At 51.4% G+C, this 57,671-nt stretch carries 54 protein-coding genes (1 of these 54 running past the window's edge); 33 read left to right on the top strand and 21 right to left on the bottom strand.

From position 1 onward, the window contains the following. The 3 genes from DWX59_RS12045 to rpiB form a co-directional block, all read left to right on the top strand. Nucleotides 1-880, top strand: partial view of a lactonase family protein gene (locus DWX59_RS12045; protein ID WP_117559403.1) — the 3' portion only. It extends 179 nt beyond the left edge of the window; the window shows 880 of its 1,059 coding nt (coding positions 180-1,059); the start codon falls outside the window, past its left edge; it ends in the stop codon at nt 878-880. A 6-nt stretch (nt 881-886) separates the two neighbouring features. After that, on the top strand, nt 887-2,017 hold the full coding sequence (gene aroC / locus DWX59_RS12040; protein WP_117559401.1) for a chorismate synthase: 1,131 nt from the start codon (nt 887-889) through the stop codon (nt 2,015-2,017). 65 nt (nt 2,018-2,082) lie between these two features. Continuing rightward, complete coding sequence (rpiB, locus tag DWX59_RS12035) at nt 2,083-2,523, top strand: ribose 5-phosphate isomerase B (RefSeq protein ID WP_008723799.1); 441 nt, start codon at nt 2,083-2,085, stop codon at nt 2,521-2,523. Between the two features lie 123 nt (nt 2,524-2,646). Here rpiB and rbr read toward each other — a convergent pair whose 3' ends face one another. Next, the gene (rbr, locus tag DWX59_RS12030) at nt 2,647-3,186 is read right to left on the bottom strand and encodes a rubrerythrin (protein ID WP_008723809.1); all 540 of its coding nucleotides are present in this window, start codon (nt 3,184-3,186) and stop codon (nt 2,647-2,649) included. A gap of 208 nt (nt 3,187-3,394) precedes the next feature. Continuing rightward, entirely contained in the window at nt 3,395-3,940 is a 546-nt protein-coding gene (locus tag DWX59_RS12025) for an NADH peroxidase (protein ID WP_008723813.1), read from the bottom strand. 535 nt (nt 3,941-4,475) lie between these two features. Here DWX59_RS12025 and DWX59_RS12020 point away from each other — a divergent pair. Then, nucleotides 4,476-5,924: a DEAD/DEAH box helicase gene (locus DWX59_RS12020; RefSeq protein ID WP_117559399.1), complete on the top strand. Its 1,449-nt coding sequence runs from the start codon at nt 4,476-4,478 to the stop codon at nt 5,922-5,924. Between the two features lie 283 nt (nt 5,925-6,207). Here the strand turns inward: DWX59_RS12020 and clpP are convergent, their stop codons facing one another. From clpP to DWX59_RS11955, 12 genes are all read right to left on the bottom strand, one after another. Then, entirely contained in the window at nt 6,208-6,798 is a 591-nt protein-coding gene (gene clpP / locus DWX59_RS12015; RefSeq protein ID WP_117559397.1) for an ATP-dependent Clp endopeptidase proteolytic subunit ClpP, read from the bottom strand. Next, a complete protein-coding gene (locus DWX59_RS12010; RefSeq protein WP_117559730.1) occupies nt 6,795-7,235 on the bottom strand; it encodes a helix-turn-helix domain-containing protein in 441 nt (146 codons plus the stop codon). The genes clpP and DWX59_RS12010 overlap by 4 nt, the downstream gene beginning before the upstream one ends. 310 nt (nt 7,236-7,545) lie before the next feature. Further along, nucleotides 7,546-8,091, bottom strand: a complete 546-nt coding sequence (locus DWX59_RS12005; protein ID WP_008723821.1) for an NADH peroxidase — start codon at nt 8,089-8,091, stop codon at nt 7,546-7,548. A gap of 452 nt (nt 8,092-8,543) precedes the next feature. Next, nucleotides 8,544-9,590 (bottom strand): hypothetical protein, encoded by a 1,047-nt coding sequence (locus DWX59_RS11995; protein WP_117559395.1) that lies wholly within the window; start codon nt 9,588-9,590, stop codon nt 8,544-8,546. Continuing rightward, complete coding sequence (locus DWX59_RS11990; protein WP_117559393.1) at nt 9,577-11,280, bottom strand: MBOAT family O-acyltransferase; 1,704 nt, start codon at nt 11,278-11,280, stop codon at nt 9,577-9,579. The genes DWX59_RS11995 and DWX59_RS11990 overlap by 14 nt, the downstream gene beginning before the upstream one ends. 14 nt (nt 11,281-11,294) lie before the next feature. Further along, the gene (locus DWX59_RS11985) at nt 11,295-11,522 is read right to left on the bottom strand and encodes a phosphopantetheine-binding protein (protein WP_117559391.1); all 228 of its coding nucleotides are present in this window, start codon (nt 11,520-11,522) and stop codon (nt 11,295-11,297) included. Continuing rightward, the gene (locus DWX59_RS11980) at nt 11,522-12,829 is read right to left on the bottom strand and encodes a diaminopimelate decarboxylase family protein (protein ID WP_117559729.1); all 1,308 of its coding nucleotides are present in this window, start codon (nt 12,827-12,829) and stop codon (nt 11,522-11,524) included. Before DWX59_RS11980 ends, DWX59_RS11985 begins: the two co-directional genes overlap by 1 nt. Before the next feature lie 19 nt (nt 12,830-12,848). Continuing rightward, the gene (locus DWX59_RS11975; RefSeq protein ID WP_117559389.1) at nt 12,849-14,366 is read right to left on the bottom strand and encodes an amino acid adenylation domain-containing protein; all 1,518 of its coding nucleotides are present in this window, start codon (nt 14,364-14,366) and stop codon (nt 12,849-12,851) included. Nucleotides 14,367-14,594: 228 nt separating this feature from the next. Beyond that, nucleotides 14,595-15,140, bottom strand: coding sequence for an NADH peroxidase (locus tag DWX59_RS11970; RefSeq protein ID WP_117559387.1), 546 nt, complete (start codon nt 15,138-15,140; stop codon nt 14,595-14,597). A gap of 125 nt (nt 15,141-15,265) precedes the next feature. After that, nucleotides 15,266-15,682: a Fur family transcriptional regulator gene (locus tag DWX59_RS11965; RefSeq protein ID WP_117559385.1), complete on the bottom strand. Its 417-nt coding sequence runs from the start codon at nt 15,680-15,682 to the stop codon at nt 15,266-15,268. 157 nt (nt 15,683-15,839) lie between these two features. Further along, a complete protein-coding gene (locus DWX59_RS11960; protein WP_117559383.1) occupies nt 15,840-16,823 on the bottom strand; it encodes a LysR family transcriptional regulator in 984 nt (327 codons plus the stop codon). After that, nucleotides 16,816-17,631: a phosphatase gene (locus tag DWX59_RS11955; protein ID WP_117559381.1), complete on the bottom strand. Its 816-nt coding sequence runs from the start codon at nt 17,629-17,631 to the stop codon at nt 16,816-16,818. Before DWX59_RS11955 ends, DWX59_RS11960 begins: the two co-directional genes overlap by 8 nt. Before the next feature lie 210 nt (nt 17,632-17,841). Between DWX59_RS11955 and DWX59_RS11950 the strand changes: the two genes are divergently transcribed. The 8 genes from DWX59_RS11950 to DWX59_RS28545 are packed head-to-tail and all read left to right on the top strand — an operon-like array spanning nt 17,842 to nt 25,308. Further along, entirely contained in the window at nt 17,842-18,618 is a 777-nt protein-coding gene (locus DWX59_RS11950; protein WP_117559379.1) for a S1 RNA-binding domain-containing protein, read from the top strand. 31 nt (nt 18,619-18,649) lie between these two features. Next, on the top strand, nt 18,650-19,330 hold the full coding sequence (locus DWX59_RS11945) for a GTP pyrophosphokinase (protein WP_117559377.1): 681 nt from the start codon (nt 18,650-18,652) through the stop codon (nt 19,328-19,330). Next, nucleotides 19,327-21,144, top strand: coding sequence for a glycerophosphodiester phosphodiesterase (locus DWX59_RS11940; RefSeq protein WP_117559375.1), 1,818 nt, complete (start codon nt 19,327-19,329; stop codon nt 21,142-21,144). Before DWX59_RS11945 ends, DWX59_RS11940 begins: the two co-directional genes overlap by 4 nt. Before the next feature lie 16 nt (nt 21,145-21,160). Next, complete coding sequence (gene dtd / locus DWX59_RS11935; RefSeq protein ID WP_117559373.1) at nt 21,161-21,613, top strand: D-aminoacyl-tRNA deacylase; 453 nt, start codon at nt 21,161-21,163, stop codon at nt 21,611-21,613. A gap of 27 nt (nt 21,614-21,640) precedes the next feature. Beyond that, nucleotides 21,641-22,063 (top strand): DUF3783 domain-containing protein, encoded by a 423-nt coding sequence (locus tag DWX59_RS11930; protein WP_117559371.1) that lies wholly within the window; start codon nt 21,641-21,643, stop codon nt 22,061-22,063. After that, the gene (locus DWX59_RS11925; RefSeq protein WP_117559369.1) at nt 22,060-23,565 is read left to right on the top strand and encodes a vWA domain-containing protein; all 1,506 of its coding nucleotides are present in this window, start codon (nt 22,060-22,062) and stop codon (nt 23,563-23,565) included. The genes DWX59_RS11930 and DWX59_RS11925 overlap by 4 nt, the downstream gene beginning before the upstream one ends. After that, on the top strand, nt 23,562-25,139 hold the full coding sequence (locus tag DWX59_RS11920; protein ID WP_117559367.1) for an ATP-binding protein: 1,578 nt from the start codon (nt 23,562-23,564) through the stop codon (nt 25,137-25,139). The genes DWX59_RS11925 and DWX59_RS11920 overlap by 4 nt, the downstream gene beginning before the upstream one ends. Beyond that, a complete protein-coding gene (locus DWX59_RS28545; protein ID WP_147325806.1) occupies nt 25,102-25,308 on the top strand; it encodes a hypothetical protein in 207 nt (68 codons plus the stop codon). The genes DWX59_RS11920 and DWX59_RS28545 overlap by 38 nt, the downstream gene beginning before the upstream one ends. A 119-nt stretch (nt 25,309-25,427) precedes the next feature. Here the strand turns inward: DWX59_RS28545 and DWX59_RS29980 are convergent, their stop codons facing one another. The 3 genes from DWX59_RS29980 to DWX59_RS11910 all read right to left on the bottom strand — a co-directional run bounded on the left by DWX59_RS29980 (nt 25,428) and on the right by DWX59_RS11910 (nt 29,386). After that, nucleotides 25,428-25,820, bottom strand: a complete 393-nt coding sequence (locus tag DWX59_RS29980; RefSeq protein ID WP_330665761.1) for a PD-(D/E)XK nuclease domain-containing protein — start codon at nt 25,818-25,820, stop codon at nt 25,428-25,430. After that, a complete protein-coding gene (locus DWX59_RS11915) occupies nt 25,810-26,967 on the bottom strand; it encodes an AAA family ATPase (RefSeq protein ID WP_353626636.1) in 1,158 nt (385 codons plus the stop codon). Before DWX59_RS11915 ends, DWX59_RS29980 begins: the two co-directional genes overlap by 11 nt. 214 nt (nt 26,968-27,181) lie before the next feature. Next, nucleotides 27,182-29,386: an extracellular solute-binding protein gene (locus DWX59_RS11910; RefSeq protein ID WP_117559365.1), complete on the bottom strand. Its 2,205-nt coding sequence runs from the start codon at nt 29,384-29,386 to the stop codon at nt 27,182-27,184. Nucleotides 29,387-29,582: 196 nt separating this feature from the next. On the opposite strand from DWX59_RS11910, the gene DWX59_RS11905 reads away from it, so the two are divergent. Genes DWX59_RS11905 through DWX59_RS11880 form a run of 6 tightly spaced genes read left to right on the top strand, consistent with a single transcriptional unit; the run spans nt 29,583 to nt 35,590 of the window. Then, entirely contained in the window at nt 29,583-30,419 is an 837-nt protein-coding gene (locus DWX59_RS11905; RefSeq protein WP_117559363.1) for an HAD hydrolase family protein, read from the top strand. 55 nt (nt 30,420-30,474) lie between these two features. After that, entirely contained in the window at nt 30,475-31,350 is an 876-nt protein-coding gene (locus tag DWX59_RS11900; RefSeq protein ID WP_117559361.1) for an HAD family hydrolase, read from the top strand. A 47-nt stretch (nt 31,351-31,397) separates the two neighbouring features. Further along, nucleotides 31,398-32,399, top strand: coding sequence for a Bug family tripartite tricarboxylate transporter substrate binding protein (locus DWX59_RS11895; RefSeq protein ID WP_227115981.1), 1,002 nt, complete (start codon nt 31,398-31,400; stop codon nt 32,397-32,399). 43 nt (nt 32,400-32,442) lie between these two features. Continuing rightward, nucleotides 32,443-33,144, top strand: coding sequence for a tripartite tricarboxylate transporter TctB family protein (locus tag DWX59_RS11890; RefSeq protein WP_117559358.1), 702 nt, complete (start codon nt 32,443-32,445; stop codon nt 33,142-33,144). 9 nt (nt 33,145-33,153) lie between these two features. Continuing rightward, the gene (locus DWX59_RS11885; RefSeq protein WP_117559356.1) at nt 33,154-34,680 is read left to right on the top strand and encodes a tripartite tricarboxylate transporter permease; all 1,527 of its coding nucleotides are present in this window, start codon (nt 33,154-33,156) and stop codon (nt 34,678-34,680) included. Next, the gene (locus DWX59_RS11880; protein WP_117559354.1) at nt 34,673-35,590 is read left to right on the top strand and encodes an MBL fold metallo-hydrolase; all 918 of its coding nucleotides are present in this window, start codon (nt 34,673-34,675) and stop codon (nt 35,588-35,590) included. The genes DWX59_RS11885 and DWX59_RS11880 overlap by 8 nt, the downstream gene beginning before the upstream one ends. Before the next feature lie 110 nt (nt 35,591-35,700). Here DWX59_RS11880 and DWX59_RS11875 read toward each other — a convergent pair whose 3' ends face one another. Beyond that, on the bottom strand, nt 35,701-36,054 hold the full coding sequence (locus DWX59_RS11875; RefSeq protein WP_117559352.1) for an inorganic diphosphatase: 354 nt from the start codon (nt 36,052-36,054) through the stop codon (nt 35,701-35,703). A 234-nt stretch (nt 36,055-36,288) separates the two neighbouring features. On the opposite strand from DWX59_RS11875, the gene DWX59_RS11870 reads away from it, so the two are divergent. The 12 genes from DWX59_RS11870 to DWX59_RS11815 all read left to right on the top strand — a co-directional run bounded on the left by DWX59_RS11870 (nt 36,289) and on the right by DWX59_RS11815 (nt 51,754). After that, entirely contained in the window at nt 36,289-38,613 is a 2,325-nt protein-coding gene (locus DWX59_RS11870) for a sigma-54 interaction domain-containing protein (protein ID WP_117559350.1), read from the top strand. A 134-nt stretch (nt 38,614-38,747) separates the two neighbouring features. Then, entirely contained in the window at nt 38,748-39,923 is a 1,176-nt protein-coding gene (locus DWX59_RS11865) for a MalY/PatB family protein (protein WP_117559348.1), read from the top strand. A 31-nt stretch (nt 39,924-39,954) separates the two neighbouring features. Beyond that, the gene (locus DWX59_RS11860; RefSeq protein WP_117559346.1) at nt 39,955-41,499 is read left to right on the top strand and encodes an AbgT family transporter; all 1,545 of its coding nucleotides are present in this window, start codon (nt 39,955-39,957) and stop codon (nt 41,497-41,499) included. A 149-nt stretch (nt 41,500-41,648) separates the two neighbouring features. Beyond that, nucleotides 41,649-42,833: a M24 family metallopeptidase gene (locus tag DWX59_RS11855; RefSeq protein WP_117559344.1), complete on the top strand. Its 1,185-nt coding sequence runs from the start codon at nt 41,649-41,651 to the stop codon at nt 42,831-42,833. A gap of 16 nt (nt 42,834-42,849) precedes the next feature. Then, a complete protein-coding gene (locus DWX59_RS11850) occupies nt 42,850-44,538 on the top strand; it encodes an FAD-dependent oxidoreductase (RefSeq protein WP_117559342.1) in 1,689 nt (562 codons plus the stop codon). 250 nt (nt 44,539-44,788) lie between these two features. Then, on the top strand, nt 44,789-46,111 hold the full coding sequence (locus DWX59_RS11845) for an MATE family efflux transporter (protein WP_117559727.1): 1,323 nt from the start codon (nt 44,789-44,791) through the stop codon (nt 46,109-46,111). Between the two features lie 126 nt (nt 46,112-46,237). After that, nucleotides 46,238-46,948, top strand: coding sequence for an MBL fold metallo-hydrolase (locus DWX59_RS11840; protein WP_117559340.1), 711 nt, complete (start codon nt 46,238-46,240; stop codon nt 46,946-46,948). Between the two features lie 14 nt (nt 46,949-46,962). Beyond that, the gene (locus DWX59_RS11835; RefSeq protein WP_117559338.1) at nt 46,963-48,381 is read left to right on the top strand and encodes a dihydroorotase; all 1,419 of its coding nucleotides are present in this window, start codon (nt 46,963-46,965) and stop codon (nt 48,379-48,381) included. Between the two features lie 28 nt (nt 48,382-48,409). Next, complete coding sequence (locus DWX59_RS11830) at nt 48,410-49,105, top strand: YjjG family noncanonical pyrimidine nucleotidase (protein ID WP_117559726.1); 696 nt, start codon at nt 48,410-48,412, stop codon at nt 49,103-49,105. A 139-nt stretch (nt 49,106-49,244) separates the two neighbouring features. Beyond that, complete coding sequence (locus DWX59_RS11825; RefSeq protein ID WP_117559336.1) at nt 49,245-50,138, top strand: amino acid ABC transporter substrate-binding protein; 894 nt, start codon at nt 49,245-49,247, stop codon at nt 50,136-50,138. Nucleotides 50,139-50,307: 169 nt separating this feature from the next. Beyond that, nucleotides 50,308-50,967 (top strand): amino acid ABC transporter permease, encoded by a 660-nt coding sequence (locus DWX59_RS11820; RefSeq protein ID WP_117559334.1) that lies wholly within the window; start codon nt 50,308-50,310, stop codon nt 50,965-50,967. Between the two features lie 19 nt (nt 50,968-50,986). Continuing rightward, on the top strand, nt 50,987-51,754 hold the full coding sequence (locus tag DWX59_RS11815) for an amino acid ABC transporter ATP-binding protein (RefSeq protein ID WP_117559332.1): 768 nt from the start codon (nt 50,987-50,989) through the stop codon (nt 51,752-51,754). Nucleotides 51,755-51,874: 120 nt separating this feature from the next. On the opposite strand, the gene DWX59_RS11810 is transcribed toward DWX59_RS11815, so the two are convergent. The 3 genes from DWX59_RS11810 to DWX59_RS11795 form a co-directional block, all read right to left on the bottom strand. Further along, complete coding sequence (locus DWX59_RS11810; RefSeq protein ID WP_117559330.1) at nt 51,875-52,108, bottom strand: putative signal transducing protein; 234 nt, start codon at nt 52,106-52,108, stop codon at nt 51,875-51,877. 360 nt (nt 52,109-52,468) lie between these two features. After that, nucleotides 52,469-53,821, bottom strand: coding sequence for an MATE family efflux transporter (locus DWX59_RS11800; RefSeq protein ID WP_235845031.1), 1,353 nt, complete (start codon nt 53,819-53,821; stop codon nt 52,469-52,471). A gap of 25 nt (nt 53,822-53,846) precedes the next feature. Then, nucleotides 53,847-54,500 (bottom strand): GntR family transcriptional regulator, encoded by a 654-nt coding sequence (locus tag DWX59_RS11795; RefSeq protein ID WP_117559326.1) that lies wholly within the window; start codon nt 54,498-54,500, stop codon nt 53,847-53,849. A gap of 301 nt (nt 54,501-54,801) precedes the next feature. Here DWX59_RS11795 and DWX59_RS11790 point away from each other — a divergent pair, with 301 nt between their 5' ends. The 3 genes from DWX59_RS11790 (at nt 54,802) to DWX59_RS11780 (ending at nt 57,529) form a co-directional block, all read left to right on the top strand. Further along, nucleotides 54,802-56,103 (top strand): hypothetical protein, encoded by a 1,302-nt coding sequence (locus DWX59_RS11790; protein ID WP_227115991.1) that lies wholly within the window; start codon nt 54,802-54,804, stop codon nt 56,101-56,103. Between the two features lie 32 nt (nt 56,104-56,135). Beyond that, the gene (locus tag DWX59_RS11785) at nt 56,136-56,927 is read left to right on the top strand and encodes an SDR family NAD(P)-dependent oxidoreductase (RefSeq protein WP_117559324.1); all 792 of its coding nucleotides are present in this window, start codon (nt 56,136-56,138) and stop codon (nt 56,925-56,927) included. An 89-nt stretch (nt 56,928-57,016) separates the two neighbouring features. After that, nucleotides 57,017-57,529, top strand: a complete 513-nt coding sequence (locus DWX59_RS11780; RefSeq protein ID WP_117559322.1) for an L-2-amino-thiazoline-4-carboxylic acid hydrolase — start codon at nt 57,017-57,019, stop codon at nt 57,527-57,529. Nucleotides 57,530-57,671: the final 142 nt, after the last annotated feature.

Raw genomic sequence — 57,671 nt, 5'->3', positions numbered from 1 at the left:
GGATGAGGGCGTGGTATCGTTCCGCATCCTGCAGAACGGAAGCCTGGCCAGGTTAAACAGTTCACCTATACGCGGCATGAGGGGCTGCCATCTGTGCACCGACATGGAGGATAAATATGTGTTCGTGTCCGGTTACCATGACGGCAAGACCACGGTCCTGAGCCTGAATAAGGACGGCTCCGTTGGGGAGATTGTGGACGAGGTGTACCACAAGGGTTATGGCAGCGTGGCAGAGCGCAATTTCCGCTCCCATATTACCTGTACCAGAAGGATGCCTGACGGCAGATATGTCCTTTCCGTTGACAACGGAACAGACCAGGTAAAGGTATACCGGTTCAATGAGAAGGATAAGAACCTGGTCCAGGTGGATGCCATCCACTGCGACCTGGAGTCCGCGCCAAGACATTTCCGCTACAGCTCGGACGGCCGTTTCATCTACCTGATGCACGAACTTCAGAATGTAATTAATGTATATTCCTATGAAACCGGGGACAGGGCGCCGGTCATTGAAAAAATCCAGACCATTTCCACTACCGCCACCAGGAACCCGGGCAACCTGACCGCTGCATGCGCCATGAGGCTGTCGCCGGATGAGAAATATATATACTGCACCAATGCAGGGGAGAACACGGTAAGCATCTACAGCAGGGACGAAGAGTCAGGACTCCTCACCATGATCTGCTGTCTGCCGGTAAGCGGCGAGTATCCCAAGGATGTGGCCATCTTCCCGGACAACAGGCATATTGCATCCATCAACCATGACAGCGGTAGCATCAGCTTCTTCAAGGTGGATTATGAGAAGGGGCTTCTTGTGATGTGCGGGCGCAGCCTTCATGTGAACCAGCCCAACTGCTGTGCCATTGCCAGGATTGGAAGGTAGGCGCATATGGCAGGATCCACATTCGGGACAATATTAAGGGTATCTGCCTGGGGAGAATCCCATGGAAAGGGAGTGGGCGTGGTTGTGGACGGATGTCCGGCCGGCCTTCCCCTTGACGAGGCGGATATCCAGGCATATTTAAACAGAAGAAAACCAGGACAGAGCAGATTCACCACGGCCCGGCAGGAAGGGGACGTGGTGGAAATCCTCTCAGGGGTGTTTGAGGGCAGGACCACCGGTACTCCCATTGCCCTGGAGGTGCGCAACACGGACCAGCGTTCCCATGATTACGGGAATATCATGGATGTATACCGTCCGGGCCATGCGGATTATACCTTTGACGGGAAGTATGGGTTCCGGGACTACCGCGGCGGCGGCCGTTCATCTGGGCGTGAGACCACGGCGCGGGTGGCTGCGGGCGCCATTGCCTGCAGGCTCCTTGAAAGCCTGGGCATCACGGTGAGGGCGTATACAAGGTCTGTGGGCCATATTGAGATTGATTCCGGTTCCTTTCGGATGGAGGAGATGTGGAATAACCGTCTCTACATGCCGGATGCGGAGGCTGCCAGGAGGGCGGAGGCTTATCTGGAGGAAATGATGGCAAGGAAGGACTCCTGCGGAGGCGTGGTGGAGTGCGTGATCCGCGGCATGCCTGTGGGCGTTGGGGAGCCGGTATTTGATAAGCTGGATGCCTGCCTGGCAAAGGCCATGCTGTCCATCGGGGCAGTGAAGGGCTTTGAAATCGGGGATGGCTTTGAGGCGGCCAGGTCCCTTGGATCCGCCAACAACGACGGATTCAGGATGAGCCGTGAATCAGAGGACCAGGGCCTGCTCTTTAAGGACAGGATAGTCAAATCCAGCAACCATGCAGGCGGGACCCTGGGCGGGATCAGCGATGGAAGCGATATTGTACTGCGGGCGGCATTTAAACCCACCCCATCCATTGCCCAGCGCCAGCACACAGTTACCAGGAACGGTGAGGAGACAGATATAGAGATAAAGGGACGCCACGATCCCATCATTGTCCCCCGGGCAGTGGTGGTGGTGGAAGCCATGGCCGCACTGACGGCAGCCGACCTGCTGCTGCTGTCCATGACATCCAGGCTGGACCGGATTCAGGAGTTTTTTGGAAGATAGACGGCCTGCGGAGGGGATGGATATACAAACATAAAATGATATTGGATGATAGATAGGAGAGAATTATGAAAATCGCAATCGGTAACGACCATACAGCAATTGAAATGAAGGAAATCATCAAGGAATTCGTGGAGGGTAAGGGATATGAGGTCATTGACCTGGGAACCAACTCCACCGAGAGCTGTGACTATCCCGTATACGGTGAGAAGGTAGGACGCGCGGTTGCCGGTGGGGAAGCCGACCTGGGAATCGCAATCTGCGGAACCGGTGTGGGAATCTCGCTGGCAGCCAACAAGGTAAAGGGAATCCGCGCATGTGTGTGCAGTGAACCGTATACGGCCAAGCTTTCCAGGATGCACAACAATTCCAACGTGCTGGCTTTTGGCGCCAGGGTGGTGGGAAGCGAGCTTGCCAAGATGATTACCGAGGCATGGCTGGACGCTGAATTTGAGGGCGGAAGGCATGAGCGCAGGGTGAATATGATTATGGATATTGAGAATTCATAGGGATTGGAAGAAGGTTGTAGTGGGGGCAGGAAATGCCCCCACTAAATACGGAATAAAATAAAGTGCTGCCGCACCTGATTTTAAATCTGGCGCGGCAGCACTTTCTGCACTTATGCATATGAATTAATAATTCTCAACTTTCCTCTCAAAGTAAGCCTTTGGATGGGCACAGCATGGACATACCTCAGGAGCCTCGTCGCCTTCGTGGATGTAACCGCAGTTCCTGCACTTCCAGCCTAAAGGAGCGTCGCCCTTGAAGGTCTTGTCATTCTTAAGGCTCTCTAACAGCAGATTGTATCTTCTCTCATGGGCAGCCTCAACCTTTGCAACCAGTTCAAACTTAACAGCAAGCTCTTCAAAGCCCTCTTCCCGTGCCTCACGTGCCATGCGTGCATACATGTCGGTCCACTCGTAATTCTCACCGGCAGCAGCATCAGCCAGGTTCTCTTCCGGGGTTCCGATCCCGTGAAGTTCCTTGAACCACATCTTGGCATGCTCCTTCTCCTGGTCAGCGGTTTCCAGGTATAAAGCCGACATCTGCTCGTAACCAGCTTTCTTGGCTGCAGATGCATAATATGTATACTTGTTACGTGCCTGTGATTCTCCTGAAAATGCGTCCTTTAAGTTCTGTTCGGTTTTAGTTCCTGCATATTTTGATGCCATAATTGTACCTCACCTTTCTCATTAGAATAGTATATTGCTGTTTCTTCCTGCTAATTCTTATTGTAACGTTTAATTTCAAATATTTCAATCCATATTTTAACAATACTTAGTTTGTAACCCTTGGTTTATAACCTTCCGTAAGAGTGCAGGCAGTCTTGGGGGGACTGCCTGCATGTAAAAGGAGGGTTCTATTGATTATGCTAAATGATTAGCCGAAATATCTTTCTAACAGTCCTGCAAATGCCTTGCCATGGCGGGCCTCGTCCTTAGCCATCTCGTGGACCGTGTCATGGATTGCATCCAGGTTCAGGGCCTTGGCCCTCTTAGCCAGGTCGAACTTACCGGCAGTAGCGCCGTTCTCGGCAGCAACCCTCATCTCCAGGTTCTTCTTGGTGGAGCTTGTGACAACCTCGCCTAACAGCTCTGCGAACTTAGCTGCGTGCTCAGCTTCCTCATATGCGGCCTTGGCCCAGTACATGCCAATCTCAGGATAACCTTCCCTGTGGGCAACCCTTGACATGGCCAGGTACATACCCACCTCAGAGCACTCGCCTTCAAAATTAGCCCTTAAATCCATCATGATATCTTCAGGGGAACCCTGGGCAACGCCAACCTCGTGCTCACATGCCCATGCCATCTTGTCGGATTCCTGCTCTTTGAACTTGGATGCCGGGACGCCGCACTGTGGACATTTCTCAGGTGCATTCTCGCCTTCATAAACATAACCGCATACTGTACATACCCATTTCTTCATAACTTATATTCTCCTTTTTCCATTTTGATTTATGTGTTTTAATTAATAATAGTAATTGTTACTGATATTAATATAATACATTTGTAGTGAAATGTCAATAGTATTTTAGGATTTTTTTAAACAGTATCCATTCCTATTGTAACAGTTCAGACAGCCATAGGAATTCCCTCATTTAATACACCGTTCATCTTATGGCTGGTATGCCGTTCATCAAGGCAATAATACCTTGAAAAATACTTAATCCCATTCATTTATGGTTTCAATCAAACGTATGATGTTACAATATATCTGCCGGCCAGTTTCTGTGAGGAATCCGTCTGCCATTCTCTGGCGGTTTTTGCAGATCTGAGGGTCTTTTTCTGAATGGTTACTTTTCATACCCCCAACTAAAGAGAATTTAAATTTCTATTTCATTAACCGGGAAACTGTGATAAGATTAAAATTCACATGTTCCGAACAGAATAACGACAACGATGAACCGCATGCTTTTGGGCCGATTCACCGCGTACAATAAAAAGAAAGAAGAAAATACAAGATGAATTTTGATGAATTACAGTTATCTCCGCTACTCTTAAAAGCCCTGGATCAAAAAGGATATACCAAACCATCCCCTATCCAGGAGCAGGCAATCCCATATGTACTGAATGGCCAGGATCTTCTGGGCTGCGCCCAGACAGGAACCGGGAAGACAGCGGCATTTGCCCTGCCAATCATACAAAACCTGATGGAGCGTCCCAAAAACAGGCAGAAGAAGAAGCCCATCCGCTCCCTGATTCTGACGCCCACAAGGGAGCTGGCGCTGCAGATCCATGAAAATATAGAGGAGTATGGAGCCAGCACTCCCATCAACAGCGCAGTCATCTTCGGCGGCGTTTCCGCCAAACCCCAGATCCAGTCCCTGCGCCGCGGCATTGATATCCTGGTGGCCACCCCCGGACGGCTGCTGGATTTAATCGGCCAGCATGAAATAGATCTGTCCTTTGTGGAAATCTTTGTGCTGGACGAGGCCGACCGCATGCTGGACATGGGGTTCATCCACGATGTAAAGCGTGTAATTACCCTGTTGCCGAAGAAGCGCCAGACCCTGCTGTTCTCCGCCACCATGCCGGATGAAATCCAGACCCTGGCCGCGAAGCTGCTGCACAACCCAGTCAAGGTGGAGGTAACCCCAGTCTCCTCCACCGTGGATTTGATTGAAACCGCCCTCTACTATGTGGATAAGGCTAACAAATGGCCCCTGCTTGTGCATCTGCTGAAACACGAGGATGTGTCCTCCACCCTGGTATTCACCCGTACCAAGCACGGCGCGGACCGGGGGGCCAAATATCTGAATAAATCCGGCATAACTGCCGCCGCCATCCACGGGGACAAATCCCAGGGCGCCAGACAGACCGCCCTCAGCAATTTTAAATCGGGCCGTCTCCGTGTCCTTGTTGCCACGGATATAGCCGCCAGGGGCATTGATATCGAGGAACTGTCCTGCGTCATCAATTTCGACCTGCCCAATATCCCTGAGACCTATGTCCACAGAATCGGCCGTACAGGGCGCGCCGGGCTGGGAGGACGGGCGCTTTCCTTCAGCGACATTGAGGAAAAGGCATATGTGAAGGATATCGAGAAGCTGACCGGCAAGACCATTCAGGTAATCGGGGATCACCCCTATCCCATGAAAATCTTTGAGATTGCGCCTAAGGAGGAAAGGAATTCCAGGCAGGCGAAGGGGCCAGGAAAGGGCGCGGATTCCAGACGGGCCAAGGATTCCAGACGGGCCAAGGATTCCAGAAGGACCAAGGATTCCAGAACGGCCGCGGACTCCAGACGGGCCGCCGCCTCCAGAAAACAAACAAGCGCTGAAAAACCGGTCCTCACCCAGAGCCAGCCAGCCCCACAGAAGACAAGGCCTTCCGGCAAGCGCCCCCATGCCCCCGCCCCGCTTCCAAGGAGAAGCAGCCAAATGGCAATCCGGACGCTGCATTCCAAATAAATTCAACCCAAGCCGTTCACCACATACAACAAAGGGGCTGTCGGTTAATACCGATTTTTAACCCTTGACATTTAAGGAGGAGATACCTCTGTAGAATCCAGGCTTTTGCAAAGCCTTGAACCTCTACAGAGGTATCTCTTTTTCTGGATTTATTTTAGGGCAATTCCAGGGGCAGCTGGACTTATATAAGCCACATCTGCCCCTTCTGCTTGGAACTATCTATTTCCCCACAGCCCCGTTCTGCCGTCTTATGGATTATCATGTTGAACACAGGGGATGTCAATTACCGTCTGTCAATTATTTTGTCAATCAGGCCATACTCCACGGCTTCCCTGGCAGACATATAATAATCCCGCTCAGTATCAGCGGCAACCTGCTCAATGCTTTTCCCTGTATTGTCTGCCAGGATGTGGTTCAGGCGCTGTCTGCTTTTAATCATATGGTCTGATATGATTTTGATATCACTGGCCTGGCCCTGTATGCCGCTGCCATGGATGGCCGGCTGGTGAATCATGATTTCAGCATTGGGCAGGGCCAGACGTTTTCCTTTTGTACCGCCCGCCAGCAGGAAAGCGCCGAAGCTGGCGGCAAGTCCGATGCATATGGTGGACACGTCACACCGGATGAACTGCATGGTATCGTAGATGGCAAACCCTGCCGTGACCGATCCGCCGGGGCTGTTGATATAGAGCTGGATGTCTTTTTCCGGGTCCTGGGCCTCAAGGAATAGCATTTGGGCCGTAATCAGGCCGGCTGAGACATCGCTGACTTCCTCGCCGAGGAATATGATACGGTCTGACAGCAGTCTTGAGAAGATATCATAGCTCCGCTCCCCGCGGCTGGTCTGTTCGATAACATATGGTATTGTACTCATGCCGCCATTTTACCTCCACATATGCCGCCGCGCCGTGGGATGCAATGCATGGAACGCAAGGCGGCAGTGGCAGCCGGACTGCCAAGCCTGATTCTGGGGAGCCTGGGGACAAATACGCCATTCTTTCTGTATGTCTGGGGCGTGCACAGATAAAACTGGCTGAATGCAAGGGTAAATGCCTGTTGGGAACCGTAGCGGGCCTCGTAAGCTATTTCTACAATCGGTTTATCGGTTTCTGCCAGCTTCCTGGCCGCCAGGGTCAGCCTCCGGCCCTGTATATATTTGTATATCGTATATCCTGTATTATCTGCAAATACCCGGGCAATATAGAATTTAGAGTAATTGAGTTCCTTTGCAATCTTATCAAGGGGTATATCCTCTTCCAGATGATTCTCGATGTAGTCTGCTATCTTTTCAACAACGGTCTGATTCGTCATATGGGACATTCCTTTCTGCGCAGATGGCGGGTATGGATTTTCAGACATCCCCGTTATTTCTGCATATATTTTTAGTATAGCATGGATTGCGGAAGGCGTCTTAATAGAAATTGCCCTGATTTGCAGATTATCTGCGGGGGAGTGGCGGGATGCATAGCTGGCGGAAAGCAATTATCAGGTATATCCTTAGGTCCGATGCGTTTTAACGGTAAAAAACGGAAAAAAGCGGAAAAAAATCCGGTGCCGGGAGCATCAAATCATGCCCCGGACACCGGATGATTCCTGTTACATATTAATTTGAATGCTAAAATTAACCGAAGTATCTCTCTAACAGACCTGCGAATGCCTTGCCGTGACGGGCCTCGTCCTTTGCCATCTCATGGACCGTGTCATGGATTGCATCCAGGTTCAGGGCCTTGGCCCTCTTAGCCAGGTCGAACTTACCGGCAGTAGCGCCGTTCTCAGCAGCAACCCTCATCTCCAGGTTCTTCTTGGTGGAGTTTGTGACAACCTCGCCTAACAGCTCAGCAAACTTAGCTGCGTGTTCAGCTTCCTCATATGCGGCCTTGGCCCAGTACATGCCAATCTCAGGATAACCTTCCCTGTGGGCAACCCTTGACATGGCCAGGTACATACCTACCTCAGAGCACTCGCCCTCGAAGTTAGCCCTTAAATCCATCATAATATCTTCAGGGGAACCCTGTGCAACACCAACCTCATGCTCACATGCCCATGCCATCTTGTCAGCTTCCTGCTCTTTGAATTTGGATGCCGGAACACCGCACTGTGGACATTTCTCAGGTGCATTCTCGCCTTCATAAACATAACCGCATACTGTACATACCCATTTTTTTATAATCAATATTCTCCTTTTCCTTTTTCTATATTTTTTTTTATTAATAATAGTAATTGTTACTGATATTAATATAATACAAGGGGGAGAAAATGTCAAGAATATTTTTAAAGTTTTTTATAAAAAAGCGGAAAGAAAAATTACTATAAAAAGAGTTATGATCAGTAATATGAAGTTATGACACGAAGGGAGTTGTTTGACATATCTGTGCGCTGATATTAGAATGGAACATGTTAAGCTATGTCCGTTTATCTTTGGCGGGGAAAAGAAAGCTGTTTTAATTGATACAGGATTAGGGATTGCATGGATTTAGGAGACAGGACGCTGAAGGTCATCCATACTCCCGGACATTCGCCGGGGCATCATCAGTTATATGATATTTAGGTGTAAATTGGCTGGCCGCTCCATCTGTGGAGCGGCCACGCGCCTTTGCAGTTTCTGGATGCGGGGAATATTTACTGATACAAAAAATACGTTCCCTCATCCATATTCCCTGATTCCAGATCTGCCAGGAACTGTCCCAGCAGTGTGCTGAATTCCCCGGCTTTTATCCCGTCCATATGTCCGTCATAGTCCCAATACCCTTCCATGGAGCGGTCCATCAGCTCTGGTTTCAAGTAATTGAAATTATAATATGCAAGCCCCCAGCCGTTCATGAGCTTAGTAAAATACTCATGGGATTGGAGATAGGATTGGCCGAACTGGTTTAAGGTGTCCTGGGGAACCGGGGTGGTGATTACAGTGAGCCGGATTCCATTTTCACGGCAGTACCGTGCAATCCTGCCAAAATACCGGGCCGCCTTTTCTTTTACCATGGTTTCATCCCAGGGGATGTTGTTATAAGTGCCTTTGTCCTCCCCGGGCACACGGTCCCGGTAGATAAATCCCCGTCCGCCGTAATGCCCCACCGGGATATCCAGGATGGACGGGTCATAATCTTTATAGGCTGCGCTTTGTTTTTTCCTTATATTCACCGGTATCTGTGCGTACAGGTTCCTGTAATAACTCCAGGGGGCCAGGGCAGACCGGAAATCCAGGCCGGTTATCTTATCCATGAAATAGGAGGATTTTGCCTTTGATACCGGGAAGTCCTGATAAAAGAATATCTGTGTGGAGCCGTTTCGCTGTTCATTCATCCAATAGGATGGGTCCAGTTCGTATACCACTTGGGAAGGGGACTGGGTTTCGCAGGCCAGCTTTAAAAGATAATACATATCATTCGGATAGGCATCCGCCATGCACAGGCTTACGGAGCTGGTTCCGGTGGCCTGGTCAACCGCGGCAGGGTCAATCCCGTACTGTCCATGGGAGGTGCCGATGAAAATGGTATCATACTGCTGCCCGTTCCTCAGATTGTGAAGGTTAATCCTTACGGAGCTGGGAGGGATAAGGGCATAATTAAGCAGCATGGTGATGCACACGCACAGGGCAAGGAACAAAAATGCCCGGAACATTGCCCGGAACGTACAGGAGCGGGATGCGGGATCCTTAGAACTGTGCATAAATAAAACCTCCTCCCGTCAGATTGATCTGTCCCAGAAGCGGGATTGCAAAAAGCAGCATCAGATATATGCCCCATCTGGCTGCCAGGGGCTTTTTGGCGAGGGAACAGCGGATTTCCACATGATTTTCCTGAAGGAGGCTGACCATGAATAATACCCCGCATGCCAGTATCAGGGCCAGATAATCTTTTTTATCCAGACCCAGCCTCATCAGGGTTCCGTCCGTAAGGGCGGAGAAGGAGAAGCCTGTTACCGTGTTCTTCATCATGATAAAGGACGCCTTAAGGTCCTGGGCCATGTCAAAGTACCAGCTTATATTGACCAGAAGGAAGGTCCTTGCAATCTGGACCAGGCCCCAGGCTTTGGATTTTGTGGGGATGTGGAGTGCCAGGGCCGTCTTCTGGTACAGAGGGGCGGACAGGTTGCCCGCGGCAATGATGACTCCGTTATACAGGCCGTAAACAATATATTTCCAGGCTGGCCCATGCCATACGCCGACCAGGAAAAACACCAGCAGGTTAGCGATACACACCGGAAGCACCCGTCCGGCATGCCTGCCGAGATTCTTCTTGCAGTATTTACTAAAACGGTTCATTCCCTTGGACAGGGAAAATGGATAGAACACATAGTCCTTCATCCAGGTGCCCAGGGTAATATGCCAGCGGTGCCAGAAGTCAGAGATGGAACGCGCAAAATAAGGCCGTTTGAAATTCTGGTCCAGGGAAATGCCGAAGCATTCAGCCGCCCCCATCACCACGTCCATGCCGCCGGAAAAGTCGCCGTACAGCTGGATGGAATAGCACAGGACCCCCATGATGACCGCAATTCCTGTATAGGCTTCATAATTGCCAAACACCTCATTCACCACAACCGCGGCCCGGTCCGCTATGACAATTTTTTTAAAGTAGCCCCAAAGCATCAGCTGCAGGCCCCGTTCAACACGTTCCAGGCTGAATTTCCTCTGGCTGAACAGCTGGGATGCCAGACGGTCATAACGCCCGATTGGCCCCTGAAGGATTTGCGGAAAAAATGATACGAACAGGGCAAAACGGAACAGATTGTGGTCAGGAGCATATTTTCCCCTGTATACATCAATCAGATAACCCATGGACTGGAAGGTATAAAAGGAAATGCCAAGGGGCAGTATCAGTTTCCCCAAGGCAAAATCAGTCCCAAACAGCTGGTTGATGTTCCCCACTGCAAAATTCCTGTATTTGAGCACGGCCAGAATACCGAAGTTTATGAGGAGGGCGGCAGCTGCAATCCACTTCTTGTTTCGTTTGAAACGTGCCTTTACTGCTTTTTTCTGTTCTGGCGTTAACGGGGATGTTGATGTTGTTGCCGCGCTGGAAGGAACAGGGGGAGGGATTGTCTGCTTTTCTGGCTGAGTATCAGGATTCCAGGTTGTCTGGCTGTTAAGTCCCCCAGTTGTCTGGCCGTTAAGTTTCCCGGCTGTCTGACCGTTAAGTTCCCTGTCCATCTTCCCGTCCATATATTCCAAAATCAGGCCGGCGAGGAATGTGGTGATTGTCGTGGCCAGGATGAATACAACGGCCGTTGTCCCCGAAGCCAGGTAAAAAATGTAGCTGAAAAGAAGAAGCCACACCCATTGCAGCCGTTTAGGGATTACATAATATCCCAGGATGGCAACGGACAGGAACAGCAGGAAGTTCATTGAAAGAAAAGACATCATGCCCTCCCTTGTTAATTATCCCTGAGACGTTCAACCATGTTCCAGAGGGCCTGGGCGGAATTAAAATTATCCGGCACAATATCCACAGGCGATATTTCAATCTCAAATGCGTCATTTAATTCACTGACAATAGAGAGGATGTCGAAGGAATCCAGATATCCCTCATCAATCAGCCCGGTGCAGGTCTTAAAGTCAATAGTTGGTTTGATATCTTCTAAAATTTCTAATAATTCGTTCATTATGGATTCTCCTTTTTTATACAATCTTCAAAATATTGAATGCTGCCGTCATTGAATGGGCTGGTGGGGAGCGCGCCCCGGACCAGCTTAAGTCCGGCGTCCTTTTCATAGGTCAGGACAGCCGGCAGCCTGCGGCTTAAGAACAGATAAATTCCTTCCGTCACTGCGTATGCCCCAATCCGGTCAAATACCAGCATATCCCCGGTCTTTAAGCCGGGCAGGGGAAGGTTCTTGACCAGCATGTCCCCGGATGTACAGAGGGAACCGCATACCGTCCACTGAGAATCCCCGCCGGGGGGCTGGACATCAGGCATGCCGGGGGAAAGGGGGTGGGGAAGGAAGCGGATGGCCGGGATTTTCATGGCCATGGCCTGTCCGTAATAATTCACATGATTAATACCGCCGTCCACGATACAGTAATTCTGCCCCTGGTTCTGCTTGGTATCCACTACCCGGGTCACATAACTGCCGCAGGGCGCGGCCAGGAAGCGGCCTGCTTCCAGGGAGATGCGTCCCTTGAACGCCATGGCGTCAAGGGCTTCCCTGAAATCTGCCAGCATGGCATCCTCGTCCACCGGGGATTCCCCCTCAAAGTAAGGTATATGGAAACCCGGTCCATATTCCAGTTCACGGATTTCGTATTGCAGTTCGTTCCGTATCCGTTCCAGAAGGGCGTCCAGCTGTTCCAGTTCCTTTCGAATCTTGCCGGCCTGCTTTTTCTGGGTTCCTGAGTAGTACTGGAGTCCGGTAAAATGCAGATGGGTATAGCTGCTTCGTTTTTTGATTATGGAGAGGATTGTCTCCTCATCCATGCCAAACTGGTTTCCGCTGGTCAGACGCAGCAGGACACGCAGCGGATTTCCCTGTGTCTTGGCAGCGCAGGATTCCAACAGGTCCAGCTGGCTTAGGGACTCGGCGGTATAGGCGGCAGGGCCGGGAGTCCCGGCAGGGCCAGACAATGCGTCGGCGCCAGACCTTCCGGCAGGGCCAGATATTCCGGCGTCGCCCACAACCTCCCGGACATGGGCCGCCTCCTTATTAACGCCGGAGAGTACGATTTTCTCCAGGGGCACACCGGCCCTCCGGCATATGGCATATTCGCCGGGGGAGCACACCTCCAGGCCGTCCGCTTCCTGGGCGGCTGTCCTGGTAAAGAAAGGATTGGCCTTCATGGCATATAATATTTTAATATCCTGCCCAAGAACCTCCTTCATATGGCGGATGCGCCGGGCGAATGCGTCAAGGTCAAACACATAGGCGGGCGTTCCCTGGGTACGGGCGGCCTGACGCAGGATCTGTATGTCCATATTATCCATAATATCCATCTTACCCATAAAGCCTCCTTAATGCCTGGCGGTCAACCTTGCCGTTTTTAGTAAGGGGAAGGGCGGGCAGGTTCATGTAACGGTTGGGAAACATGTACCGCGGAAGGAGATGTTCCAGGCCTGCAGCAATCATTTTCTTATCCGCGTCCCCTTCGTAGAAGGCCGCAATCTTGTTTTTCTCTTCCAGGAATATGCAGACAGCCCGTCCCACCCCGCTGACGGTCTCAAGAGCGGCCTCAATCTCGCCCAGTTCAATCCTGTGGCCCATGTGCTTTATCTGGAAATCCCTGCGGGCATGGTAATATAACAGCCCATCTTCTCCGTAGTACGCCATGTCGCCGGTGCGGTAAATGGTTTCAGGATAATCCTGGTTCAGGGGATTCTGGACAAATGAAGCCCCGGTTTTCTCCTTGTCCCTGTAATATCCAAGGGCCAGCGCGGTTCCTGACACGCACAGCTCCCCGCAGGTGCCCGGTGCGGTAATAAGGCGGTCATCCTCATCCAGGAGGAATACCTTTTCATTGGGAAACGGAAGCCCGATAGGAATAGGGCTTCCCGGCTCAAAGTCCCGGTCCACCACATAGTAGGTGCAGTTACAGGTGATTTCCGTGGGGCCGTACAGGTTTACGAACATGGCGCCCGGAAGGTGGCTGCGCCAGGCGTTCAGATGTTTCACAGGCATGACCTCTCCGCTGAACAGGATTTTGTCCAGGTGTTCAGGCACGCGGTAGGTGAAGCCGTTCAGCGTGGTGATGATGCACAGGGCAGAGACCGCCCATATGGCTGTGGTTATCTTCCTGTCGCAGAGATAGTCCAGTAGTCCTGTGGGGATAGAAAACAGGCGTTTTGGTATGATTTCCATGGAAGCCCCTGTTTTCAGGGTTGAATAAATATCCTTCACGGAAACATCAAAATCAAATGGCGCCTGGTTGCCGATCACATCCCTGGAGGTAATATGGAACATTTCTGTAAAATGCTCCATAAAGTCGATGACAGAACGGTGTCCCACCACCACGCCCTTTGGGGCGCCGGTGGAGCCTGAAGTAAAGATTCCGTACAGCGGGTCCGTATCCATGGCCTGCCCGCGTATGGAGGCAAGGAGCAAAGGGTCCTGTGCATCGCTGCCAAGGGACAGAAGCATCCCCATATCAAGGATTTCCCCGGCAAAGGAGATGGGACCTGCCTCTTTCAGGCTGGGGCTGTCGGCAATCATGATATCTGCCTGTAAGGTGTCCAGGATGCGGTTCAGCCGCTTTGCCGGCTGCCCGGCATCCAGATAAATATAAAAACAGCCAGCATGGACAATCCCCATAAAGGCTCCCAATGTATAAGCGTTCTTTTCTGTCATGACGGGAATAGGCCGTCTTGGGCCGGTTTTCCTGCCAAGAAAGCTTCCAATCCGTCTGGACAGGGACAGAAGCTCTTTGTAGGTCAGGGCTGCATGTTCATCGGAAAAGGCCGGTTTATCAGGATATGCTTTTTCCGAAGCCTCAAGATAGCACAGAATATTTTGTATCAATGATAAGACCTCCGGTCCGTATGGATTTTTGTGCTTAGTCTAGCACAGAAGGGGAGCAGTTTCAAGGGAATTATTTCTGAAGATTCTATGACGATGGATACAGTATGGGGGTGTGGTGACTCAGTGGTAATCAGGAAGCTGCTTTGCTTATGCACATAAAAAGGGATGCCGCAAACCAATCCCCATTGGTCTTACAGCATCCCCTGAAATGTCTAACAATCCTAATGATTAACCGAAGTATCTCTCTAACAGACCTGCAAATGCCTTACCGTGGCGGGCCTCATCCTTAGCCATCTCATGAACCGTGTCATGGATTGCATCCAGGTTCAGGGCCTTGGCCCTCTTAGCCAGGTCGAACTTACCGGCAGTAGCGCCGTTCTCAGCAGCAACCCTCATCTCCAGGTTCTTCTTGGTGGAGTTTGTGACTACCTCGCCTAACAGTTCTGCAAACTTAGCTGCATGCTCAGCTTCCTCAAACGCAGCCTTCTCCCAGTACAGGCCAATCTCAGGATAACCTTCCCTGTGGGCAACCCTTGACATGGCCAGGTACATACCTACCTCAGAGCACTCGCCCTCGAAGTTAGCCCTTAAATCCATCATGATATCTTCAGGGGAACCCTGTGCAACGCCAACCTCGTGCTCACATGCCCAAGCCATCTTGTCGGATTCCTGCTCTTTGAACTTGGATGCCGGAACACCGCACTGTGGACATTTCTCTGGTGCATTCTCGCCTTCATAAACATAACCGCATACTGTACATACCCATTTCTTCATAATCAATATTCTCCTTTTCCTTTTATGGATTTCATTTTTATGTTCCGGACATCAGGTGCCCGGAACGGATCATTTACTGGTTATCAATAATAGTAATCATTACTGATATTGATAATATAAATCATTTAAGCCGGTTTGTCAATACCTTTATCAACTTTTTTTCCCAAACAATTCTTGCAGCGGCCATAGAACAGCACATAGTGGCTGTCAATGATACCCGGGGCGCAGCTTTGGGCATCCTGGTTCAGTTCCTCAAGGGCCCCAAGATCCATGTCGTAAACCTGGCTGCATTCAGTACACACAAAATGATAATGCTGTCGGGTGTCCCCATCAAAATGATCGGCGCCGTCCCCGCAGGTCAGCTTCCTTATCTCTCCGGTTTCAACCAACAGGTTCAGGTTACGATAGACTGTTCCCAGGCTGATGTTGGGAAATTCTTCACGGATGCTGGCGTATAGGGCGTCTGCCGTAGGATGGTCATGTCGGTTCATCAGACTGGCTTTGATGGATTCCCTCTGACGGCTATACTTTAAAGTTTTCATAGCATCTCCTTCTATAGAATATGATAATAATAACAGTTACTATTTATATTCTAGCAGATATCATATCCCATGTCAAGGCGCTTTGCGGATTTATGGATTATGTCAAGGCGCTTTACGGATTATATGTTTTATGCATGGTACGCCTTGGCCTGCGGGTTCAGGCCTCCTTCTGCGATCCGTCCTCCGCCGGATAAGCGATATGCTCCCGGGCAATCCGTATGAACTCCCGGGTGGCCCTGGACATATAACGTCCCTTGTGGTAACCGATACCAAGGACGCCGTGGGCCCTGGAGTAGTTAAGGGAATAGAGGTTCAGCCTGGAGTGCTCCAGCAGGGCCTGGCGCGGGGAACTGGCGGACTGGTCCGTGGCCATGAACATCTTGGGATAGAATGTGACTCCCATGCCTTTGCGGCATAAGGCGAGGACGGTTTCAATGTTCTCTGTCTCAAGCACTACCCTGGGGCTCATCTGGGCATCCTCAAATATCTCGTCTGCAATGGTGCGGACCCGGTTGCCCTTTTTTAACAGGACAAAAGGACACTGCTCCAGGAGACGGATATCCGTGGAGGAGGAAAGAGAATGCCTGATATCATCCAATTGGCCCGGATAAGCTTTTTCTATTACCTCATCCGGCACAACCATAAGGATTTCCTCGCCGCAGATAGGCACGGTTTCCACATTTTCCACTGTAAACGGCAGCAGGTCTATCATCAGGTCAATGCTGCCGTGAAGCAGGTTTGAGGCCAGCTGGCTTGAATTGCCCTCCACCAGGTTAAGCTCAATGCCCGGGAACCGGGCCTGGTAGGTTGGCAGGATCTCCGGCAGGATCACACGTCCGCGGGTATGGGACACGCCGATGGAGAGCTGGCCCGTGGAGAAATCCTTGATATCGGCAATTTCCTTATATGTCTCGTCCCTCAGGTTTAAAAGATCCCTGGCCCTGGCTTTTAAGGAATGGCCCGCATAGGTCAGGGTGAGGGGGGAGGTCCGGTTAAACAGCACCACGTCAAATTCTTTTTCCAGGTTGGAGATGTGGTTGCTCAGGGATTGCTGTGAAATAAACAGTTTTTTGGCTGCCCTGGTAAAATTCAGTTCTTCCGCCGCCACCAGGAAATACTCCAGATTCAGGAAGTTAATCATCACTTGGTCCCTCCTGCAGCAGCTGCGGCCGCGGTGCCCCCGTATCCCTGGGAAGCTGGCCGCATCTTGCGCCCTCGGGCTGGGCCAGGATGGCATTCAGGCGGGGGATGTAGGCGGACAGAAGTTCAAGGGATGTATTGACCACCAGTTCCTGCGGGAAGTCCAGTTCCTCAAGCAGGGCATAGGCAGATGCATGGTTTCCGGAATCAGCTTCACAGTGGGCATCGCTGTTGACAATCACAGGCGTGCGGTAATGCCTGCACAGTTCCAGCATTTTCACATAGTTTTCCCGTACGCCCTGTCGGTAGCTTAAGGGGGTCAGGGAGCTGTTGTTGACTTCCAAAAGCTTGTGGTGTTCCCTGGCAGCCGCTGTCAGCGTGTCATAATCAATGGGAAAGCGGCTGTCATCCGGATGTCCGATGATGTGGATGGCCGGATTCTTCATGGCGCCCAGGTATGCATCGGTGTTCTGGGAAGCAGTGCCGCTTTTTATACAGGGCTGATGGAGGCTGGCAATGGAATAATCCAGCTTCTCCAGAAAATCCTGGTCCAGATCCACATTACCCTCAAAATCCATGATGTTCAGTTCCACCCCCATCAGGAGCTTCATGCCGTACAGGGTGCGGGGAAGGACTTTAAAGTTAATGAAATGGTAATAATGGGAGCTGCCGGGCATGGCAGGGGCATGGTCGGAGCTGCCGAAGATCCGTATGCCCCGCCCTGAGGCGGATGCGGCCATCTCGTAAAGTGAGTTATAGGCATGCCCACTGGCCGTGGTGTGGGTGTGCAGGTCCAATAAATCTATCATGGAACATAGGTCCTTTCTTGCTGAAATTGCGTATATCTGCTGCTGTCTGAATCATATCACATTTTCCTATCAGTGAAAAGTTATAAAAAAAGAATAAAAAACTAAATTTTGGTATATTTTTATAAGAAAACTATAGAAATATTAGGTGGGTTGTTGTTATAATGGAGAGGAAAATATTTTGCTATATATACGGAAGGTGAGGAGACTATTATGAGTGAAGAAATGAACAAGGAATTAGAAACAGAGGTAATTGCCGGAGTGACCGCAGAAGAACCCGTGGAGACCATGGAGGATTTTGCGGCGGAGCTGGAGGCATCCTACAAGACGCTGAACAAGAGGAACATTGAACTGTCTGAAGAAGAAAGCGGCCAGGGCGCCAAGTGGGCCCAGTTTGCTCAGATGATGGAAGATAAGACCGTTGTAAAGGTGAAGATCAATGAGGCTGTCAAGGGCGGCGTGGTCACATCCCTGGAGGAAGTACGCGCATTCATCCCGGCCTCCCAGCTGTCTACAGAGTATGTGGAGAAACTGGAAGACTGGCAGGGCAGGTATGTGGAGTGTGTGATCATCACCGTTGACCCTGAGAAGAAGAGGCTGGTGCTCTCCGGACGCGAGGTGGAACGAGGCAGGAAGGAAGCTGAGAAGCAGGCGCGCATGGAACAGTTCAAGGCCGGCGATGTTGTGGAAGGAACCGTGGACAGCATCAAGCCTTACGGCGCGTTCATCAAGCTGGATGAGGGCGTGGACGGACTGCTGCACATTTCCCAGATCAGCACACAGAGGATTAAGCATCCGGGTGCAGTGCTTACGGAAGGACAGACCGTTAAGGTTAAGATCCTTAACACGGATAACGGCAAGCTGAGCCTGAGCATGAAGGTGCTGGCTGAGCAGACCGCTGACCAGGAAGCCCATGAGACATTTGACTACAAGGAGACCGGATCCGTGTCCACCGGGCTGGGCGACCTGTTAAAGGGGCTGAAGCTCTGATCCGGTATTAACTAGATAAGGAGGGATAGGAATGTCCAATATCCCCAAAACGGATGACCAGGTTGACCAATGGCGTTCAGTCATGTTTTTATATGATTCAGCACTGAAAAAGGTTAATACTAAAATCGAGATACTGAATAACGAATTTGTAAGCCGTTATGACTATAACCCGATTGAACATATCAAATCCCGGCTTAAGACGGCTGAGAGCATTGTAAAGAAACTGAAAAAGGATGGGTATGAGGTATCCATCGAGAATATGATGGAACGGCTCAGCGACATTGCCGGCATACGGATCATCTGTTCCTTTACATCGGATATTTACCAGATTGCGGATATGATAGCTTCCCAGGGGGATGTGACGGTCCTTCATGTGAAGGATTACATCAAGAATCCCAAGCCCAACGGATATAAGAGCTATCACATGGTTGTGACGGTCCCTGTGTACCTGACGGACGGTCCGGTGGAAACCAAGGTGGAGATCCAGATACGTTCGGTTGCCATGGACTTCTGGGCCAGCCTGGAACACAAGATTGCTTACAAGTTCGAGGGCAATGCGCCTGAGAACCTGTTAAAAGAACTGAAGGCCTGTGCGGATATGGTAGATATGCTGGATGCCAAGATGTTCTCACTCAATGAGGCCATCACGGCATTTGCAAAAGAACAGCGCCAGGATGAACTGCAGGGACAGACGGAAGAAGAATATAAGTGAACAGATTGATCAGGGAAACAGATCAGGTGATTAAACTGAACCTGCGCCAGCTGGCAGTATTTGAAGTACTGTTCCGGCTGGTTGCAGGTACATTCTATATCAGGCTGGCAAACCAGCTGCTTAGGTTCTCGTTGCGCATGGCAGGGTACAGTTACCTTTCCATGAGTAATATGGGGGCCTTTCTTTGGCGTCCGCTGACCATTGTCTGCGTGGCCGCTATCATTGCCGTGGGCATGGTCCTTATGGTGGTTGAAATCGCGGGCCTTATAACGGCTTACCAGGCATCGGCCTATTCCAGACGGATTGACTCCCTGTCCATCTTAAAGGGCGCCGTGGATAAGGTCTTTGATGAGTGGAAGAAAAGGAACTGGAAGCTGCTTCCCCTGGCTTTTGCTGATTTCCTGATGATGAACAGTTTTTTGCTGCTCCGCCTGCTTACCAGGATAAAACCCGTTAATTTTGTCATGGCGGAGATTGTCCGCGGCCCTGTTACCAGACTGGGCCTGGTGCTGGCAGTGGTGTTACTGATCCTTATCGGCATTCCTACCATGCTGGTGTTTTTTACCTGCATGATAGAGCAGAAGGACTTCCGGGACGGCTTCAGGCGCAGTATGGAGATCCTTGGAAGGAAATGGCCCAGGGCCGTGGGCCTTCTCCTGGCGCTGAACCTGGGGCTTATCCTGTTCCTGGTCCTGCTTCATTCTGTGATCGTGGTGGTATCCGCGGTGGTGGTAACGCTGTTTGTGGACAGCTATGCCGCCATGGCCGTGCTGGCGGCTGTGTGCGCAAGGCTTGAACTGGCGGTGCTGTTTATCGGCACCATTCTGGTATCGGTGGTGGATTTTGGCGCGCTTACCGTTGTCTATTACCAGTTTGAAAGAGGGCATGTCCATGGCCATCCCTGGGATTTTGGGATTTCGGAGGATATGCACCTGGGCGGGATGCACATCAAACGGAAATGGATGCTTACCATTACAGGCGCACTGGCCGGCGCCAGCCTGTTCATGATTTTCGATATGGTGTACAACGGCGTATCCCCGGACTGGTCGGTCCTTGGCCAGACTGAGATAACGGCGCACAGGGGAAGCTCTAAGATGGCGCCGGAGAATACCATGGCAGCCCTGGAGGCGGCCATGGAGGAGATGGCGGATTACAGTGAGATAGATGTGCAGACAACGGCGGACGGCATCGTGGTCTTGTGCCATGACCTGAACCTGAAGCGGGTGGCAGGGGTGGACCGGACCCTGGGCAGCATGACCTATTCCCAGCTGGAGCAGCTGGATGTGGGAAGCCATTTTTCACCGGAGTTCAAAGGGGAGCGGATTCCCGCGCTGAGGGAGGTATTGGAGGCATGCAAGGGCCGGATGAAGCTTAATATTGAGCTTAAGAATATTGGCAATGACACCAGCTTGCCGGAGCAGGTGGCTGCCCTTGTTAAGGAGTATGATATGGAGGACCAGTGTGTCATTACTTCTGTAAAGCTTAAGTACCTGGAACGGGTTAAGGATATGAACCCGGATCTGAGGACCGGATACATACTGGCCGCGGCCTATGGGAACTATTATGAGAGCGGGGATTTTGACTTTATCAGCATACGTTCCAGCTTTGCAGGCCGGCGCCTGGTGGAGGCGGTCCATGAGGATGGCAAGGCAATCCATGTGTGGACCGTGAACAGCAAGACCGAGATGAATCAGATGAAGCTATTGGGAGTGGATAATATCATTACTGATTATCCGGCCCGGGCCAGGGAGATACTTTACAGGGAAGAGGCCACGGAAACCCTGATGGAATACCTGAAAATGATGATACGATGAAAAGGAGACAATGCATATGAGAGCAGTGGTTCAGCGGGTAACCCAGGCCAGCGTGACAGTGGACGGCGAACTCCTGGGAAGGATTGGAAAGGGGTTCATGATACTTCTGGGGGTGGCTGACGGGGATACGGTGCAGGTGGCTGAAAAGATGGCGGACAAAATCTGCCGTTTAAGGATATTTGAGGATGAAAATGGAAAAACTAACCTATCGTTGGCCGATGTGGAAGGGGAGCTTCTGATTATCAGCCAGTTTACCCTGTACGCGGACTGCCGCAAGGGCAACCGCCCAAGCTTTGTCAAGGCAGGCGCGCCCCAGATGGCGGAGTCCCTGTACAAGCGGTTCATGGAACGGTGCAGCCAATATGTGGATGTGGTGGAAAAGGGCCGGTTTGGCGCGGACATGAAGGTGGAGCTTTTAAATGACGGGCCGTTTACCCTGATGCTGGACAGCGAGGAACTGTTCAAATAAATGCAGGGGCCTAAGAGGAGTGATGGTATGGCAAAATTAACAGAGACAGTATTATATTATAATCCGGGCAGGCCCGAGACCATGAAGCATGTGGCAATGATGAAAAGCGTGCTGGTACGCATGGGCATACGGATCCGGAACATTGGCCCGGAGCAGGTGCTGGAGACAGTGGGATATCTGGCCGGCATGGACGGATTCCAGGTACTGGATAAGGCGCCTGAGGGCCAGGAGGCTGCGGGGCTCCCTGTGATTCCCGTGGAAATGATGGTGCTTAAGCAGTTTTCCAACAGGCGGCTGGATGAGCTGTTGATGAACCTAAGAAAAGCCGGGGTGCCAAGGATTGGGCTGAAGGCGGTGCTGACAGAGCATAACAGCACATGGACCTTCTACCATCTGTATGAGGAACTGAAGGAAGAGCATGAGACAATGACAGCGGGAAAAGGACAATGACAGACCCAACCAGGAAAAGGCAGCTGGAGGAACTGGACCAGGTAAAACTGTGCACCAGGATCCTTTATCAGGCCAGAAGTGAACTATATCTGAATATGAGGTTCCTGGATGTTTCTTTAAGCAGCCTTGGATTTGAGGCTGACTGGGGCCGCGGCGGGATTGCCACTGACGGATGGCTCATCTACTATGGGCCTGAGTACCTGACCGCCCTGTTTGGCCAGGGTAGGAACCGGGTCAACCGGGCGTATCTGCACATGCTGTTCCACTGCCTTTTCTGTCACATGTATACACGTAAGGACAGGGATAAGGATTACTGGGACCTGGCATGTGATATTGCCATGGAGTCCGTAATAGACGGACTCTTTCAGAAGTGTGTCCATGTGCCAAAGAACCCCCTTCGCAGGGAAACCTACTTAAGGCTTGAAAAACAGCTGGCCCGGGAACCGGGTGGGGCCGGGCAGGAACAGGGACCCGGGCAAGGACAGACATCCGGGCAGGGACAGACACCCGGGCAGGGACAGACACCCGGACAGGAACAGACATCCGGGCAGGGACAGACATCCGGGCAGGAACCGCGCAGGATTCCCCTGACAGCGGAGCGTGTTTACCGTGCCCTTAAGGAGATGGGGCTTTCCGGGCGCAGGCTCCAGCAGCTGCAATCCGAGTTCTATGTGGACAGCCATGACCTGTGGGAGCAGGAGGATGATTCCAGGCAGGCCAGGCCGCGGCAGGAGCAGTGGAACGACAACCGTGAGAAGGTACAGACCCAGATGGAGACAATGGGTTCCAAGGACGAATCCGAGGATAACAGAAGCCTTTTAGACCAGGTCCAGGTGGAGAACCGGGAACGCTATGATTACAGCCGGTTCCTGCGCAAGTTCGCTGTGCTGAGGGAGGAGATGCAGGTGGACCCGGATTCCTTTGACTATGCTTTTTATACCTACGGGCTTTCCCTCTATGGGAACATGCCCCTGCTTGAACCGCTTGAGTCAAAGGAGGTTTACCGGATAGAGGACTTTGCCATTGTCATTGACACCTCCATGTCCTGTTCCGGCGAACTGGTGGCACGGTTCCTGGAAGAAACGTACGATGTGCTGTCTGAGTCCGGGAGCTATTTTAAGAAGGTCCATGTGCACATCATACAGTGTGATGATGCGGTACAGTCCGACGTGGTTGTCACCTGCCCGGAGGAGTTAAAGGAGTACATGGGACATTTTGAGATAAAAGGGCATGGGGGGACGGATTTCCGCCCGGCTTTTGAGTATGTGAACGGACTCAGGGCCAGACGGGAGGTGGTGAACCTGCGTGGCCTGATTTATTTTACAGACGGCCTGGGCATCTATCCGGTGCAGGCGCCGCCCTATGACACGGCATTTGTTTTTATTGAAAATATGTTCTCCGATGAATCGGTTCCTGCCTGGGCCATGAAGGTGGTGCTTAAGGAGGAACAGATCATGGAGTATAAAGGAAAACCAAAGGATGCAGGAGAGCAGGACTCATGAATATTAAGCGGGCAAAGGAAGAGATAAAGGACACCATAGAGGCATATCTTCTAAAGGATGAAAACGGGGAATATGTAATCCCTGCCATCCGGCAGAGGCCGGTTCTCCTGATTGGGCCCCCAGGCGTGGGGAAAACCCAAATCATGGAACAGATATCCAGGGAATGCCGCATCGGGCTGGTGGCATATACCATTACCCACCATACAAGGCAGAGCGCAGTGGGGCTTCCATTTATTGACAGGAAAATGTTCGGCGGCCGGGAATACGCGGTGACAGAGTATACCATGAGCGAGATTGTGGCATCCATTTATAATAAGATAGAGGACAGCGGATTAAAGGAAGGCATTCTTTTCATTGATGAAATCAACTGCGTCTCGGAGACGCTGGCGCCTACCATGCTTCAGTTCCTCCAGTGCAAGACATTTGGCAGCCACCGGATTCCGGAGGGCTGGATCATTGCGGCCGCCGGTAACCCGCCGGAATACAACAAGTCGGTCCGGGAGTTTGACGTGGTTACCCTGGACCGTATTAAGCGGATTGATGTGGAGCCGGACCTTGGGGTGTGGAAAGAGTATGCCTATAAGGAGAATATACATCCTGCCATCATTTCCTATCTGGGAATCAAGGGCCAGTATTTCTGCCATATTGAGACCACGGTGGACGGGAAAATGTTTGCAACGCCCAGGGGCTGGGAGGACCTGTCACAGTTGATCCTGGTCTATGAGAAGCTGGGCAAGAAAGCGGACAGGAATGTAATCAGCCAGTATATCCAGCACCCCAGGATTGCAAAGGATTTTGCCAATTACCTGGAGCTGTATTATAAATACCAGGATGAGTACCAGGTGGAAGGAATCCTTAACGGGGTCATGAACGAGGCTTTGTGCCACAAGGTGGCAAAGGCTTCCTTTGACGAGCGGCTCAGCGTCACCGGCCTGCTGCTGTCCAAACTGACGGATGGGTTTAAGGCCCTGTTTGCGGAGAACCAGGTGATGGAGCTTTTGATGGGACAGCTTAAGGCGTACCGCCAGGAGCTGGAGAGGGCGGATGACGGCGGTATGGAATCCGCGGGGCAGGAACCTGTGGGACAGGAACCCGCAGCGCTGGGAGGACGGCCCCAGCCTTCAGAAATCCTGCAGCAGCTGGCAGAGGACATGGAGAAGGAGAGGCTGCGGGGCAAGAAGAACGGCCTGCTTGGAAGGCAGGAAGAAAGGATGGGACGCAGATGCGCCGCTATTCTGGAAGATTATGCGCAGCAGATGAGGGAAGAGGCTGTGAAAGGCGCTGCTGCCGGGAAGGATGAGGCATGGCAGTGGGTGCGGGGCCGTTTCATGGGCCGGAGCGATGACTATGAGGCGTGGAAGGAGGACCTGGGCCGGAAACTGGAACATGCATTCAATTTCATGGAGGCGTCCTTTGGAAACGGACAGGAGATGGTCATATTCGTCACAGAACTGAATACCAGTGCTGCCAGCGTATGGTTTCTGGAGCAGTATGAATGTGAGCGGTATTACAGATATAATAAGGAACTTCTGTTTGATGAGCAGGAACAGGCCATCAGGGAGAGGATACGGTAGGGAGCACGGATGGTTACAAAGCATAATGTTTGTGGAGAACGCAAAAATCAAATGTGCAGAGGCTTTCTTCCGTCAACTGACAATTGACGGTTATGCCGTATCATTCCAAACGCAGTTGAGCAACAGGAAGGCCAAGCAGGTTATTGATGATGCAGAAACAGGATTATAACATCAAAGCACCGAGCTACATAACGGTTCGGTGCTTTGTCTTATACGTGAATTGCATCTTTCCGGTACGGATAAGATTGACATATTCTGATTTTCTTCGAGCGCTTCAAAATACAGATACTATGGTTCTTTATAATACTCCTCTATAACGCACTCATGCGCTTTGGTCTTAGTACTATAATTTATTCCTACCAACAATAGCTTTCCGCTATAGTTTTCCAGAGATTTTGCATAACGCCGTTCCTTAATCTGTGTGATTGCACCTTCTGACGAATGATTCCATTTCAACTCCACAATTATACCCGGTTTATCCAGGTGATTCTGACGAGGAAGAAACACAATATCCGCATACCCTTTCCCCGAAGGGAATTCACGGATACACTGATAGTATTCCCGTGCGCTGTAATAGGCAAGGGAAATGACACAGGACAATGCATTTTCATCATTATAGGCCAAGATGGATGTTTCCATATGGGACTCTGAAAGCCCCATCGCAACCGTCTCACTGTCCATATTCCATGTGGCCGCCAGAATCTTTCTTTGATTGTTCTATGGATTTCACCACCATATCCCATCCGGCTGATTCTACCGCATTGAAAAATTCCGAAGATATTTCCGAGTTTGGAATAAACACCTCTCTGGATATGAAATCATATCCCAAATATCCCAAATGCACCAACAGGGTCAGTACATCATCCGCTGACTGAAAGGTTGTCATATCATTGGAAAAGGTGTTTGTATTAACCGTTCTTCTCCCGCCGGCCAGGAGATTCACCACAGTGTCTTTCAGGCCCTTATAATTCATGACAATATAATTACGCAGTGCTTCAAATGTCTCTGTTTTATTCCAGAAATTATCATAATCTCCGGTCAGCATTGCGCTGACAACTGAACGCGGATTATAGATATGGGTATCTCCCCCGAAGCAATAGCCATCATACCAGCGCTGTATCTCGAAAAAATCCATTTTATACTGTTCGCACAATACCTTCACTTCCCACTCCGTAAATCCTGTAAAAGCAGCCAAGGGGCCGGGATTTGTCATGGAAAATTCATCAAACATATTCAGGGCGGAATGAGAACCATACTTCTTGATTGGCAGTATACCCGTCATATAGGCAAGGGCGACATAACTCTGATCCTTCAGGAGATTGCGTATAAAGTCAAGATAAATCTTCTGTCCCTTTGCATCATCCCTATTTTCACGGAAAATACAGTCCCATTCATCTATAATAAAAATAAACGGGTCCGATGTTTCTCCATAAATATCCATCAGGCTGCTGATTAAGTCCGACTGATCCAGGTAATCAATATCCGGATACACTTTCATAAGATCCCGGAGCAACGACTTTTCAATCATGCTTCTCAGCTTCATGATATCATGTGTCCGGCTTAAAAACGTTTGAATATTTAAAAAAATCACATTGTACTTGTTCAGATGCTTTTTGAACATTTCATCTTGTGAAATAGATAGCCCCTGAAACATCTCTGACGAATCAATATCTTTCTCATAATATGCAGTCAGCATATTTGCAGCCATGGATTTTCCAAAACGTCTCGGACGGCTCACACAGACAAAACGCTGTTCCGTCTTCAATACAGAATTTGTATAAGAAATCAATCCGCTTTTATCTACATATATTTTAGAATTTAATGCCATTTTAAATCCATCATTTCCCGGATTTAAATATACTCCCATAGCTTATCACGCTCCCATTCCTAATTTAGTAGATATTCTTCTAGTGTAAAGTATTTTTCCTTAACAATCCAGTATTAATCATATTTCCCACATTTTTCTCAAACAAATACTAAAATAAGGGAGCATATCAGGCTGAAATTCCAGCCTGATATGGCAGCCCTCTTTGTATTCCCGCCTAACTGCTTAGGGAACGCAGATATTCCTGGGCATCTGACAGCGCCTGTTCAGGCGTTTTCCGCCCGTTCAGGGCATCTAATAACCTTTGCCCCAATTGACATTCAAATTCCTTCTGGTCATAGCTGAAGGAACGGAAGGACAGGAGCGGCCTGCTTATGCCGTCCTTGATGTGTTCGGCCAGGTACTTAAGCCATGGATATGAATCAATGATATCCTGCTGCTCATAGACAATGGCAGAGGAAGATATCCCCCCAAGCATCACAAGGGCAGGGGCAATATCCGGGCCAGTGGCCCATTGTATGAACCGGCAGGCCTTTGCCGCATGTTCCGAGAACCTGCCCACGCCCAGGGAACCGCCTGCCAGCAGTGAATTATTGCCGGGCAGCGGGGCAAACCCGATATCCCCGTTAAAGGCGGCGCCCTCAGCCCTTACAAACTGGGAAGCGTAGTGAAGGTACAGGATAGTGGTTGCATAGGAACCGTTCACAAAGCCGGAAGCCACCTCGCTCCAGTCATGGGTGTGCGTGGTATCGGCATATTTGGAAAAACGTATATAATCCTTAAGTGCAGTGATGGATGCATCGGTCTGGAGGTTGATCATTCCCTTAGGGGTATAGGCCAGCCCCCCGGCAGAAATAAGCCTGGGAAGATACTCGCTGGTTACGGAGGTCTGGCTGGTATAGGCAGCGATACTGGAACCGTATGGCGTAGGGGAATCACTCCTGCATGCCCTGGTAAAGAACCTGGCCACGGTTTCCAGTTCCCCGTAGGTGGCGGGGACCTTAAGGGTGCTGCCGGATTCTTCATAAAAGGCGCGCTGCTGTGCCACGCTTTCAAACAGGGATTTTCTGTAGAAGAGCAGCTGCATGCTGATATCAAAGGGGTAGGCGTATAAGGTCCCGTTAAACCTGGAATAGTCCTCCGGGATGGAATCCAGGAGATGCCTGAAATGACGGTCCGCGTCCCTGTCCGCCTCTTCCAGGGGAAGAAGGATTCCGGGAGCCATATGGGACAGGCTGGAGGGGTCCACCCGGATGATATCCCACCGGTCATCCCGGGACGCGGCTTTGTTCAGTAACTCGCTTAAGGACGTGGTAATGATGTCCACCTGGATTCCCGTGCTCCTGGTAAACTGGGGAAGCAGGGTCCTGAGGGCTGATATGGTGGGGGTATTGTGGGCGAGCATGCGCAGGGTGCATCTGTCCTGTGGGTGTATGCCGCCTATGGCGCCGGCTGTCCTGTCCTTTGGCATCACTGCCCTGGAACCGTAACAGATTCCGGAAGGCATGAATATCCTGGAGGCCAGGGGTTTTTCATAATTCAGCGTATGCATCAGGGCTTCGGCGGCCGACATGCCCAGATACCTGTAATTCAGCTGGATGTTAATATAATGGTTGTCCGGCAGTGCGGTAAGCGGCGAGAGACAGATGATGCAGGGGCTGCTGCCGGTGAACCTGGTATAGGCATTTTCCGCCAGACGCGCCAGCAGCCCGCTGCCGGCAATACAGTAATCAGCGTGAGGATGGTCTGCGGCCAGCCGGTAAGAGGAAGGGGAGAGTTCACCGTGATTGTTTTCATAGATGGAACCGTCTTCCATGGGGATCAGGCGCTGTAAACCTGATTTTAAAGCCAGCTGGTCCCTGAAGGAGAGGGAATCCAAAAGAAAGCATACATCCGGCGCCCCATCCATCACAGAGGAAATCAGCCTGGCTGCTTCTTCCATATCAAAGGTATAGGAACAGAGCGCCTGTTGGGCTCCCTGACGTTCAAGGAAAACCACAGGGATGTCCGCGGTGAGGAAGGGGGCGTATTCGGCCTGCCCATCCTCAAGGCAGGACACGGTAAGCACACCCATGACCTTTTCCCTCATGGCCTCAAGGATGACCTCCCGCTCCCTGTACGGCTGGTCCCCGGATATGTACAGGCAGACCTTGCAGTCAAATCCTTTGGCCGCTCCCAGGACGCCCATGTAGATATCGCTGTATTTTTTTTCGGAAATGTCTGGGATAATGAGGGCAATGGAACCGGATACCCCTTTGCGCAGGGTGCTGGCGCGCTTGTCAAGGCTGTAGCCAAGCCTGGCGGCCGCGTCTTCTACCATCCGGATCTTTTCGTAACTGACACAGCCCCGTCCGTTCAGGACGTTTGATACTGTGCCACGCGACACCCCGGCAGCTTTGGCTATGTCGTTCATGGTTGCCATAAATAGTCCTCCCTTTTTAACAAAAAGTATATCATAATCATATACCCATTTCAAGAATTGAAAGCAATGGGGGCCACATGATTGGAACGAGATAATTTTTCAAACATTTTACATACCTAAATGATTGACACGTGATAATCACGGTGTTAATATAAAGTTAAGAAGAAATTAAATTGAAAGACACAGGAGGATTACTATGGATATAAAGGCAATACTTCTTGACTTTGACGGAACCACCCTTCAGCGGGACCAGGTGTTTATTTCAGTCAGAAATATGTACGCAATCAGAAAAGCGCTGGATAAAGGTATATACATAGTTCCTTCAACCGGCAGGGCTGAGAATATGCAGCCTCCCCAGATAGAAGCTGAAAAGAGGATCCGCTATTATATTACTTCCGGCGGGGCCAGGGTAGTGGACCACAGCACCGGGGAAATTATCCATGAGGAAATCCTTACGCCGGAGGACAGCGGGGGGATGTGCAGGGTATTCGAGGGCAGGAATATATATACGGAGATAGCTGCGGGCGGGAAGATATACCTGGAAAAGGCCGTGGCAGACCATCTGGAACAATATCCGGTCCCTTCCCACCATGTCTGGTTCATTGAGGCAGGAAGGCAGATTGTGATAGATAAGCCGTCCCGGTATTTTTCAGAGAACGGCATTGGGATTGAAAAAGTAAACATGTACGGCATTCCGGCAGGTTTACAGCAGCAGATATATGACGAAGTGGAACATTCAGGCGTGGCACACATAACCGATCCCGTGGGAGAGAACATGCAGTTCTTCCCCCAGGGCCTTGACAGGACCAGAGGGATCAGGAAACTGCTGGATAAACTGGGTATTTCCATGGAACAGGTAATGAGCATCGGGGATTCGGTGCTGGACGCGGAGGCTGTCAGGGCGTCGGGCGTCGGGGTTGTGGTGGGAAATGCACCCCAATGGCTGAAGGATGAGGCTGATTTTGTGACGGCTCCATTTGACGAGGACGGGGTTGCCATTGCCATTGAAAAATTCATTTTGAATAAAGGTTAGCCATTGGGCGTGCCTGTTGGCCGCTGCGGGCGGCTGGCTGCAACGGAGGTAAAGAATGGGAAAAGAAGTATTTGAAAGCTTCAGGCCCGGGCATCAAAGGCTGGTATGCATTGACTCGGACGGCTGTGCATTTGACACCATGGAGATAAAGCACAAGGAGTGCTTTTGTCCGGCCATGATAAAGCATTGGGGATTACAGCCCATATCCAAGTATGCAAGGATGGCCTGGGAGTTTGAGAACCTGTATTCAAAGGACAGGGGATTGTCACGTTTTATCACGCTGTACAGGTCCATTGAGTTGTTAAAGGACTGGGACGCGGTCAGGGAGTATGACTTTGAGTTTCCGGATACAGGGGCATTGGGCAGGTGGCTTAGGGAGGCGCCCGCTGCCAATAATGCCGCGCTGGCAGGATCAGGTGACCCTGTCCTTGAGAGGACCCTCTGCTGGTCCCTGGAATCCAATGAGCGTATATCGGATATGGTTTACGGCATACCGCCGTTTCCGCATGTAAAGGAGTCCATTTTAAGCCTCAGCCGGGAGGCGGACATCATAGTGGTTTCCGCCACTGCCAGGGAGGCCCTTCAGCGGGAGTGGGAGGAAAACGGCCTTCTGCCCTATGTGTCCATGATCTGTTCCCAGGACGAAGGTAGCAAGAAGGAGTGCATCAGCCGGGTCAAAGACCACTATGCACCGGATTGCGTGCTGATGATTGGGGATGCCCCCGGGGACATGAGGGCGGCCCATGACAACGGCGTGCTGTTTTATCCCATCAGGCCCGGGGATGAGGTGGGCTCCTGGAAGGAGTTCAAAGAGGTTTATATGGAAATGTTCCTGAACCGCACATACGGGTCAGGGAGCGAGGCAGCGCTCATAGGACGTTTTGATGAATGCCTGCCTGTTTTACCGCCATGGAAAGCTATGCATTTGTAACATACAAGTGATGTACCATAAAACAAAATACCAAGGAGGTTCATACTATGAAAAGAAAAGCAATTGTAGCGGCTGCGCTTGCGGCAGCCATGACGGCCACACTTATTACAGGCTGCGGCAAATCCAAAGAGGCTGCATTTCCTGACCCGGAAAAGACAATTACCCTGATTGTTCCCCAGGGAGCGGGCGGCGGCACGGATACCCAGGCCCGTCAGCTGGTGGAGGCCATGAAGGAGGTTTCCGGCAACAACAATATCATAGTTGAAAACGTAACAGGCGGCTCCACGGGAACCGGTACCAACCAGGTCATTGATTCCGAGGCGGACGGATACACGCTGCTTATGTACGGGACATATGTAATCTGCGGCACCATGACAGGTTATACGGACGGATTTAAAGAGCTGGATTTCATAACAGGCCTTTCCATGGAGCCATTCGTGCTTGCGGTTAACGCGGATTCACCCTACCAGACCCTGGACGACCTGATTCAGGCTGCCAAGGCTGACAGCGGCAAGGTCACCCTGGGCAATGCAGGCGCCACCGCCACCACAGGCGTTGTTGCCTATGGGCTGAATAATGCGCTGGAATCACCTTTTAACGTTGTTTCATTTAACGGCGGTGCGGAGCTTATCCCGGCAGTGCTGGGCGGCCACTGTGACGCAGGTATATTCTCACAGTCAGAAGTGCTTGCAAACATTGACGGCTTAAGGCCCCTGGTATTCTTTGGGGAAGGCCATTCCGTGCTGGCTGAACTTCAAGACGTTCCCAATCTGGCAGATGCGGGTTATGGAGACCTTACGGTGCCGGGCGGCTGCTTCAGGGGCATCTGTGCGCCGAAGGGCACACCCGATGAGGTAAAGACATACCTTGCGGACGTGCTTGAGAAAGCATACAATTCCGATTCCTTCCAGAACTGGCTGAAAGAGCAGGGACTGCTGGGCGATTATTCAAAACTTGGGGATTTTGAAAAGTATAACGGGGAAATGGTCGAGTCCATGAAGCCCATCATCAAGGCAACCGGTCTGGCAAAAGGGGAATACGCTGAATAAGAACGGCCGTGTCTGAGTCTGATAGAATTGCGAAGGTGGATGTATGAAACTGAAAGTAAAATTAATGCCGGCTTTCATGACGGTATTATCAGCCCTTTACTTTATATATGTATTGTCGGGCGGGGATACTACCCTGTCGGCGGATGCTGTTGGCGGGGATCCGGGAGGCAAGGTGCTTCCCCTGGCAATGGCGGTGTTCCTGTTTGCCGGCTTCCTTTATATTACCCTTAAGGAACGTCCGGATGGACAGGGCATGGATACGGGAACAAAAAGGCTTTTCCTCATTACCCTTATCCTGTCGGTCCTGTATGTATTACTGATCAGGCATGCAGGCTTCATCCTGCTTTCCTCCCTGCTGCTGTACTGTCTGGAGTATATCTATACGGCCGCCGGCCAGGATTGTGATAAGAAGCAGGCTGTCCTGGGAGGCCTGGGGACCATGGGGATCACGGCGCTTGGGTATTTCATCATGAGGACAATTACCAAAAGCCTTATGCACCTTGGAAGGATAGGCGATTTTCCCGGGATATTTACCGTATCAACATTCCAGGCAGTGATTTCCCTGGCATATGTGGCTCTGTTCACCTTTGCTGTCAGCAGGACCTTGTGCAGGAAGCTGAAGGCGGCGGGAATGAAGCGGATTGCGGACCCGGGTCTTCTTACCTTGGCCACGGTACTCTTTTTATATGTTGTATTTAAACAGTTTTTCAGTGTGAATCTGGCTCCGGGCATATTGGACTTTTAGGAGGTAACTATGAGTGAATTTATTGCAGGGGTAGGGCTTGTGGCCCACCTTTCAACGTTCCTGTGGTGCGCGTTCGGAGCCGCCCTTGGCATTGTCCTCGGCGCCCTGCCGGGGCTTACCGCAACAATGGGCATTGCCCTTGTCATCCCCATATCCTACCAGTTAGATACCGCCACCGGCATTGGACTGCTTCTGGCCGTGTACTGCGGCGCTGTATGCGGCGCATCCATACCCGCCATACTTTTAGGCATACCGGGCAACCCCAATGCCATAGCCACCACGGAAGACGGACAGCTTATGACCAAGAAGGGGATGGCCGGGCAGGCGCTGGGGGCCGCGGTCATTGCCTCCATGATCGGCGGCCTGGGTTCGGAGATATTCCTGATTTTCTTCAGCCCCCTTGTGGCGAAAATGACCCTGGCCTTTGGCCCTGCTGAGAAATGCACGCTGGCCCTGGTGGGTATCGTGATCATCGCCGCGGTTTCCGGCGACGACATACTAAAAGGCCTGCTCATGGGAGCCCTGGGCTTTGTGTTCGCGTTTTTGGGGCCGGACCCCATGTCAGGGGCGCTGCGGATACCATTTGTATCCGTCCTTGGGAAGACGCCCTTTGCAAACGGCCTGGATATGACCTCCACGCTGATTGGGCTTTACGGCGTCAGCCAGGTGTTTTCAGAACTGGACAATTTCAGGAAGCCGCAGAACAAGGAGATATGTACGGATATCGGAAAAATATTCCCCCCAATGAAGAAAATCCTGTCCATGTGGAAGATCATCTTTTCGTCCCTTGGAATCGGCACCCTGATTGGCGCCATACCGGGAACCGGGGCCAGTATCGCGGTGTTCATGAGCCGCAATGCTGCTTCCAATATATGTGAGCACAGCAAGGGAAAGCTGGACATGCCAGGAACCGGATGCCTGGAAGGCGTGTTTGCCCCGGAGGTGGCCAATAACGCGGTTACCGGAGGCGCGCTGATCCCTGCCTTAAGTCTTGGCATTCCCGGGGACTCTGCCACGGCAGTGCTGATCGGCGCCCTCATGATAAACGGGATTACGCCGGGATTTGCCCTGTTTTCCCAGAACATGCCCCTGGTTTATTCCATTTTCCTGACGCTTTTGATCTCAAACATATTTATGGGGGTGTTCCAGCTGGCAGGGGTCAGGTTTTATCCAAGAATCCTTCTTATTTCACAGCGCGTGCTGATGCCGGTGGTCCTGATTCTTTCATTTTTAGGGCCGTATGCCCTGGCTGGTTCTTCGGTCTCAAAAGGCGTTTATTTCCTTGGAACCGCCCTGGTCATGGGACTGGCGGGATATGTCATGAAAAAGAATAAGTATCCCATTGCGCCGGTGGTGCTTGGGCTGATTCTCGGGAAAATGTTTGAGGAACAGTTCAGGAGGGCTGTAAAGCTGGGCGGAGGTACATTTTCCAGGTTTTATACATCGCCTATCTGCTGGTTCTTCATCATGCTGGTTGTCTGTATTGTGACATCTGTGGTGCTTAAGAACAGAAAGCGCAGGGCAGACAATGCTTAAACTTATATTTTTAGGTGTAAATGGTTCCCTCCAGAATACGGACAGCGGCAATACCTCCCTTCTCCTTATGGGAAGGAAAGGGAGCCTGGCCGTGGACCTGTCATGTAACATCGGGACCCTGGTCAATGCCGGTGTGGACGCGGTAATCCTCACACATGAGCATATTGACCACGTATATGGACTTCCGTCGCTGTTGCACCAGATGTGGATTGCCGGCAGGAGGAAGGCCCTTGATATCTATGTGCCCAAAGGGCTGGAGGGGCTGGCGGACGGTCTGATCCAACTGTTCGGTATACGGGAAAAAAAGAACATGTTTGAAATCAGGATGCACACGGAACCCGTGTTTTCTGTGGGTACCATGAAGGTCACTACGTTTCCGACGGACCACACAAAGATGTCCATTGGGGTTGTTGTAGAAGAGGGCGATGTTATAGAGGATGGCGATGTTATAGAGGATGGCGATGTTATAGAGGATGGCGATGTTATAGAAGAAGGCGATGTTATAGAGGATGACGATGTTATAGAAGAAGGCGATGCTATAGAAGATAGTGATGCGATAGAAGATGCCATGGAGGATGCCATGAAAGGCCGCAGGGCTAAGCTGGTCTATACATGCGATACAAGGCCCCTTAGGGATATCCCCTCATTCATGGAAGGCGCCCAGGTACTGGTTCATGAGGCCTCCGGCCTTTCAAAAGACGGGGAGACGCTGCTGAGGAAGGGACATTCCAGCGGCGCGGACGCAGGGAAAATGGCCCGGATGCTGGGAGCGGATAAGCTGTATCTCTGTCATCTTCCCAGGGGGGAGGAGGCCAAGGCTGAAATCCTTCATGAGGCTAAGATGGTTTTTGAGGAGAGTTTCATACCAGAGGTGCTCAGGGAGATTGCGGTTGACGGTATTCACGTATAAATCCATAGTCAAGATAAGACAGCAGTGCTGCGTCATATAAATATGGCCGGTGCTGCTGTCTGTTGTTCAGGTAGGGAAACTTTTGTAAACATTTTGTAAACAGTGTCTTTTCAGGTGTCCAGCATTATGACTTCAGAGTCGAAATATTGTTCCTGGAAATGTATCTCTTTTTTAATGTGGTCCATGGAAAAGGTCTGGTTTTCTGGCGCGACCACCCATTTTTCTTCCTTATCATCATATCGGTGTACAACGGCGATTACCCTTCCGGTAAACTGCTTGACCGGTATATTGATACCTATGATGTAAGCGTCCTGTTCTTCCCCATCAGGCGCCATAATACCCTTTATGAAACCATAATTGATAGGGTAACGCATATCCGGATATTCCGGGTGGCAGGTACCGATTGCCCTGTCCACGGTTACTGTCACGGTATTCTTAGCCGCACTTCTTTTATCCGCATCCATTGGAATCCTGTCCTTTCGCCATGATTGGAATTTCATTTACTTTATTAATAGTACAATCCAGTTTATTATCTCATAAAAATCATAGGTATAAAAGCAAAACTTTTAACGGATACGGAATTACCAATAAAAGCAAATTGCACATTCAGCAGCATTTTGTTAATATGGTTTTAATGATGGTTAAAGATAATGGTTCAATTGGTCATAGAAAGTGAATATAAAGGGGAATGCTGACATATGAAGAAAACAATATCGGTCATAACATTAATCCCAAGGTCCAGCCGGTTTTATGCGGAGCAGGTCCAGGCCCTGTTCGGACAGTGGGCGCAGGTCCATTCTTACAGCACAGGGGACAGGTCTGTGGAGGGGATTGTGGAATCAGACCTGTATCTCCTGTCCACGGATGCTTTTGAGGACGCGCAGGAGGCCAGGCGGTATGTTCCGTCGGACGGGCAGGTGGTGGAAATCCAGCTCACGTATCCCAAGGAGGTAATACAGGACCTGAAGCGGATCCCAAGGGGGACCAGGGTCCTGTTTGTGAACGCCACCCGGCAGATGGCCAGGGAGGCCATCACACAGCTGGAGCAGCTGGGGGTGAACCAGATCGGGTTCGAGCCATATGGCCCAGACTCTCCTGTGCCGGAAGGCCTGGACATTGCCGTGACGCCGGATGAGGCCGGTTTTGTGCCTCCGGGCATGAAGAAGGTCATCAACATCGGGCACAGGCCGTGTACGCCCGGCACCATGATTGAGGCTGCCATCCGCCTGGGGCTGGAAGGACTGCTGGAGGAAAAACAGTTTCAGAATTATATGAAGACCATGGCGTCCGGTAATTACAGTTTTGATGAAATGTTTGCCAGGTCCAGGAAGATGGAGAGCCGTTTTGACATCCTTCTTGAGATACTGGATGAGGGAATGGTGGGGGTCAATGAAAAAGGGGAGGTATATGCGTGCAACCAAAAGGCCAAGGAGATAACAGGGGTTAACCGCAGCCTGATCATGGGCAGGATGGGAAGGGAGGTATTCCCCTATATTCCTTTTGATAAATGCATGAAGTCCAGGGCGCCTCTGGAACCAAGGCTTATCCGCATCGGCTCCGTGAATATCAACATGTCCCTTGTCCCTGTGCTGCGGCACGGGGAATGCATTGGGGCATTTGCCACCCTGCAGCCCTTTAATGAACTGGAGAAACGCCAGAATGAACTGCGCAGCCAGCTGCTCCACAAGGGATACAGGGCCAAGTACCGGTTTGACGATGTAATCGGCACATCCCAGTCAATTGAAAAAACAAAACAGATCCTGAAGAAAATGGCGGTAACCGAATCCCCGGTACTGCTGATTGGGGAGACAGGGACCGGCAAGGAGCTGTTTGCCCACGCGGTCCATCTGGCATCCGGGCGCTGCGACGGCCCCTTTGTGGCAATCAATGTGGCCGCCATGCCGGAAAACCTGCTGGAAAGCGAACTTTTTGGATATGAGGAAGGCGCGTTTACCGGGGCGCGCAAGGGCGGCCGGCCGGGATTGTTTGAATTTGCCCACAAGGGAACCCTGTTCCTGGATGAAGTGGAGGGAATGAGCCAGGCCATGCAGGTGAAGCTGCTCCGCGTCCTTCAGGAAAGGGAAATCATGCGTGTGGGCGGGAACCAGATCATCAATGTGGATGTGCGTATCGTGGCCGCGACCAATGAATCACTGGAGGAAAAGGTGGAGGACGGCAGTTTCCGCCGGGATTTATATTACAGGCTCAATGCCCTGCCTGCCCTTATTCCGCCCCTGCGTGAACGGGGAAATGATATCCTCCTGCTGATTGAAACCTTCCGGCAAAGGAGCAATGGCCGTTTCATCCTGTCAGATGAAGTGCGGGACCTGCTGCTTCATTACAGCTGGCCCGGTAATATAAGGGAACTTCAGAATGTGGTGGAATATCTGAGCTTTACGGGCCAGGACGAGATTGGGGTGGAAGACCTGCCGCCCACGTTCATAAAGATTAAGGATACGGATATGCGCCATGGCGCAGGAGGTCTGATGAGGGGATGGCTGACTGAAAATGGAAATAAATGGAAGATGGATGCGGCTGGCGCCGGAAATCCGGCCGGTGGAATCCCGGTCGGCGGAGCTCAGGCCGGCGGAATCCCGGTCGGCGGAGCTCAGGCCGGCGGAATCCCGGTCGGCAATACCATGGACGGTCAATACCCGAACGAGCAATACCCGAACGGGCAATACCCAAACGGGGAATATCCGAATGGTCAATACTTAGACGGCCAATACCCGGATGGTCAATACCCGAACGGTCAATACCCAAACGGCCAATACCCGGACGGCTTCTGGTTCGTGCTGGAACAGCTTTACAATGCATCGGAACAGGATGAACTGATTGGACGTGAGCGCATCCTGAAAACGGCAAAATCCAACTATATCCCCTTATCCCAAAAGGAAATACGGGACATACTGAATTACATGGCGTGCAATGGGATAGCCAAGGTAAGCAGGGGACGGGGAGGCAGCAGGATTACATTAATTGGTCGGAACAAGTGGGAGGAATACAAAAGAATGACCAATTAATCGAATTAGACCATTTGTTGGCAGGCAGTGGAACGGAAATAAAGGAAAAATCCCTCTGTAAAAGTTGGCATGAATTTTGCTTATATAAAATAATATAAATTTACTGCGATATAGCAGGGATTGGAAGGGTGAACATGAAATACAATTTTGACGAAATCATTGACCGCAGCCACAACAGGTCTGCCAAGTATGACGAAGCAGGTAAGAAGTTCGGATCCCGGGATGTGATACCGCTTTGGATTGCGGACATGGACTTTAAGACGGCCCAGCCCGTGATTGACGCCTTAAAGGCCAGGGCGGAGGAAGGCATCTGGGGTTATACGTCCCGTCCGGATTCTTACTATGAGGCTGTGTGCGGTTGGCAGAAGCGCCGCAACGGATGGGACATTGACAAGAGCATGATCAGTTTTAACCTGGGAGTGGTTCCCGCGCTGTCCTCCATGGTCTATGTGTTTACGGAGCCGGGAGACAAGGTGCTGATCCAGACCCCTGTGTACTCTGAATTCTACGATGTGACCGAGAGCTGGGGCCGTGAAGTGGTTGAGAGCCCGCTGAAGGAACAGGACGGACGCTGGATTATTGATTTTGAGGATTTTGAGGAAAAGGCAAAGGAAGCAAAGGTATTCTTCCTGTGCAGCCCCCACAACCCCCTGGGTATTGTGTGGACAAGGGAAGAACTTGAGAGGATGTGCCATATCTGCATTGCCAACAATGTGCTCATTGTTTCGGATGAGATCCATTCAGACCTGGTTTTCCACGGGAAGAAGCATATTCCCACCGCTACCTTATCGCCTGAGATAGCAGCCCATGTAATCAGCTGTATTTCCGGCACTAAAACCTTTAACCTGGCAGGGCTTCAGGCGTCAGCCACCATTTTCCCCAATCAGGAGTTAAAGGCACGGTTTGATAAGTTCTGGTTTAACCTGGATATACACCGCAACAATGCATTCAGCACCATTGCCATGGAAGTGGCGTTCAATGAAGGGGAAGAGTGGCTGGAGCAGCTGTTGGGATATATCGGAGGGAATTTTGAATTTATAAAAGATTACTGCGCTGCCAATATCCCCCAGGTTAAGCCAAATGTGCCGGATGCAACCTATCTGGTATGGCTGGACTGCCGCGGCCTTGGCATGGGCAATGAAGAGTTAAGGGATTTCATGATCCGCAAAGCCGGTCTTGGACTGAATGAGGGGTGGTCCTTTGGCCGCAGTTTATCAGGCTTCATGCGTCTCAACGCAGCCTGCCCGCGCCCTGTGCTTGAAAAAGCCATGGAGCAGCTGAAACATGCAGTAGACGCAAGAAATGCATAAAAACAATGCATAAAACAATGGAGGTATAGTTATGACAAAAGAAAAGGCTAAAAAAGGATTCATCGTCCGGGCATTGGACACAGTGGAACGAGTGGGAAACGGTCTGCCTAATCCAGCCACCATCTTCCTGATACTGACAGGTATCGTAATCGTTCTGTCAGCTGTCTGCGCCGCTCTCGGCGTATCCGTAACATATGATTTCCTGGACAGCGCCAGCGGCGAGATCTCACAGAAGACAGTACAGGCAGTAAACCTTCTGGCTCCTGACAGCATCCGCCACATGGTAACCACCGTGGTGTCCAACTTCACCGGATTCTTTGCGCTGGGTACCGTGTTCACCATCATGATTGGTGTGGGCGTTGCTGACGGAACCGGGTTTATGTCCGCATTGCTGCGCAAGGTGGCTGCTTCCACGCCAAAGGCGTTTGTGACCGCGGTGGTGGTATTCCTGGGCATCATGTCCAATATTGCTTCCTCTACCGGTTATGTTGTGCTGGTTCCCTTAGGGGCCATCCTGTTCATGGCTTTTGGACGCCACCCCATTGCAGGCCTTGCGGCTGCATTTGCAGGCGTGTCCGGTGGCTGGAGCGCCAACCTGTTAATCGGCACCAATGACCCCATGTTTGCAGGCATGTCCACCCAGGCCGCACAGATGATTGACCCGGGATACACGGTCCTTCCTGTCTGCAACTGGTATTTCATGATAGCTTCCACATTCCTGATTACCATTATCGGAACCATTGTTACGGATAAGCTGATTGAACCGCGCCTTGCGCCTTATGTGCCGGATGCGTCTGAGGTTGTGCAGGATATTGCTGAGAACGAGAAGCGCGGCATGCGCTGGGCAGGAATCACTGCCCTGGCATATGTGATTTTCATGGCAGTGCTGGTAGTTCCCTCCAACGGGCTTTTAAGGAATCCTGAAACCCACGCATTCCTTACATCCCCATTCATGAGCGGAATCATTTTCTTCATGATGCTCCTGTTCCTGCTTCCCGGTCTTGCCTATGGTATCGGCGCCGGGACGGTTAAGAATGACAAGGACGTAGTTGCGCTGATGAACAAGACCATTGCCGGGCTTGCAAGCTTCATGGTACTGATTTTCTTTGCAGCACAGTTTACCGCATGCTTTAACTATTCAAACCTGGGAACCATTATTTCCGTATCTGGCGCCAACTTCCTGCAGTCAGTTGGGTTTGTAGGGCTTCCGCTGATCATCTGCTTTATTGTACTGACAGCATTCATCAATATTTTCATTGCGGTTGACTCTGCAAAATGGGCTATCATGGCTCCGATTTTCGTTCCCATGTTCATGCGTCTGGGCCTGTCACCGGAGCTGACACAGGTTGCTTACCGTATCGGCGATTCCAGTACCAATATCATTGCGCCGCTGATGCCTTTCTTCGTACTGACCGTTGCATTCTTCCAGAAGTATGATAAGAAGGCCGGAATCGGAAGCGTCATCTCCACCATGCTGCCTTATTCCCTGGCATTCCTGGTTGGCTGGATCATCATGTTCGCTGTATGGTATCTGCTGGGCCTGCCCTTAGGACCTGGTTCACCCATGTTCTATTAATTAAACTATATGAAATGATGCGCCGCCCATCATGCGGCAATGCCATATACACGGAATGCTTCCGGAGGCCGTCAGCCGGCCCACGGAAGCATTCCACATATAATAAACAGCCAAACAGGCGGTTTAAGATAAAGAGAGGGATATGCGTTATGAAACCAAAGGAAGGTAGAATAAAAGAACTGCTTCGGGAAAGGGGACTTGACGGGGCAATCGTGTCCTCGCCGGAGAATTTCCACTATGTCACGGGTTTTGGGGGACACCAGCACACGGTCTCAAGGCAGCCGGGTTTTACGCTGGCAGTCATGCGCTCTGACGATAAGGCGCCAACCCATATAACAACCATGGATTTTGAGGCTGCCACGTTCCGTATTAAGTCCGCGGGCCTGGGTTTTGTGGTAGACCCTTACGACACCTGGGTCGGGTTAAAGACATGGCCGGAAATTTCCCAGGGAGCAGTGCTTCCCGACAAGACCAGGATGGAAAGCTCGGCCGATAAGCTGGAGCAGTTTGTAAAGGCATGCGACCTGGCGGATAAACGGATTGGCGTTGAGATGGACTATCTCACGGTTCCGTATTATAATATGATTTGTGAGAAGTTCCCCGAGGCACAGCTTGTTGATATCTCGGATCTGTTCGTGTATGCCAGGAGCATCAAGACAGAGGAGGAAATAAAGATGTTCCGGGAACTCTGCCGCATTGCCGACCACGGCTTTACCCAGGTCAGCAGAATGGCGGGAATCGGGGTGTCGGAAAAGGAGATGTCTGACTGCTTCAGGGAGGATGTCATTAAGTCCGGATTCTGCGTGCCAAGCGCCTGGTCCATGTTTTCCACAGGCCCATCCGGCGCCCGCCTGACCCTTCCGGGAGACGGGATTGTGAAGGACGGGGATGTGGTCAAGTTTGACGCAGGGGTCAACGCGGAATTTGATTTTTATACCACGGACACCTCCAGGGCATGGATCATCGGCAACGGGGACCCGGCCCTGATGAAATTAAAGGACAGGCTGTACGAGGGGCAGCGCAGGATGATAGCGGCTGCCAGGCCAGGCCTTCCTATAAATGAGCTGTACCATGCGGCCTATGACTATGTGAAGGAAATGTTCCCCTGCTACAGGAGGGGACACCAGGGCCATTCCATCAGTATGGGTCCGGCAACGGCAGAGGCCCCTTATATCAATGCCGCGGAGACAAGGCCCCTTGAGGCGGGCATGGTGCTGGCAATGGAGGTGCCCTGCTATATTGACGGCGTTAACGGATTTAATATCGAGGACATGGTACTGATTACAGAAAACGGATGCGAGGTACTGACACCCTGCACCCCACATTATTTATAAGGGAGATGGATCATTGATGAAGGTTGTGATTGTAGGAGGCGTGGCAGGCGGCGCGGGAACGGCTGCCAGGCTTCGCAGGAACGATGAGACGGCGGAAATCATCATGCTGGAAAGAGGATCATATATTTCCTATGCCAACTGCGGCCTGCCCTATTATATCGGCGGCGTGATTACGGACAAGGATGCCCTGCAGCTTCAGACCCCGGAGCGTTTCCATGCACGTTTTAACGTGGATGTGCGTGTGGACAGCCAGGTGGTATCCGTGGACACGGAGAAAAAGTGCGTGGTTGTAAGGCATGGGGAAGAAACCTATGAGGAAAGCTATGACAAGCTGGTGCTTTCACCGGGAGCAGGACCTGTCCGCCCGGGCATTCCCGGGATAGGGGAGAATCATGTATTTACCTTGAGGAACATACCGGATACCTATGCAATATTTGACTTTGTAAAGGAACATGGACCTGCATCCTGCGCTGTGATCGGAGCCGGATTCATTGGCCTTGAGATGGCTGAGAACCTGGCTGAACAGGGCATCAGGGTGTCTGTGGTGGAAGGGGCCGCCCATGTGATGCCCCCCATTGACATGGACATGGCCCATGCAGTACATAATTATATACGGGCCCAGGGGATTGGCCTTTATCTGGGACATACCTGTGCGGCCATGGATAAGGACGGGATTATCTTAGATAATGGCGTCAGGGTGCCGGCGGACATGGTAATCATGAGCATCGGCGTGCGCCCGGATACCGGATTCTTAAAGGACAGCGCCATTGAACTGGGAGCCAGGGGGGAAATCCTTGTGAACCAGTACATGGAGACCTCGGCCGAAGATGTATACGCCCTTGGGGACGCGGTGTCCGTAAAACATGTGGTCAGCGGACAGAAGGTACTGATTCCCCTGGCATCCCCGGCCAATAAGCAGGGACGCATCGTGGGCGACAACCTCTGCGGAAGAAAGACTGCTTATAAGGGAAGCCAGGGCACATCGGTGATGAAGTTTTTTGATATGACCGTTGCGGTGACCGGGGAAAAGGAAGAATCCCTCATTGCCCAGGGAAGGCCTTACCGCAAGGTAATCACCACATCCGCGTCCCAGGCAGGTTACTATCCCGGCGGGGACATGATGACCATCAAGACCATTTTTGACCCGGTGACAGCCGTTATCCTGGGCGCACAGATTGTTGGCGGAAAGGGCGTGGATAAACGGATTGACGACCTGGCCAATGCAATCCGTTTTAAGCTGAGCGGATTTGATTTACAGGAAATGGAACTGGCCTATGCGCCTCCGTTTTCCTCGGCCAAGGACCCGGTTAACATGGCAGGGTATGTAATCGGCAATGTGATGGAAGGCCTTATGAAGCCCTTTTACCTGGAAGACCTGGAAAGCATTCCTGAGGATGCGGTGCGGCTGGATGTGCGCACCGTGGAGGAATATGCCGGGGGAACCATCCCGGGCTTTATCAATATCCCTCTGGACAGCTTAAGGGAGCGCATGGATGAACTGGATCTGACCAAGGACATATATATCACCTGTCAGATCGGGCTCAGGGGTTACCTTGCCCAGAGGATCCTTGACCAGGCCGGCGCCAGGACATGGAACTTAAGCGGCGGGTACCGGTTCTATGAGATGAAGGCAAAGGATGAACAGTCCATGGCAGCGGCCATGACCATGTGTACGGAATGCGGTATGGAAGTAAATGCAAAATAAGATGTGGATTCGCAGGGAATTTTGGATAAATTGAAGATTGACGCAGAATGTTGGTTGCAGTAGGCTTTTATAGAAAACATTCTGCGTTGATTTTTTTTGTGATTGCAAGGGTATGCATTTGTGAATGCAAGGGTATGCAGCGGCATATGCCAGGCAGGCCATGGCATATATCGGGCAAATCATCGGATATAAGGCGCAGTGGGAAGAGGACGGTAAGAGGTACATGGAAAAGAGGAATCCGGGGGGATACATGTTTTCCAATGCAGACTTAAGGAGATTGATATTTCCGCTGATTGTGGAGCAGATACTGGCTGTGTCGGTGGGGATGGTGGATACCATGATGGTATCAAGCGTGGGGGAAGCAGCCACCTCCGGCGTGTCCCTGGTGGATATGGTCAATACCCTGTTCATCAATATATTTGCAGCAGTGGCCACCGGAGGCGCCGTGGTGTCTTCCCAGTACCTGGGACAGAAGCGTCAGGACAGGGCCTGTCAGTCCGCGGACCAGCTGTTAATCATAACCGGGATACTCTCCTTGGCCATCATGGCGGTGTGCATCGTGTTCCGCAGAGAATTCCTGTCATTACTCTACAGGGGTGTGGCAGAGGATGTGATGAGGAATGCCAGGACTTATCTGGTAATATCAGCCGTATCCTATCCGTTCCTATCTGTCTATAATTCATGCGCGGCCCTGTTCCGTTCCATGGGCAATTCAAAGATTTCCATGCAGGCATCCATTATCATGAATATGATAAATGTCATAGGGGATTCTATTTTCATATTCATCTTCCGCTGGGGAGTGGCAGGGGCGGCCCTTGCATCCCTGATATCGCGGATGGCCGCCTGTTTTATCCTGCTGCTGCGCCTGAGGAACCGAAACCTGGATATCCATATCGGGACCAGCCTTAAGATGAACCGGCGCATGGTCAGGCAGATCCTTCATATCGGTATCCCCAATGGGATTGAAAACAGCATATTCCAGCTGGGCCGCGTGCTGGTGGTGGGTATCATCGCCATGTTCGGCACCACCCAGATTGCCGCCAACGCCATCGCCAATAATCTGGACGGCATGGGCGTCCTTCCGGGACAGGCCATGAGCCTGGCAATCATAACCGTTGTGGGGCGCTGCGTGGGCGCAGGGGATTTTAAACAGGCGGATTACTATGCAAGGAAAATGATGAAGGCAACCTACCTTATCAGCGGCCTTTGCTGTATTGCCGTCATCCTGACCATGCCGTTCACGCTGAAACTGTATGGACTGTCCCAGGAGGCGCGGCGGCTGGGAGGCATCCTGGTGCTAATCCATAACGGATGCGCCATCCTTATCTGGCCGGCCTCCTTCTGCCTGGCCAATGTGCTGAGGGCTGCCAATGATGTGAAATTCCCCATGTGCGTGTCCATTGGATCTATGGTTGTGTTCCGCATCGGCTTCAGTTTCCTGCTGGCAGCCGGACTGGGCATGGGCGCGGTGGGCGTGTGGTGGGCCATGATTGCCGACTGGGTGGTGCGCTCCTCCTTCTTTGCCTGGAGATTTTTTGGAGGGAAGTGGAAAACGTTTTATGTCCGGGGTTAGGCTGTGTTTCATGATGGATATGTGCGGTCCGGTATGGACTTTGGGTGAAATGGGATAAAATAACTATACGTATTTTCCGGATTATGTTACTATAAGACATATATGAAGGATGGGAGATGACAAAACATGAAGGTAACATATATCCATCACAGCAGTTTTATGGCGGAACTGGAACATGCGGCGCTTCTGTTTGATTATTTTGAGGGAGAGATTCCTGCGGTGGAGGGGGACAAGCCGCTTTTTGTATTTGCCAGCCACCGGCATGGAGACCATTTTTCCCGCGCTATCTTTGACCTGGCGGACCAAAGAAGGAATGTGACCTATATCCTGTCAGATGATATCTGGAGGAGACAGGTGCCGGAGGAGCTTTTGGGAAGGACCACTTTCCTGGGACCGGACGAGGACACAAGGCTGCTGGACGGTGCAGGCGGGCCCCTGGACATTGAGGCATTTAAATCCACGGATGAAGGGGTTGCCTTCCTGGTCAGGGCGGAAGGGAAAGCCATTTACCATGCAGGGGATCTGAATAACTGGGTGTGGGAAGGCGAGCCGGAGAAGGATAACCAGAAGATGAGCGAACGGTATCATGGGGAGCTGGCCAAGCTGGCCGGACGCCATATCGATGTGGCGTTCATGCTCATTGACCCGAGACAGGAAAAGGATTTTTATCTGGGCATGGATGACTTCATGCGCATGGTGGGCGCGGATGTGGTATTCCCCATGCATTTCTGGGGGGATTTTGAGGCGGCGGCCAGGTTCAAGGCCCTGCCATGCGCGAAGGATTATCAGGACAGGATACGGGAAATACACAGAACGGGCGAATGCTTTATTGTATAGAAAGGAATTAAATCATGATATTGATTCGGAACGGGCGCGTTATCGGGCCTGCTGAAGGACTGGACATAAAGGCGGATGTGGTGCTGGATGGAGGCAGGATTGCCAAAATCATCCCAGCTGCAGGACAGGGAAAAGACGGGCGTATAGGAGACACAGGAGATGGGGGAGAGAACGGGCCGGATGGCGCGCGCGCAGATGATATGGGGGCGGACAGCGCTGATATGCACGGTGCGGATACGTACGGCGCTGATACGGACAGCGCAGTTGCAGGCAGCGGCCCCTATGCGCAGATCATAGATGCCGAGGGCATGATTGTGGCGCCTGGTCTGGTGGACGTCCATGTACATTTCCGGGACCCGGGGCTTACCTATAAGGAGGACATCCGCACAGGGTCAAAAGCAGCTGCAAAAGGCGGTTTTACCACAGTGGTCTGCATGGCCAACACAAAGCCCATTGTTGACAATAAGGAGACCTTGTCTTACGTGCTTGAGGAGGGGAAGAAAACCGGAATCCACGTACTCAGCTGCGCCGCGGTTTCCATGGGCTTTAAGGGGCAGGAACTGACGGATATGGAAGGACTGCTGGCAGCCGGTGCAGCCGGGTTCACGGATGACGGTATACCGCTGATGGACGGGGCTTTTGTGCGCGCCGCCATGGAAGAAGCCGCGCGGCTGGATACCGTGCTCAGCTTTCATGAGGAGGACAAGGCATTTATTAAGGAAAATGGAATCAACCATGGAAAGGTATCGGACAAGCTGGGAATCTATGGTTCCCCGGCGCTGGCAGAGGACTCCCTGGTTGCCAGGGACTGTATGATTGCCCTGGATACCGGGGCCACCGTGGACATCCAGCATATCAGTTCCGGTCATTCCGTGGAAATGGTCCGTCTGGCTAAGAAGCTTGGGGCCAAGGTCTGGGCAGAGGTAACGCCCCATCATTTCACGCTCACAGAGGATGCGGTCCATATACATGGGACATTGGCAAAGATGAATCCGCCCCTGAGGACGGAACAGGACAGGCAGATGCTCATAGAAGGCCTGAAGGACGGGACCATTGACATGATTGCAACCGACCATGCCCCTCACAGCAAAGAGGAGAAGGAGCGTCCGCTGACCGTGGCGCCCAGCGGGATCCTGGGACTGGAGACCGCCCTTGCCCTTGGTATTACCAATCTGGTCAGGCCAGGCCACCTGACCATGTCCCAGCTGATGGAGAAGATGAGCCTTAACCCGGCCAGGCTGTACAAGCTGGACTGCGGCCGCATGGAGCCGGGCGCGCCCGCTGACCTTGTGATATTTGACGCTGACAGGCAGTGGAAGGTGGACGGGTTTGAGTCCAAATCCTCCAACAGCCCGTTCCTTGGGGAAACCCTTACAGGTAAGGTGGTCTATACAATATGTGGAGGAAAGGTTGTTTATGGAGATGGGGACTAAAGCACAGGGCAGCCATGGGAAGACCGGAATGGGGAATGACGAAAGGAAATATGACATCGTACTCCTGGATGTGGACGGGACCCTTCTGGACTTTGGGCTTGCGGAAAAGCTTGGGATGGAGACAGTCCTGAGGACATACGGGATGGAACCCACCGGGGAGCGCCTTTCGCTGTATCATGACATCAATGAGGGGTTATGGTCTGCCTTTGAACGGGGCGAGGTGACAAAGGACAGGCTGGTGTGGGAACGGTTCCGGATTTTCTTTGGCAGGCTTGGAAAAGAAGTGGATGGCCACGAGGTGGAGGAATTATACCGCCGCCAGCTGGACCGGTCGGCCTATCTTATTCCCGGGGCCATGGATATATGCAGGTACCTGAAGGAGCGCTATGGGCTGTACGTGGTGACAAACGGCACCTCATCCACCCAGTACAAACGCCTTGCGGCGTCTGGTCTGGATTGTTTCATGAAGGATATCTTTGTATCCGAGGACGCGGGAAGCCAGAAGCCCCAGAAGGAATATTTTGATTACTGCTTTTCCAGGATACCCGGGGCCAGGCCGGAGCGCATGCTGCTGGTAGGGGATTCCCTGCATTCTGATATAATGGGCGGCAACGCGGCCGGGACAGCAACCTGCTGGTATAATCCGGAAGGAAAGGCAGGGGATCCGGACATCACGGCGGATTATGAAATCAGGAACCTGGAAGAACTGAAGGATTTTTTATAACAGATGGAAGACGGACTCCCTGGCATATGCTGCAGAAAACAGATATGTTGGGGAGTCCATAAAAATCTCCTTTACATATCCACTTTAGTGTGCTACTATGATAGCGTGTAAAAAACACGGTATTAAGGAGGAGATTATTATGAAAAAGAGATTGATAAGCATAGCACTTGCATCCGTGATGGCATTATCCCTGGCAGGATGCGGCGGTTCTGCAGGCGGGACAACCACTGAGGCAGACACATCTGCGCCTGCTGATACAACAGCCCAGGCATCTTCAGAAGATACCACGGCAGCTGATGATACATCCACAGAGGCCGCAAAAACCGCAGCAGATGCCGGCGGTACACTGATTGTTGGGTTTGACCAGGATTTCCCGCCCATGGGCTTTATCGGGAATGACGGTGAATTTACCGGATTTGACCTGGAACTGGCACAGGAAGTGGCAAAGCGTCTGGGACTTGAATATAAGCCGCAGCCGATTGCATGGGATGCCAAGGACATGGAATTAGAGGCAGGCAACATTGACTGTATCTGGAACGGTTTCACCATGACCGGCCGTGAGGATGATTACGCATGGACCGAGGCGTATATGGCCAATACACAGGTATTTGTAGTTGCCAAGGATTCCGGAATTGCAAGCCAGGCAGACCTGGCGGGCAAGGTAGTGGAGTGCCAGGTGGATTCCTCCGCCGAGGCGGCGCTTAAGGAAGTGCCTGACCTGACAGCCACCTTTAAGGATCTGCTGACAACCGCGGATTATAACACGGCTTTCATGGACCTGGAGCAGGGCGCGGTGGATGCCATTGCCATGGATGTGATTGTGGCCGGTTACCAGATTCAGCAGAGGAATGCTGATTTCGTCATCCTGGACGATTCACTTTCAGCTGAGGAGTATGGCGTTGGGTTTAAGAAGGACAATACGGAGTTAAGGGATAAAGTACAGAAAACACTGGAGGAAATGGCTGCTGACGGAACACTTAAGGGCATTTCCGAGAAATGGTTTGGCGAGGACGTTACCACCATCGGCAAATAAACAGCCGGAATATGGATGGCAGACAGAAAGAATGGATGTAACTTAAAGCCGCTGCGCAGGCGCGCTGTCCGGGCTTCATAAGGCCTGGGCAGCAGCCTTTTTGCCACAGCGGCTTTGCATGGTTTAAGAACAGATGTAAGATGATAAATGTTGAAGGCGGGTAACAGTTATGGGTAAAATGACAATCCAGCAGATGATCGTACAGTTAGCAGGCGGCATGGGGACCAGTATACAGATATTCATGGTCACCCTTGTATTTTCCCTGCCTCTCGGGCTAGTAGTGGCCTTTGGGCGTATGTCGAAGAATAAGTACCTCCAGGCCATTGTGAAGGTCTACATATCAATCATGAGAGGCACCCCCCTGATGCTGCAGCTGATGGTGGTGTATTTTGGCCCCTATTATCTGTTCGGCCTCAAGATGGGCAGCGGATACCGCCTGTGGGCAGCCTTTATCGGATTTGTCATCAATTATGCAGCGTATTTTGCGGAAATCTACAGAAGCGGGATCCAGTCCATGCCTGTGGGGCAGTATGAGGCGGCCCAGATCCTTGGCTACAGCAGGTTCCAGACCTTCTTCAAGATCATCCTGCCCCAGGTCATCAAACGGATCCTCCCCTCGGTCACCAATGAGGTGATCACGCTGGTGAAGGATACATCCCTGGCATTTACCCTCAGTGTGGCGGAAATGTTCTCGATTGCCAAGGGTCTGGCTGCTTCCCAGACCAATATGATCCCATTTGTGGCAGCCGGGCTGTTCTACTATATTTTCAACCTGGTGGTTGCCGTGGGAATGGAATGGGCAGAGAAAAAGCTGAATTATTACCAGTAAGGCAGGAGGAATGTGGATTATGAAGCTGTTAGAGTTAAACCATGTGGAAAAGTCATTCGGTGACTTGTCTGTTATCAAGGATATATCAATGAGCGTTAAGGAAGGGGAAATCGTATCCATCATCGGGCCATCCGGTTCCGGTAAATCCACCCTGCTGCGCTGCGCCACCATGCTGGAGACCATGGACAGCGGAGAGGTGGTATATCTGGGAAAGAAAGCGGCCTTTACCGGCCCTGACGGGAAGGTGGTTTATGCGCCCAGGAAGGAACTGAAGGAAATCCAGGCGCAGTATGGCCTGGTATTCCAGAATTTCAACCTGTTTCCCCATTACAGCGTGCTGAAGAATATCATTGACGCGCCGATCCATGTGCAGAAACGGGATAAAGACCAGGTTATCCGGGAAGCCAGGGAGCTGCTTAAGAAGATGGGTCTGGAGGACAAGGAAAATGCCTACCCCTGCCAGCTTTCAGGGGGCCAGTGCCAGCGTGTGGCCATTGCAAGGGCATTGGCCCTGAATCCCCAGATCCTGTTCTTTGACGAGCCTACCTCGGCGCTGGATCCGGAACTGACAGGCGAGGTCTTAAAAGTCATCAAGTCCCTGGCCGACCTGCACATCGCCATGGTGATTGTCACACATGAGATGGCCTTTGCAAAGGATATATCGGACCGGGTCATCTTCATGGCCGGAGGCGTGATTGTGGAGCAGGGCACGCCCGAGCAGGTGTTTGCGTCGGATAATGAGAGGACGCAGAACTTTTTGGGGCGGTATGGGGGGATGCTGCAGTAGGTATGTCCGCGAAGCGCGGCCGTCTGCCCTGCCCCGCTTCGCGGACTGGGGATTCCGGTCATAAGGGCTGTAGATGAATAGTGGGGGATGTGGGTTGGATTGTGTGATTTTTTGTATGGCTTAGCTGTTTATTAGTCCCATGCCTTCCAGTATTTCGGCTGCTGCTTCCGCATCTGTATCCGCAACATAAATGTCTGCTCCGGCTTTGGAGTTTCCGCCGTAGATGCCCATGATCCCGCCATTTCCAAGGTCCTTTTTGTAGGAAGGGATGCTGCTGCTTTTTAACGTGGAGATAATCATTTCTGCCTGGATGCTGTCCTGGGCCGTGAATATTTTGATTGCTTCGTGTTTCATGGCTGTACCTCCGTGGTGTGGGTGGGTTATTAAATCTTTGTAGGAAATAAAAAATGGACACTACCATGTTAGCGGCCACCACACAGGCGGCTTATGTTGAAAAAATCCACACGCTAATATGGGTTTACATGCCCATTTTTCTTGTATTTATTTATATTAAAATGATACCGCACATCCTGGATAAAGTCAAGCTTTCATGCCCCCAAGGTCACGGCAGGCGCATGAATGGACAAACTGTAAACAAATAGTCTTAAAAATACGAAGACTGGTAGAAATAACTGCTTATAGCCCGCGATTAAGCCTGATCCGTCAAAAATAAAGCCTCTTTCATTTGTATACATAGTGTGTCTCGCTATGTATTCATCCCATCCCCTTGCAAAGCCGCCTCATATACCTCACAAAGTAAATATGCGTGATGATTGTTGTCAGCACATTGGATATGGCTTCTGCCATGTAGATTCCCCAGACTCCTACGAAGTGGGGGAGGATGAGGGCCAGGGGGAGCAGGAGCAGGAGTTTGCGCATGATCCCGAAGATAAAGGAGTACCAGGTGTTGCCAAGGGCTACGAATGCGTTCTGGTTCACCATCTGCAGTCCCAGGACAAGGACCGTGCAGAACATGATGCGCATGGTGATGGTGGTGAGGCGGATGAGTTCTGCATCGCTGGTAAACATGCGGCAGATCTGGGCAGGGAAGGCAACCAGGCAGAACCACATAAGTGCGGCGCAGCCAATGCTTAAGATCCTGGCGTAGTGTATGGTTTCCCTGATCCGTCCATGGTTCTTTGCGCCCAGGTTGTAGCTGAGGATTGGCTGGGCGCCTGTGATGATGCCGATCAGGGGCATGAAGAACACCTGGCTGATGCTGGTAAGGAGGGCCATGGACGCAATGTGCAGGTTGCTTTGGTCACCGCCGTAACGGATTAACAGCCAGTTTAGGACAATGACCACAATGCTTTCATTTACACGGAAGGTAAACGGGGACAGGCCCAGTGCGCACATGGGGCGCACGATATGGCCCGTAAGCTTCATATCCCTGAACGTAAGGCGCAGGGTGGCCCTTTTGGAACAGAGGAAATACAGGACCCACAGGGCGGATACAAGCTGTGACAGGACGGTGGCGATGGCCGCGCCTCCAATCCCCATGTCCAGCACATAGATGAATATAGGGTCCAGGATTATGTTTAAAAATGCACCTATGACAATGGTAAATGTGCCGATACCCGTGAAGCCCTGGGCATTGATGAATGGATTCAAGCCCATGGACAGTTCCACGAATACAGTGCCCATCATGTAAATCCTGAGGTAGTCCCTTGCATAGGGAAGGGTGGAGCTGTCCGCCCCGAATGCCTTTAGCATGGGGGTCAGGAATGCGGTGCAAACCGCCATGAGAAGGATTCCGATGCCAACCAGCAGTACAAATGCATTGGAGAGGTAACGGCGGCCCTTCTCCATGTCGCCGCTGCCCATGGCGATGGACGCAAGAGGGGCGCCGCCCATACCCGGGATACAGCTGAATGCAGCTGTTATCATGATAATGGGAAATGTGATGCCGATGCCTCCAAGGGCCATGGTGCCTACTCCGGGCATATGTCCGATATACATCCTGTCCACAATGCTGTACAGGGCGTTGACCAGCTGGGCAATGGTGATGGGGATGGTAAGCCTGATTAAGAGGGGCAGGATTTTTGCTCCGGCCAGCTGACTGTTCATATCTTGTCTGGATGATTTCATGCGGTTACTCCCTGTCTGATTCTGGTTTTGTAATCCATGGGCTGACGCACAGGATGCTCTCTATGTCGGCTTTCAGCAATTGGCTGGCAGTTGAAATCTGCCCTTTTTCCAGATAATCCATCATGGCCCGGTGAAGGTCCACCGTGAAAATATGGGATTTCATTTTCAGGGCATAAAAGATGGTCTGGATGTTCATGGCATTTTCCAGGACGGTCCTGGCGTATTCATTTCCATACAGGGTGAACAGCTTAAGATGGAATTCACAGTTGGTGGACCAGCGTGTAATGGATTCACTGGGAGGGATGGCGTCATAACGGTCGCATAGTTCCCACAAGGTGTCTATATCCGCTTTCTTGATATAACAGTGGTTATTCTCAAGAAAGGAACACTCCAGGGCGGAGCGGAACTTTACAATCTCAAAAAGCTTTCCCTCGCTGGGCTGCATGAACTTATAGCCCTGCCGCGGTATGCTTACGAGAATCTTGTTTTCCGTCATCATGGTCAGGGCTTCCCTCACAGGGGCCCGGCTTACTTTGTATTTGTCGATTAAAAATTTTTCTGTGAAGATATAGTCAAAAGGATACATACCCTTGATGATATCAGAGAAGAGTGCATGGTATACCTGATGCTTCAGGGAATTTTCCTGATTGGAAGACATTTTGGGAACCTCCTTGGTCTTTTGGTTTAATCATAACCTTACGAATCGTAGAAGTCAATAGAAAGAAGTCGGCAGGAATAGGTGTCTGAGGATAGAAATAAGGTGCGTGATAATATCACAAAACCAATGAAAAGAAAGAAAGCTTTGAAAAACAGATAAATAAATGTACAATATGCATAAAATATTAGTAAAAAATGGTGCATTATAACGAATATGTACAAGACCACTTGCCAACAACCGGATGTCGTGATATTATCAGGGCATACTCGAGTTGAACGCAAATGAGAAAGGAAATCATACTATGAAAGAGCAAGCAAAGACCGGCAACAAAGTGATAGGTTACGTGCTTCTGGCTGTCATGGCTGTTTCGTTCCTGTATTTTGGGGTGTACAAGGTTGCCACAGGGCAGGCGCAGATGGATGTGCAGACAGCGTTCCTTACCATGCTGATACTGCTGATCATCGGTGAGGTGATATCAACAGCAACCAAGGCATTCGTGCCGTCCATGTTTATCAGTGCGGTATTATTCGTGCTGGGATTCTGGGCGTATTTTCCCAAGGATATCCTGCAGGTAGGCGGTATTGCAGCCAACCTTCCCACATTCCTGGTCATGATGATGGTTGTACATCTTGGCACCATGCTTGATATTAAGGAACTGATTGAGCAGTGGAAGACAGTTGTGATTACCCTGGCGGGAATGCTGGGTATCCTGGTGGTCATCCTGACCCTGGGGACCGTGGTCCTGGATAAGACCACGGCAGCCATTGCAGCACCTCCCCTTACAGGCGGATTCGTGGCAGCCATGATGATGCAGTCCGTGGCACCCACGGAGCAGCTGGCCATACTTGCCATGGCAGTGTATGTGCTGCAGGGATTTATAGGATATCCGCTTACAAGCATCTGCCTTAAGGCAGAGGGACGTAAGCTCTTAAAGGATTACCGCAGCGGCAATTTTACGGTTGCCAAGGCCGCCGCCCAGTCCAATACAGCAGCTGCTGATGATACCAGTGCATTCATCTTCCCGCAGATACCTGCAAAATATAAGAGTGATTTTACCTACCTGTTTACTATGGTAATCCTTACAGTCATGTCAGGCTACCTGGATACTTTAAGCCATGGATATATTTCAAAGTTCGTGTGGGCGCTGATTCTGGGCGTGTTCGGCACTGCATTTGGCTTTATTGAGAAGAACACCCTGGTGCGTTCCAGAAGCATGGGCTTCATCTATACGGTCATCATGATGTTTGTATTTTCACAGCTGAATACGGTTACGCCGGACACCCTGGTGCAGCTGTTAAAGGATTTTGCGGTTCTGATCGTGCTGGCGACAATCGGCATAGCAGTGTTCTCTATCCCGGTTGGAAAGCTGCTGGGCATGAGCCTTCCGATGTCCTTTGCACTGGGACTTGGCTCCCTGGCAGGCGGGTTCCCGGCCAGCTATACCTTGAGCGTGGAAGCTGCCAAGGTTCTTTCCTCCAGCGAGGAGGAGTATCAGGTCCTGGAGGAGCATATGCTTCCCAAGACACTGGTGGCAGGATTTGTCAGCGCCACCTCGGGTTCCGTATTTGTGGCAGGCATTGTCATGGCCATGTTCTTTAAATAGCATTGTTTTGACAGGGAAAAGGAGTGGTTGATATGGATTTGGGTTTAAGAGGAAAGGTTGCCGTGGTGACCGGAGGCAGCAAAGGTATTGGTTACGCCGCGGCCAAGGTGTTCCTGGAGGAAGGGGCCAAAGTGGCAATCTGCGCCCGGCATGAGGAGGAACTGCGGCAGGCAGCAGGGGAACTGGAACAGCTGGGGCCTGTTTACTGGGAGGCCGTGGATGTGACGGATGCCCAGGCCAATTATGATTTTGCAGAACATGTATACCGGCATTTTGGCAGTATTGATGTCTGGGTCAATAATGTGGGGGCCACCGGCTTCAAAAAAGGTGAGGAATATGATGACGGGGAAATAGATTTCATGACAGGCGTCTGTTTCAAGTCAGTGGTATTTGGATGCCAGGCAGGGTTCCGGTATATGAAAGAAAAGGGCGGCTCTATCGTGAATGTCAGTTCCCTGGCCGCAAGGTGCCCTTCCGCGGGCAGAAGCACGCTGTACGGGCCTCTTAAATCAGCAATTAATAACCTGACCAATACATTTGCAGGCGAGTACTGCGCACACAATGTCAGGGTTACATGTGTGATGCCCGGATTTACAGCCACCCCTCTGGCAAAAGCCAATATCAGCCAGGAGGAACTGGACCGCAATGCAGGGGCCACCCTGCTCAGGCGCATGGCTGATCCGGAGGAAATCGCAAGGCCCATAGTGTTCCTGGCCAGTGACTGGGCAAGCTACATGACGGCCACGACCATAGAAGTGTCCGGCGGGCGCAGCATGACCCTGAATCCCACCTATGCCTATGATAAGCTGGGGACTGGGAAATAGGAAGGTCAGGAGGAAACACACCTTAACAGGAAACACACCTTAATTAAGAAGCAGAATGATTAAATATAAAAATCCAAGGAGGAAAAGCAATGATTGACAACAAGATTACAATTAAAGATGATGAGATGGTGAATGTACAGAGAGGGGCCATCGGCCACCGCGCAACCTGGACCGGCCTTACATACACAAAGGCCAGGGAAGCAGGCATGGAAGAGGCTGCTGAGAAAATCATCCGCCAGGCAATCACTGAGACGGGACTGATCCAGGGCGGGGAAATCAAGGCAAAATGCCCCAACCCGGATAGTGTTTCCAGTTTCGCAGACACCTTCCTCACACCTACCCTGCGCAAGACCTTTGAGGTAGAATTCAAGGAGCAGACCGACGACCGCCTGGATATTGAATTCCATCATTGTCCACTATTAAAGGCATGGCAGGACCTGGGATTTGACGACGCAACCTGTGCAAAGCTGTGCGACATGGCAATGGACGGGGACAGGAACATTGCCAAGGCAATGGGTTATGGCTTCCATCTGGGCGATACCATTGCAGAGGGATGTCCGACCTGTAAAATCACGTTTTTTAAGGAGAAAAAAGAGGACTGATAAGCAGACGGCCGCTGTTTGGCTGCCAGCTGATTAAGGTCCGTATATCCATACCGGATAAAGTCCGCAGGCTGCCTGGCTTCATGGCAGTCTGTGGATTTTTGTTTATGGGCTTTAGCCTGTTGAGTATGTCGGAGTTTTT

Source organism: Enterocloster aldenensis (assembly GCF_003434055.1).
GTDB classification, from domain to species: Bacteria; Bacillota; Clostridia; order Lachnospirales; family Lachnospiraceae; genus Enterocloster; species Enterocloster aldenensis.
This window is presented reverse-complemented; position numbering and strand designations above follow the sequence as displayed.

Excerpts from the sequence above, each read along its gene's own strand:
- DWX59_RS11790 (WP_227115991.1), top strand. The coding sequence starts at position 54,802 with ATGAAAGAGCAAGCAAAGACCGGCAACAAAGTGATAGGTTACGTGCTT.
- DWX59_RS11990 (WP_117559393.1), bottom strand. The coding sequence starts at position 11,280 with ATGTCTTTTCTTTCAATGAACTTCCTGCTGTTCCTGTCCGTTGCCATC.
- DWX59_RS11815 (WP_117559332.1), top strand. The coding sequence starts at position 50,987 with ATGAAGCTGTTAGAGTTAAACCATGTGGAAAAGTCATTCGGTGACTTG.
- DWX59_RS11960 (WP_117559383.1), bottom strand. The coding sequence starts at position 16,823 with ATGATTAACTTCCTGAATCTGGAGTATTTCCTGGTGGCGGCGGAAGAA.
- DWX59_RS11860 (WP_117559346.1), top strand. The coding sequence starts at position 39,955 with ATGACAAAAGAAAAGGCTAAAAAAGGATTCATCGTCCGGGCATTGGAC.
- DWX59_RS12020 (WP_117559399.1), top strand. The coding sequence starts at position 4,476 with ATGAATTTTGATGAATTACAGTTATCTCCGCTACTCTTAAAAGCCCTG.
- DWX59_RS12010 (WP_117559730.1), bottom strand. The coding sequence starts at position 7,235 with ATGACGAATCAGACCGTTGTTGAAAAGATAGCAGACTACATCGAGAAT.
- rpiB (WP_008723799.1), top strand. The coding sequence starts at position 2,083 with ATGAAAATCGCAATCGGTAACGACCATACAGCAATTGAAATGAAGGAA.
- DWX59_RS11830 (WP_117559726.1), top strand. The coding sequence starts at position 48,410 with ATGGGGAATGACGAAAGGAAATATGACATCGTACTCCTGGATGTGGAC.
- aroC (WP_117559401.1), top strand. The coding sequence starts at position 887 with ATGGCAGGATCCACATTCGGGACAATATTAAGGGTATCTGCCTGGGGA.
- DWX59_RS12025 (WP_008723813.1), bottom strand. The coding sequence starts at position 3,940 with ATGAAGAAATGGGTATGTACAGTATGCGGTTATGTTTATGAAGGCGAG.
- DWX59_RS11780 (WP_117559322.1), top strand. The coding sequence starts at position 57,017 with ATGATTGACAACAAGATTACAATTAAAGATGATGAGATGGTGAATGTA.
- DWX59_RS11945 (WP_117559377.1), top strand. The coding sequence starts at position 18,650 with ATGTCCAATATCCCCAAAACGGATGACCAGGTTGACCAATGGCGTTCA.
- DWX59_RS11980 (WP_117559729.1), bottom strand. The coding sequence starts at position 12,829 with ATGGACATACAGATCCTGCGTCAGGCCGCCCGTACCCAGGGAACGCCC.
- DWX59_RS11865 (WP_117559348.1), top strand. The coding sequence starts at position 38,748 with ATGAAATACAATTTTGACGAAATCATTGACCGCAGCCACAACAGGTCT.
- DWX59_RS11920 (WP_117559367.1), top strand. The coding sequence starts at position 23,562 with ATGAATATTAAGCGGGCAAAGGAAGAGATAAAGGACACCATAGAGGCA.
- DWX59_RS11910 (WP_117559365.1), bottom strand. The coding sequence starts at position 29,386 with ATGGCAACCATGAACGACATAGCCAAAGCTGCCGGGGTGTCGCGTGGC.
- DWX59_RS11785 (WP_117559324.1), top strand. The coding sequence starts at position 56,136 with ATGGATTTGGGTTTAAGAGGAAAGGTTGCCGTGGTGACCGGAGGCAGC.
- DWX59_RS11840 (WP_117559340.1), top strand. The coding sequence starts at position 46,238 with ATGAAGGTAACATATATCCATCACAGCAGTTTTATGGCGGAACTGGAA.
- DWX59_RS11820 (WP_117559334.1), top strand. The coding sequence starts at position 50,308 with ATGGGTAAAATGACAATCCAGCAGATGATCGTACAGTTAGCAGGCGGC.
- DWX59_RS11880 (WP_117559354.1), top strand. The coding sequence starts at position 34,673 with ATGCTTAAACTTATATTTTTAGGTGTAAATGGTTCCCTCCAGAATACG.
- DWX59_RS11890 (WP_117559358.1), top strand. The coding sequence starts at position 32,443 with ATGAAACTGAAAGTAAAATTAATGCCGGCTTTCATGACGGTATTATCA.
- DWX59_RS11955 (WP_117559381.1), bottom strand. The coding sequence starts at position 17,631 with ATGATAGATTTATTGGACCTGCACACCCACACCACGGCCAGTGGGCAT.
- DWX59_RS11825 (WP_117559336.1), top strand. The coding sequence starts at position 49,245 with ATGAAAAAGAGATTGATAAGCATAGCACTTGCATCCGTGATGGCATTA.
- DWX59_RS11985 (WP_117559391.1), bottom strand. The coding sequence starts at position 11,522 with ATGAACGAATTATTAGAAATTTTAGAAGATATCAAACCAACTATTGAC.
- DWX59_RS11925 (WP_117559369.1), top strand. The coding sequence starts at position 22,060 with ATGACAGACCCAACCAGGAAAAGGCAGCTGGAGGAACTGGACCAGGTA.
- clpP (WP_117559397.1), bottom strand. The coding sequence starts at position 6,798 with ATGAGTACAATACCATATGTTATCGAACAGACCAGCCGCGGGGAGCGG.
- DWX59_RS11905 (WP_117559363.1), top strand. The coding sequence starts at position 29,583 with ATGGATATAAAGGCAATACTTCTTGACTTTGACGGAACCACCCTTCAG.
- rbr (WP_008723809.1), bottom strand. The coding sequence starts at position 3,186 with ATGGCATCAAAATATGCAGGAACTAAAACCGAACAGAACTTAAAGGAC.
- DWX59_RS11965 (WP_117559385.1), bottom strand. The coding sequence starts at position 15,682 with ATGAAAACTTTAAAGTATAGCCGTCAGAGGGAATCCATCAAAGCCAGT.
- DWX59_RS11850 (WP_117559342.1), top strand. The coding sequence starts at position 42,850 with ATGAAGGTTGTGATTGTAGGAGGCGTGGCAGGCGGCGCGGGAACGGCT.
- DWX59_RS11895 (WP_227115981.1), top strand. The coding sequence starts at position 31,398 with ATGAAAAGAAAAGCAATTGTAGCGGCTGCGCTTGCGGCAGCCATGACG.
- dtd (WP_117559373.1), top strand. The coding sequence starts at position 21,161 with ATGAGAGCAGTGGTTCAGCGGGTAACCCAGGCCAGCGTGACAGTGGAC.
- DWX59_RS11915 (WP_353626636.1), bottom strand. The coding sequence starts at position 26,967 with ATGGCATTAAATTCTAAAATATATGTAGATAAAAGCGGATTGATTTCT.
- DWX59_RS11995 (WP_117559395.1), bottom strand. The coding sequence starts at position 9,590 with ATGCACAGTTCTAAGGATCCCGCATCCCGCTCCTGTACGTTCCGGGCA.
- DWX59_RS11875 (WP_117559352.1), bottom strand. The coding sequence starts at position 36,054 with ATGGATGCGGATAAAAGAAGTGCGGCTAAGAATACCGTGACAGTAACC.
- DWX59_RS11870 (WP_117559350.1), top strand. The coding sequence starts at position 36,289 with ATGAAGAAAACAATATCGGTCATAACATTAATCCCAAGGTCCAGCCGG.
- DWX59_RS11900 (WP_117559361.1), top strand. The coding sequence starts at position 30,475 with ATGGGAAAAGAAGTATTTGAAAGCTTCAGGCCCGGGCATCAAAGGCTG.
- DWX59_RS11970 (WP_117559387.1), bottom strand. The coding sequence starts at position 15,140 with ATGAAGAAATGGGTATGTACAGTATGCGGTTATGTTTATGAAGGCGAG.
- DWX59_RS11885 (WP_117559356.1), top strand. The coding sequence starts at position 33,154 with ATGAGTGAATTTATTGCAGGGGTAGGGCTTGTGGCCCACCTTTCAACG.
- DWX59_RS29980 (WP_330665761.1), bottom strand. The coding sequence starts at position 25,820 with ATGGACAGTGAGACGGTTGCGATGGGGCTTTCAGAGTCCCATATGGAA.
- DWX59_RS11810 (WP_117559330.1), bottom strand. The coding sequence starts at position 52,108 with ATGAAACACGAAGCAATCAAAATATTCACGGCCCAGGACAGCATCCAG.
- DWX59_RS11855 (WP_117559344.1), top strand. The coding sequence starts at position 41,649 with ATGAAACCAAAGGAAGGTAGAATAAAAGAACTGCTTCGGGAAAGGGGA.
- DWX59_RS11800 (WP_235845031.1), bottom strand. The coding sequence starts at position 53,821 with ATGAACAGTCAGCTGGCCGGAGCAAAAATCCTGCCCCTCTTAATCAGG.
- DWX59_RS11950 (WP_117559379.1), top strand. The coding sequence starts at position 17,842 with ATGAGTGAAGAAATGAACAAGGAATTAGAAACAGAGGTAATTGCCGGA.
- DWX59_RS11930 (WP_117559371.1), top strand. The coding sequence starts at position 21,641 with ATGGCAAAATTAACAGAGACAGTATTATATTATAATCCGGGCAGGCCC.
- DWX59_RS28545 (WP_147325806.1), top strand. The coding sequence starts at position 25,102 with ATGAGCAGGAACAGGCCATCAGGGAGAGGATACGGTAGGGAGCACGGA.
- DWX59_RS11845 (WP_117559727.1), top strand. The coding sequence starts at position 44,789 with ATGTTTTCCAATGCAGACTTAAGGAGATTGATATTTCCGCTGATTGTG.
- DWX59_RS11795 (WP_117559326.1), bottom strand. The coding sequence starts at position 54,500 with ATGTCTTCCAATCAGGAAAATTCCCTGAAGCATCAGGTATACCATGCA.
- DWX59_RS11835 (WP_117559338.1), top strand. The coding sequence starts at position 46,963 with ATGATATTGATTCGGAACGGGCGCGTTATCGGGCCTGCTGAAGGACTG.